The sequence below is a fragment of the Micromonospora cathayae genome (assembly GCF_028993575.1).
Lineage (GTDB): Bacteria > Actinomycetota > Actinomycetes > Mycobacteriales > Micromonosporaceae > Micromonospora > Micromonospora cathayae.
Window position 1 is genome coordinate 740,494 of the sequence record NZ_CP118615.1, and the last position, 55,001, is coordinate 795,494.

Here is a 55,001-nt window from a genome sequence, read left to right on the forward strand (position 1 = left end):
TCCCCGACCCGGTGCGGCCGGAGGACGGACAGGTGGCCGACGACGACCGGATCGGCTACCTCGACGGGCACCTACGGGCGGCACACGAGGCGATCAGCCGGGGAGTGGACCTGCGCGGCTATCTCGTATGGTCATTCCTGGACAACTTCGAGTGGGCCGCCGGCTACCAGAAGCGGTTCGGGATCGTCCACGTCGACTACCTGACCCAGCGGCGCACACCGAAGTCGAGCGCCCGGTGGTACCAGGAGGTGATCTCCCGGAACGGGCTGTGACGAGGTGGTGGTGACGGGAATGACGACGGCGCAACGGCCCACCCTGGAGGCGGTGGCCCGGCGGGCCGGGGTGTCCCGGGCCACCGTCTCACGCGTGGTCAACGGCTCGACCACCGTCGCCGAACCGATCCGGGCGGCGGTCAACCAGGCGGTGGCCGAACTGGGGTACGTACCCAACCTGGCCGCCCGCAGCCTGGTCACCCAACGCACCGACTCGATCGCGCTGATCATGCCCGAGGCGGCCACCCGGGTCTTCTCCGACGACCAGGTGTTCCCCGGCATCATCCGGGGCGTCAGCCAGGAGTTGGAGGCCGCCGACAAGCAGCTCGTACTGATGCTCGCCGGCTCGCCGGCCGGGCGGGACCGGGTGGAGCGGTACACCACCGGCCGGCACGTCGACGGGGTGCTGTTCGCCTCGCTGCACGGCGCAGACCCGCTGCCCGCCCGGCTCGCCCGGCTGGGCATCCCGGTGGTGTGCAGCGGCCGAGGGCTCGGTGACTCCCCGGTGCCGTACGTCGACGTCGACCACGTCGGCGGGGTGACCCGGGCGGTGCGGTACCTGATCGACAGCGGCCGGCGGCGGATCGCCACCATCGCCGGCCCGCAGGACATGGTCGCCGGCCTGGCCCGCCTCACCGGCTACCGGGACACCGTCGCCGCCGCCGGGCTGCCCGAACTGGTCGCGTACGGCGACTTCACCCGGGAGTCCGGGGCGGCGGCCATGCGTCAGCTCCTCGACGCGGACCCCGACCTGGACGCGGTGTTCGCCGCGTCCGACCTGATGGCGCACGCCGCCCTGCGTACCCTCCGGGAGGCGGGGCGGCGGGTGCCCGAGGACGTGGCGGTGATCGGCTTCGACGACATCGAGACCGCCGCCTACACCGAGCCGCCGCTGACCACCGTCCGGCAGCCGATCCTCGAACTCGGCCGGGCCGGCACCCGCCAACTCCTGCGCATCGCCGCCGGCGAGACCGTCGAACCGGCCCTGATCCTCCCTACCGAACTGGTGCTGCGCGCCTCCGCGTGAAGACGCTCGTCAACGGGGTCGCCCGGACGGCCCCGGTTTGCGTACCGTCCCGGGGGTGACCACTCCCCCGTACCGGATCCGGCCGGCCCGACCCGAGGACGCGCCGGACGTGGTGGCGCTCCGCGCACTCGTCTACCCGTACCTGGTGCGCGGCGTCGAGTCCACCCGCCGCCGGATCGCCGAACCGGTGCCGGGCGGTCATGAGGCCGTCCTGGTGGCCGAGGTCGCCGGGACGGTCGTCGGCTGGGTGGCCGCGTACCGCAACCGGCTGACCGCAGCGGCCGACCTCGGCGAGATCGCCACCCTGCACGTGCACCCCGACCATCGGCGGCGCGGCATCGGCACCGCCCTGTTGACCAGGGCACTCGACCATCTGGCCCCGCTCGCCCTGCCCCGGACCCGGCTGTGGGCGCTGGCGGAATGGGTGCCGTTCGCGGAGAAGCACGGTTTCCCGCCCAGCCGGTCGGTGCGGTACTCGGCGCTCGACCTGACGTCCCTGGCTCCGCCACCGCAGGCCCCGGCGGGTGCCCGGCTGCTCAGGCTGGCCGAGGTGGAGCCGCGTCGGCTGCACGCCGCCCACCTCGCCGCGAGCGTGGGCAAGCCGGGTGACGCCCCCGCCGACGGCATCGACTACCCCACCTGGCACCACCTGGTGTGGTCGAACCTGGACCTCGACCACGCCGCCAGTTCGGCGGTCGAGATCGACGGTGCGGTGGCATCCTTCAGCCTGGTGGTACGGAACGGCGACCGGATGACCTCGGACATGACCGCGACGCTGCCCGCGTACCGGGGCCGGGGGTTGGCCCGGCTGGTGAAACTGACCGCCCTGCACCGGGCCCGCGAGGTCGGCGCGAACACCGCGTACACCTCGAACGACGAGGCGAACGCCCCGATGCTGGCGGTCAACGAACGGCTCGGCTACCGCCCGGTGGCGACCCAGTGGTCCTGCCTGCGTTAGCTCCTGGCTCCACTGTCAGTCTGAAGGCCGCCAAGGTCCCGTGCCCGTCCCGGCCCCGCCCCACGGATGTTCGTGCGCCCGGCTGACCACGAGTGGGGTCAGTTCGCGGCGACGCGTTCGGCGGTACGGAAGGTGTCCGGGCCGAACAGGACCAGCCGGGCCTCGGTGACGGTGGTCGGGGCGGCGGCGCGCAGCACCGCCAGCGCCTGCCGGACGGCGTCGTCGACCGGCCAGCCGTACACCCCGGCGGAGATCAGCGGAAAGGCGACGCTGGCCGCCCCCAACTCGTCGGCGACGCTCAGACTGTTGGCGTAGCAGTCGCGCAGCAGCGCGGAACGGTCCTCACCCGCCGACCAGACCGGGCCGACGGTGTGGATCACCCAGCGGGCCGGCAGGTCCCCGGCGGTGGTGGCGACCGCCTGGCCGGTCGGCAGACCCCGGCCGTACCGGGAGGCGCGCAGCGCCCGGCACTCGGCGAGGATGGCCGGGCCGCCGCGCCGGTGGATCGCGCCGTCCACGCCCCCGCCGCCGAGCAGGGACGAGTTGGCGGCGTTGACGACCGCGTCGACCCGCTCGGCGGTGATGTCCCCCTCGACCAGGGTGACCTTCATCGGCGTACCTCCTCGATGGGCTGGTCGAAGGCGCGACGGGTGAGCAACGCCGCGCCGGCCACCGCCGCCGGCATGATCAGCACCGCGCCGAGCGGGATCAGGAAGCAGAGGAACACCGCCACACCGAAGCCGAGCGTGGTCGGCCGGTCGGCCTTCAGCACCCGGCGGCGGTCCGGCAGGCGCAGGCCACGCCGGTAGAAGGGCGCGCCGGCCAGCTCCAACGCGAGGAACCAGCCGCCGACCGCCGCCCCGATCACCGGTACGACGGTCTGCCCGACCACCGGGACGAAACCGGCGGCGAACAGCGGGATGCCGACCAGTACCGAGATCCCGACCAGTCGCAGCGAGTCGGCGACGCTGCGCCGCAGCGACGGCCAGAACGGCACCTCCACCTCGCCGGGGGTGCCGCCGTACCGCTGCTCGACCTGCTCGGAGATCTTCTCGTAGAACGGGTCGCCGACCACCAGGGTGACCGCGGTGAAGGTGAGTACCCCGACCAGCCCGCCGATGCCCAGCAGGGCCAGCCCGGCGATCACCCGGACCAGGCTGCGGGTGGTGGTCGACCAGCCGTCGGCGAACGGGGTGACCCAGGCGGCCAGGTCGTCCACGAAGTACACCAGGGTGCCGAGGGCGGCCAGGAAGAACAGGCCGGTGATCAGCGCCGGCAGGACGCCGAGCAGCATCAGCCGCGGGCTGCGGGCGTACAGGCCGAGACCGCGCAGCAGCAGCCCGGCCCCGGAGAAGAACCGGCCGACGGCGCTGGCCGCCGGAGCGGTGACCCTGGATGCGTTCACGACTCGGAAGCCTAGTTCGTCTCGTTCCGTGCGGAGACCGACCCACTGACCGGTTGACGGAGGATGGTGCGGAGCCGCTCGGGCGGCACCCGGCGGGCATCGCTGAGGTAGATCTCGTGGTGTCTGCCGGTCATCCGGAACCCGTTGTCCGGGATGAACTCGTGATGCATCCGGGCCAGCACCTCGGCCTCGTCGTCGTAGGAGCCGACGTGCAGGGTCTGCACGCAGCGCCCCTCGGACAGCCGGTCCAGGCGCACCTCGGGCAGTCGCCGGGGCGGATCCTTCGCGGCGAGTTCTCCGACCGCCTCGATGAACATGCCGTCGTCGATCCAGTCCGGGACCATGATCATGAGCGTCCAGTCCCACCGGGACTTGTCGCGGGCGGCGGTGAACGCGTCCATGTCGTCCGCCCACCACAGCCCTTCCAGAGGCATCACGACGTAGTCGCGGCCGAGGGTCCGCCTGCTGGCGAACTTCAATCGGTAGGCCAACGGATAGAGCGCCTCGGCGGCCTCGGTGAAGGCCCGGGTGGTGTTCGGGTCGCCGTGTCCGTCGATCATGAGATACCGCAGGTCGGGCACGTCCACCACGGAGAACCGCCCGCGCCTGGCACGGTAGGCGTCGATCTCCCGCTTGAAGTCGACCTTGTCGGTCACCGGGACACCTGCACTGACACGGAACCTCCTCCTGACCTGACCTGACCTGACCTGACCGGCCGGCCCGGGTGCGGTGACCTGCCGGTGGGCCCGGACCACGACACATCATCCCGCTACCGCTGCGCGGCCGGCGTCCCGCACGCTCGCCGGGTCGACTGTGTCCGGTTGAACCGCCCGTCCGCATCCACCGGTTGGTGGATGCCGCGCGTCCACCGGGGCCGGCGGGAATCGCCGCTGGCCGGTCGATCCGCTGCCGGGCCGCCATGGCGACCATTGACGGGTACGACGACAGCGCGGCGAAGGGTGGCGGGATGCCGGTCATCGAGGTGACCAACCTGCACAAACGGTACGGCTCACAGGTGGCCGTGCGGGACGTCTCCTTCACCGTGACGGCCGGTGAGGTCTTCGGCGTCCTCGGGACGAACGGGGCCGGCAAGACCACCACCGTGGAGTGTGTGGCCGGGCTCCGCGTTCCGAACGGGGGCGGGGTGTCGGTCCTCGGACTCGACCCCCGCGCGGACGCGGCCCGGCTGCGCCCCCGCGTCGGCGTACAGCTCCAGGAGGCCCAACTGCCCGACCGGATCCGGGTACACGAGGCGCTCGACCTGTACGCCTCGTTCTATCCCCGTCCGCTCGACCCGGACGTGCTCCTGGACGAGCTGGGGCTGCTGGCGCAACGCGGCGTGGCGTGGCGGAAGCTCTCCGGCGGGCAGAAGCAGCGGCTGTCGATCGCGTTGGCCCTGGTCGGTGACCCGGAGGTGGCCCTGCTGGACGAGCTCTCCACCGGGCTCGACCCGCACGGGCGGCGGGAGGTCTGGGCGGTGGTCGAGCGACTCCGCGACCGGGGCGTCACCATCCTGCTGGTCACCCATCTGATGGCCGAGGCGGAACGGCTCTGCGACCGGGTCGCGGTCATAGATGCCGGCCGGGTGGTGGCGTTGGACACCCCGGCCGCACTGACCCGTCGATACGGCGGCGACACCCTGGAGGACGCCTTCCTGGCGCTCACCGACAGCATCGACGGCACCGACGGCACTGATGGCACCGACCGCACTGATGGCATCGACCGCACTGATGGCACCGACCGCACTGATGGCCCCGACACTGTCGGCGCCGACGGCACCAGCCGCACCGGCGTCGTGCCGGCCCGGCGGGCCCGACACCACGGCACCGCCGGCACCGACCACACCGAGCGGGCCGGCCGTAGCCGGCAGGCCGCCGGCACCGGTGAGCGGGAGGACGCGCGGTGACCGGTCTGGGGCGGATGCTGCGGATGGAGATCCGGCTGTTCCTGCGCGAGCCGTTGGCGGTGTTCCTGTCGGTGCTGCTGCCGGCGGTGATCCTCGCCGCGCTCGGTGCGGTGCCCGCGCTGCGCCGGCCGGACGACCTGTTCGACGGGTACAGCCTGGTCGCCTACTTCGCGCCGTCGCTGCTGGTGATGACCTTGGCTACCGCCGGGTTGACCGGGCTGGCGAACGTGCTGGCCGGCTACCGGGAACGCGGTGTGCTGCGCCGGTTGGCGGTCACCCCGGCACGCCCGGCCACCCTGCTGGCCGCGCAACTGCTGTTGCACCTGGGGGTGGCGTCGCTCGCCGCGACGTTGCTGCTCATCGTGGGCCGGGTCGGGTTCGGCGTGCCACTGCCGGGGCACCTTCCCGGCTTCGCGGCGGTGTACCTGCTCGGCGCGGCGGCGCTGTTCGCGCTGGGGTTGCTGGTCGCGGCGGTCGCGCCGAACCAGCGGGTGGCCGGCGGTACCGCCGGCGTGCTGTTCCTGCTGACCATGTTCCTCGGCGGGGTCTACCTGCCCCGCTTCCTGCTGCCCGACGTGGTGAACCGGATCGGGGCGTTCAGCCCGCCCGGCGTACAGGCGCTCTTCGACGCCTGGCACGGCACCCCGCCGCGTCCCGCGCACCTGGTCACGATGGCACTGGTCGCACTGGTCGCGGGTACGGTGGCGACGAAGTCGTTCCGCTGGGAGTGAGCTGTATCTACGGCGGGGAGTGGGGAGCGAGGCGATGAGCGGTACCGCCGAGCGGGTCGACCGGCTGGCCGCCTGGGAGGACCGGGAGGCGGACCTGTACCGGCTGCTGCCGTACGTCGGGCTGGCCGCCGCGACGGTGTTGGCGCTCGCCGCCCCGATGGAGCACGCGCCGCCGACACCGGTCGTGCTGGCGCTCGCGGCGGCGGCCGGAGCCTGGGTGGCCTGGTTCATCACCCTGCACCCCGGCTGGGTCTCCCGCCGGGCGCTGATGGCCGCCTACTACCTCGGCCTGCTCGGCTTCAGTGCCGCACTGGTGCTGATCAGCCCCTGGTACGGGTTCTTCGCCTGGATCGGTTTCCTGCACGCCTTCCTGGTGCTGCCGGGCCGGTGGCGGTTCGCCGGGATCGCCGCCACCGCCACCCTGGTCGCCACCGCGCAGAGCGCCGGCCTGCCGGGCTCGCCGACACACTGGCTGCTCTGGTCGGTGTTGGCCCTGTTCAACCTGGGGGCAGCCGGCGCGGTGAGCTGGTTCGGCGCGGTCACCGGAGACCAGAACGCCAACCGCAAGCGGCTGGTCGCCATCCTCGCCACCACCAACGCGGACCTGGCCGCGGCCAACGGCCGGCTCGCCGAGGCGAACCGGCGGCTGGCCGAGACGATGCGGGAGAACGAGCAGTTGCACGCCGAACTCCTGGTGCGGGCCAGGGAGGCCGGGGTACTCGACGAGCGGCAGCGGATGGCCCGCGAGATCCACGACACGCTGGCCCAGGGCCTGGCCGGGATCATCACCCAGCTGGAGGCGGCCGAACAGGCCCGGGACCGGGTGGCCGACTGGCGGCGGCACGTACGCACCGCGGTCGAACTGGGTCGGGAGAGCCTGGCCGAGGCGCGCCGGTCGGTACGCGCCGTCCGCCCGGAACGGTTGGAGACCACCCGGCTGCCCGAGGCGCTCACCGAGCTGGTCGCCAGCTGGTCGACCCGCACCGGTATCCGGGGTGAGGCACACACCACAGGTACGCCCCGACCACTGCACCCGGAGGTCGAGGTGACCCTGCTGCGGGCCGCGCAGGAGGCACTGGCGAACGCGGCGAAGCACGCCCACCCGGCCCGGGTCGGGCTGACCCTGTCGTACATGGCGGACGTGGTGACCCTGGACGTCCGGGACGACGGGACAGGCTTCGACCCGACGGCCCTGCCCGACCGGCCGGGTTCCGGGGAGGGCGGGTACGGGCTGGCCGCGATGCGGCAGCGGGTCACCGGGGTGGGTGGGCACCTGGCGGTCGAGTCGGAACCGGGTGGTGGCACCGCCGTCTCGGCCACCGTGCCGGCGGTGCCCGCCCAACCCACCGTGCCGGCGGAGCCCGCCCAACCCACCGTGCCGCCGCTGCCCGCCCTGCCGACCGTCGCCGTGACCGGGGACGGCGGTGTCGGGTGAGCACGACAGAGCCGGTCCGGCTGTTGATCGTCGACGACCATCCGGTGGTCCGGGACGGGCTGCGCGGCATCTTCGACGGCGATCCCGGGCTCACCGTGGTCGGCGCGGCGGCCGACGGCGCGGAGGCGCTGGCCATGGTGCCCTCCGTCCAGCCGGACGTGGTGCTGATGGATCTGCGGATGCCGGGCATGGACGGCATCACCGCCACCCGCCGGCTGGTCCGGGCCCACCCCACGGTCCGGGTGCTGGTCCTGACCACCTACGACACCGACGCCGACGTGCTACCGGCGATCCAGGCCGGAGCCACCGGCTACCTACTCAAGGACGCGCCCCGGGAGGAACTGACCCGGGCGGTACGGGCGGCGGCACGCGGCGAGTCGGTGCTCTCCCCCACTGTGGCCGCCCGGCTGATGGGGCGGCTGCGCGGACCGGGGCACGAGCCGCCCAGCCAGCGTGAACTGGAGGTGCTCAACCTGGTCGCCCGGGGCCTGTCCAACCGGGAGATCGCCGCCCGGTTGTTCGTCAGCGAGGCCACCGTCAAGACCCACCTGCTGCACCTGTACGCCAAGCTCGGCGTGAACGACCGGGCCGCCGCCGTCGCCACCGGGTACGACCGGGGCCTGCTCACCCCAGGCGGGCGGTGAGTCAGGCCCGCCCTGCCAGCGCACACACACTGCCGGCGGGCAGGATGGTCCGGTGCGTGCGTCCCGGTTGATCTCCCTGCTCCTGCTGCTCCAGTCCCGGGAGACGATGACCGCCGCCGAGCTGGCCCGTGAGCTGGAAGTCTCCGAACGGACGGTGTACCGGGACGTGTTGGCGCTCTCCGCCGCCGGGGTGCCGGTCTACGCCGACCGGGGGCGGACCGGCGGGTACCGGCTGCTCGGCGGGTACCGGACCCGGCTGACCGGACTGACCCGGCAGGAGGCGGAGGCGCTCTTCCTCGCCGGGCTGCGTGGACCGGCCGGCGACATGGGGCTGGCGGACGCGGTCGCCGCCGCCGAACTGAAGGTCCTCGCCGCGCTCCCCGCACCGCTGCGGGACGCCTCGGCCCGCACCGGGCAGCGGTTCCACCTGGACGTGCCGGGCTGGTTCCGGGAATCCGATCCGCCGCCGTGGCTGACCGAACTGGCCGGCGCGGTGTGGCAGGACCGGATGGTGGAGCTGCGCTACCGGCGCGGCGACCGGGAGGTCACCCGCACCGTGCAGCCGTACGGGTTGGTACTCAAGAGCGGTACCTGGTATCTCGTCGGGCAGGTCGACGGCGGGCACCGGACGTACCGGGTGGACCGGGTGGTGCAGGTGACCGTCGGCGAGGACACCTTCGACCGGGACGACGGCTTCGACCTGGGCGGGTACTGGCGGGAGCAGGCCGAGGGGTTCCTCCGGCAGATGCTCGCCGAGCGGGTGACCGTGCGGCTCACCCCGGCCGGGCTGCGGGCGCTGCGTCACCTGGCGCACGCCCCGTTCGCGTACGCCGAGGCGGTGGCCGGGGCCGGCGAACCCGACGGGCAGGGTCGGGTGGTGACCCGGCTGCCCGTCGAGTCGGTGGAGGTGGCGTACGGGCTGCTCCTGGCCCTGGGGCCGGAGGTCGAGGCACTCGACCCGCCCGAACTGCGCGCCATGCTGGCCGCCGCCGCCGACCGACTGCACGCCACCTACCAGGATCAGCGGTGACCGGTCACGTCGACCGACCGGACGCCACTTGCCGGGGTCAGCGGTAGCCGGTCACGTCGGCCGGTTTCCCGGCGTCCTGGACCTCCACCAGGTACCGCCAGGCGTCCGGGCGGCTGCCGTCGACGTCGGTGAAGCCGTACACCTGGGCCAGTTCGCCGCTGGAGACGGACCGGCCGGTCCAGCGGGCCCGGTCCGGGTCGGCGGCGAGCGCGGCGACCGCCCGACCGACCATGACCGGGGTCTCCGAGATGGCGAAGTGCGGCTCCCGCACCAGCGCGTCCCGCCAGTTCGCCTCGGTGACCCCGAAATGTTCCAGCATCATCTCCGAGCGCAGCCAGCCCGGGGTGAGTGCCACCGCCGTGCCGCCGTACGGCTTCAGCTCGTGGGCCTGGGCGAAGGCCAGCCGGTTGACCGCCGTCTTGGCGAGATCGTAGAAGAGCGACAGCCGGTAGTTCGTGGCGTTGTAGGCGGTCGTCCCGTCGCCGATCTCCACCACCAGCCCGCCGGGCCGGCGGATCAGCAGCGGCAGGGCGAAGTGGCTGGTGATGATGTGCGTGTCGATCGCCAGCCGGAGCGTCCGGAAGCCGGCGTCGAGCGGCTGTTCCCAGACCGGCTTCTCCCAGGTGATCAACGGATCGGCACCCCAGACGTCGTTGACCAGCACGTCGAGGCGTCCCTGTTCGGCGTCGATCCGGGCCACCAGGTCGCGTACCTGGTCGGGTTCGAGGTGGTCCACGCGGACCGCGATGCCGGTGCCGCCGGCTGCGGTGACCAGTTCGGCGGTCTCCTCGATGGTCTCCGGGCGGTCCAGTTCGGACCGGCCGGAGCGGCTGCTCCGGCCGGTCGCGTAGACGGTGGCCCCGGCTGCCCCGAGTTGCACTGCGATCTGCCGGCCGGCGCCCCGTGTCGCCCCGGCGACGAGCGCGATCGTTCCCGTCAGCGGTTTCGTCATGCCCACGACCCTGCCAGCGATACCTGCCAGGTCACGTCAGCTTTTTCCGGAGGTCGACGTCACACGTTGAGAAAGGTGGAGATCCGGTCGCGCAGGTCGGCGCGTTCGGTCCACAGCACGCCGGGACGGTCGTACACGTGCAGGGTGGCCGCCGGTAGCGCGGCGGCCAGCGCCTCGGCGACCTCTACCGGATGCCGGTCGTCGCCGACGCAACCGATCACCAGCGCGGGCGCGGTCACCGCGCAAAGAGCCGAGGCGTCCCGCAGCGGGGTCTGGTCGAGCAGCCCGGCCAGGTCGGCGGCGAGTCCGTCGCGGAGCAGATGGTCCAGCCGTTGCCGCAGGAACGCCCATCCGGCCGGGGTGTTGCGCACCGCCGGTGGCAGCTCGGTCGAGACGACGTCCGCGACCGCCGACGCGTCCCCGCTCTCCACCGCGACGAGCAGGTCGGCCAACCACTGACGCGCGGACGTGTCGCGGGGCCGGTCGAGCGCGGCCGGCAGGAAGAAGACCAGCCGCTCGAAGCGTTCCGGACTCTCCACCAGCAGCCGGCACAGCGCCCCCGCGCCGAGGCTGGCCCCGAACGCCCGGGTCGCCCCGCTGAGGTCGGCGACCGCCCGCAGGTCACGGGCCAGGTCGAGGTAGCTCCACGGCCCCGGCGGCGTGTCGGATCGACCGTGCCCCCGGAACTGGAAGAAGACCTTGCGGCCGGTGACCGCGCTGGCGAAGGGGCGGGTGGTGGCGATGCCGTTGGCCAGGCCGTGGGCGAAGACCGTCCCCGGTTCGCCCGTACCGGTAACCAGCCGCTCCAGGCGCACCCCGTGCGGGGTGGCGACCAGCTCGGTCTCCGGTTCGGGCAGCGCCGGACGGCCGGTGCGCGGAGCACCCGGGCCGGGCCCCCAGGTCCGTGGCCCGCCGTCGGGCGGCGGTGGCCAGCGGAAACCCCTCACCAGAAGCCCTTGCCGTCGGAGAGGTCACGCAACCCCACCCGGACGTCGAGCAGGTAGATCAGACCGGCGGCGATGCCGATCAGGCCGAAGAGGCTGATCGGGCCGAACCCGAGCAGGGTCAGCACCAGGCAGATCGCCAGGATGGCGATCCAGCCGCCCTTGGGCAGGGTGCCGATCGCGGGGAACGCGTCGGAGCGCTGCGTGAGGGCGTGCACCAGCGCGACACCCTGCACGATCAGCGCGAAGACGAGCAGGATCAGCTCGATCACGTAGCGGACATCGAGGAAGAAGATCGGCGCGGCGTTGGCCATGTCGGCAAGCTTATGCCGGCGACCCCGGAATCGTCCGACAGGACGCTTCCGGGGTCGTCACGCTCCAGGCCCGTCCGGCTGCTCGGGCGGTCGAGCCCACCGGGCGGTACGGGATCACTGCGCGGCCGGGCGGGTCCGCCTGGTGGCCGGCTTCGGCAGCTTCGCCGACGGGGTGGCGGCGTCCTTCGCGGCGACGTCCTTGGTGGTGGTGGCCTTCGTGGCGGTGGCCTTCGTGGCCCGGGTGCGCTTGGCGACCGGCTTGGCCTCGATCACCTCGGCCACGTCCGCCGGAGTGGCGGTCACCGTGGCGTCGGCGGCCGTCGCCGCCGACGCGGCCTCGGTCGTGGTGATGTCGGCGTTCACGGTCTCGGCGGCCTCCAGCACACCGGCCCCCACGACCCGCTCACCCCGGGCGACCAGCGCGCCGTACGCGGCCAGCGCCCGCTCCTGGGCGGCCTGCGCGCCGGCCAGCACGACGGCGGCGTTCCGGGTCGCCAGCCCGCGCAGCTTGTCCAGGTCGAGGTCGGCCGCACCGGCCTTCTCGGCCAGGCCCACGGCGGTGATGTTGGCGGTCCGGAACGTCTCGGTGGCCTTCTGCCGCAGCTCGACGCCGGTCACCACGGCCTTGCCGCCAAGGTCGGTCACGACCCGACCGCCCAGATCGGTGACCACCGTGGGAAGCTTGCGGAGCTGCTGGAGGGCCAGCTCACCGGCACCGGCGGCGGCGTAGAGCGGGGCGGGGATGCGGCTGGTCTTCGGCTGGGTCATGACTCGTTCTCCTCCTCGACCGCCGGAGCGGTCGCCTTCTTCGTGCGCTTCCTGGGGGTGTTCCGGGCCCGGGTCGGCTCACCGGGGGCGGGAGCCGGGCCAGCCTCGGTGACGGCCACCGACTCCAGCACCGCCTCCGTCGGCGTACCGCTCTCGGTGGTCGGGCCGGTAGCTGCCGGGTTGACCAGGGCCGCCGCCCCGGTCGGGGTACCGGGGGTCGTCGTCGTGACGTCCCGGGCAGTACCGGCGTCCTGCGCGGTGCCGGCGTTCCGAGCGGTGCCGGCGTTCCGAGCGGTGCCGGCGTCCTGCGCGGTGCCGGCGTTCCGAGCGGTGCCGGCGTCCTGCGCGGTGCCGGCAGCCGCCACCCCGGCGGCGTTCGCCCCGGCGGCGGCCTCGGCGGTCGCGGCAGCCTCGGCAGCGGTGGCAGCTTCGGCGGTCGCGGCCTCGGCGGTCGCGGTGGCCTCGGCGAGCCGGGTGTTCTCCCGGCGGAACGTCTCGTAGATCTGACTGAGCGACTGCTTCTGCGCCATCGTCAGGTCCGGGTCGACGGCGATCGCCGCGAGCACCCCCTGACCTTCCCGGTCGTCGAGCAGGCCGGCGCGCAGGTACATGGCCGGAGTGGAGACCCGCAGCGCGCTGGCGAGCTGCTGGAGCACCTCCGCGCTGGGCTTGCGGAGCCCGCGCTCGATCTGACTCAGGTACGGGTTGCTCACCCCGGCCTGTTCGGCCAGTTGCCGGAGCGAGATCTTCGCGTTGCGACGCAGGTCGCGGATGAACCCGCCGACATCGCGGGGAAGGTCCTTCGGGGTGGCCATGAGGACGACGCTAACCTGCGATGCTAGCTGCTGCAAGCAGAATGCTAGCCAGAGTTAGCGACGTCTCAGTCACGCCCGTCACCCGGTCGCGGCAGCGTTCCGGTAGCTTCCCCCGGTGGCCTTGATCGAAGTGAACGGCACCCGACTCGGATACGACGACACCGGCAGCGGTACCCCGGTCGTCCTGCTGCACGCGGGGATCGCCGACCGGCGGATGTGGTGGGAGCAGGTGCCCGCCCTCGCCACCCGGCACCGGGTCGTCAACCTGGACCTGCGCGGGTACGGCGAGTCGGAGCTGCCACCGGCCTCCTTCGCCCACCACGAGGACGTGGTCGGGGTGCTCGACGCGCTCGGCATCGAACGGGCCGCCCTGGTCGGCTGCTCGTTCGGCGGGGCGGTCGCCATCGACACCGCGCTCGCCCACCCGGACCGGATCGCCGCGCTGGCCCTGCTCGGTACCGCCGTCACCGGCCACGAGTGGTCGGACCAGACCAACGACCTGTGGGAATCCCTGGTCGGCGAGGTCGACCCGGAGGACTTCGCGGCCAGTGCCGCCGGTGAGGTCAGGTTCTGGGTGGTCGGCCCGTACCGCCGGCCGGAGGACGTCGACCCGGCGCTGCTGGCCTTCGCGCGGGAGATGGACGAACGGGCGCTGGCCGCCGAACTGGCGCTCAGCGCGGTCGAGGCGATCGACCTCGACCCGCCGGCCGTGGCGCGGCTCGCCGAGCTGCGGATGCCGGTGCTGGTCACCGCCGGTGCGGCGGACCTGCCGGACATCGGTCGGCTGGCCGACCTGATCGCCGCGACCGCACCGGACGCGGTCCGGGTACCGGACGTGCCGGACGCCGCGCACCTGCTCCCGCTGGAGCGTCCGGCCCCGGTCAACGCCGCCCTGCTCGACTTCCTGACCCGAACGCGGTGACCCGGCCCGGCCCGGCTGCCCGTCCAGCCCGACGGGGCAACGTCAGCGGGGTTGGGCCGACCGGCCATGAGGCCGGCGGTCACCAGGTAGGGCGGATCGCGCCGACCGGTACGCCACCGCCGTACAGCGGGAGTTCGGCGTACTCGCGCAGGACCGGGGCGTCCTGACCGAGCCGGCGCAGCGCCGAGACGAGCACCGGCATCCGGGCCCGGGGCGTACCGTCGTCGATCTTGATGGCGACCGCGCCGACGCCCGGCAGACCGGCCGCGATGACCCCCTCGGCACCGATCTTGGCGAGCGTGCCCGGCAGGCCCACCATCAGCCGGGTGTCCTCCGCCCGGGTTCCGCCGACGAGTTCGGGGTGGGCGCGCATCGCGTCGGCCACCCGCCGTCCGGGCGTGCCCGGCTCCGCCTGCACCAGCCCCAGGTACGCGCGGGCCAGCCCGGTCAGCGACACGGCCAGCACCGGAGCGCCGCAGCCGTCAACCCCGACCGCCGCGACCTGCTCCCCGGCGTACTCGGCCACGCTGGCCCGCACACACTGTTGCAGCGGATGCTCGGGATGCTGATAGCCGTCGATCGGCCAGCCGGCAGCGAGGCAGGTCAACAGCATTCCGGCGTGCTTGCCGGAGCAGTTCATCGCCAACCGGGTGGGGCCGCCCCCGGCGGCCAGCACCGCGCTGCGGGCGCTCTCGTCCAGCGGCAGGTCCGGCGGGCAGGCCAACGCCGACCCGTCCAGCCCGGCCGAGGCGAGCAGGCCGGCCACCCGGGCCAGGTGGAACTCCTCACCGCTGTGGCTGGCCGACACCAGGGCCAGGTCGGCCGGGTCGGTCAGCCGGAGCCCGGCGGCGAGCATCCCGATCGTCTGCATCGGCTTGCTGGCCGAACGCGGGAAGATCGGGCTGGTCACGTCACCGGCGGCGGCCACCGCCGCGCCGGCCGCGTCGAGCACCACCACCGAGCCCCGGTGCAGGCCCTCCACGAAACCGGACCGGACCACCTCGGCGAGCAGCGCGCCACCTGCGTACGTCGTTCCCACGGGGTGGAACGGTACCGGTGTCTCGGACGGCCGTGTCCCGGCCCCCACCTGCGGCTACATGCCGAGGAGGCGACGGGCCTCGGCAGGGGTGAGCGGGGGCCGCTGGGCCAACTGGGCGAACCCGACCGCGCGGGCGACGAGTTGCATGTTCGACTCGACCGGCTGCCCCTTGGCGTACGTGACGGTGTCCTCCATGCCGACCCGGAGGTGACCGCCGGTGGCGAGCGAGGCGAGCATGACCGGGATGGTGGCGCGCCCGATGCCGGTGGCCGAGAAGGTGGTGCCCTCCGGCAGGTCCCGCAACGCCTGGCGGCACGCGACCAGCGCCTCGGCCGTACCGGGCATCCCGCCCGGTACGCCCATCACGAAGTCGACGTGCACGTGCCCGCCGGCCGGCAGCCCGTGCTTGCCGAGCAGCCGTTGCAGGGCGGTGAGATGACCCAGGTCGAAGATCTCGTACTCCGGCACGATGCCGCGTTCCTGCATCCGGGTGTGCAGGTCGACGATGAACTCCCAGCGGTTCAGGAAAACGTCGTCGCCGAAGTTGAGCGTGCCCATGGTGCAGGACGCCATGTCCGGGCCGGCGTCCAGCACGGCCAGCCGGGCGGCCTCCGGATCGGTCACCGCGCCGCCGGTGGAGAGCTGCACGATCAGGTCGGTGGCCTCACGTACCGCGGCGACCGTGTCGCGCAGCCGGGCCGGGTCGAGGGTGGGCTTCGCCGCGTCGTCCCGGATGTGGACGTGGATCACGGACGCGCCGATAGCCTCGCACTCCTTGGCGGTCAGCACCAGCTCGTCCAGGGTCACCGGCAGGGCCGGCACATCGGCCTTGGCCGACTCGGCACCGGTCGGGGCAACCGTGATCAACGTCGGTGTCGTCATGCCGGCGATCCTAGACGCCAGGTCGACGCCGGTCGACCACCAACTGAACGCCGGTTCAGGCCGGGACGCCAACCGGATGACCACCGGCCGCCAGCCGGGATGTCGGCCGGGCACCACGCGGTGGTTCAGGATGGGCCGGTCGCGGCGGCGCTCCCACCCACGGTTACGGGCCGGGCGTGGCGGTGCTCCCGCCCGCCAGCAACCCGGTGATTCAGGACGGGTCGATCGCGGCGGCGGTCTCGCCCACCAGCAGTCCGGCGTCGTCGGGGACGTTCCGCTTCACCACGGCCAGGGCGATCTGCCCCAGCTCCCAGTGCTGCACGGCGGTACCGAGGAAGCCGACCGCGCGCCCGTCCTGGGTGACCGGCGTACCGGCGGCCGGCAGCCGGTCGGTGGTCACCCCGTCCAGGTGCAGCAGGACCAACCGACGCGGCGGACGCCCCAGGTTGTGCACCCGGGCCACCGTCTCCTGACCCCGGTAGCAGCCCTTGGCCAGGTGCACCGCCGGGGCGATCAGGTCCACCTCGGCGGGGATGGTCCGGTGGTCGGTGTCCACCCCGACCCGGGCCCGCCGGGCGGCCACCCGCAGCGCCTCGTACGCCCACAGCCCGGCCACCGGCACGCCGGCCCCCCGCAACCTGGCGATCACGTCGGCCATGGACTCCCGGGGGACCAGCAGGTCCACCCCGAGAGGGCCACGGCGCGCCCAGCCACCGTCGGGCAGCAGGCGGACGTCGTACCGGACGGTGGGGCGGGGCGGCACGGTGCCGGCGGGGAACTTCGGGCCGGGCACCGCGACGGCGTCCGGCACGGCCAGCCCGGTGACGCCGAGCGTGCCGAGCGCCTCGTCGGCGCGCGGGCCGACCAGGGAGAGCACCGCCTGCTCGGTGGTGGCGTCCCGGGGCTCCACCTTGCTGAAGAACCGCATCCGCTCCAGGTAGGACAGCAGACCGCCGGTGGCCCCGGGCTCGGTGTCCAGCCAGGTGGTGGTGCCGTCCTCGGTCACCATCGCGTGCTGCTCGACGTGTCCGTGCGGGGAGAGCACCAGCAGTTCGGTGCCCTCGCCGGCGGTCAGGTCGGCCAGGTGCTGCGTGGTCAGGGTGTGCAGCCAACTCGCCCGCTCCTCGCCGGGGACGGCCACGACGCCCCGGTGCGAGCGGTCGACCAGTCCGACCTCGGTGGCAAGGATCCGCTGCTCACGCAGCGGGTCGCCGTAGTGGGCGGCCACCCCGCGTACCCCGGCGGCCCGGTGGGCCGGCTCGGGCTGGTCGCGGGTCTCCTCGTCGATCCGCTCGACGGACACCGCACCCTCGATCTCGATCATGCCTGCTCCCCGTCCCCGACTCCGCCCCCGGCGGCGACACCGCCACCGGGCCTGCTTCCGGCCCCGGCCCTGCCTCGACCACCGACCGTGCTCCCGCCCCCGGCCGAGGTTCCACCCCCGGCCGCGGTTCCGCCCTCAGCCCTGCTCCCGCCCCGGACCGTTCCGCCGGCCCCGGCCGTGCTCCCGCCCTCAGCCCTGCTCCCGCCGCCGGCAGCCCCTCCGGCCCCGGTCGTGCTCGCGGCCCCGGTCGTGCTCGCGGCCCCGGTCGTACCTCCAGCCCCGGTCGAGACCTCGCCGCTGCCACAGTTGCCGCAGACACCGAAGAGGGCGACGTGCCCGATGTCGGCCCGGAACCCACGCTCCCCGACCAGCCGGTCGGCGACCGGACGCAGCAGTTCCGGCTCCACCTCGTCGATCGCGCCGCACTCCCGGCAGACCAGATGGATGTGCTGGTGCTCGCCGGCGGCGTGGTAGGTGGGCGAGCCGTGCGAGAGATGGGTGTGCTTGACCAGCCCGATCTTCTCCAGCAGTTCCAGCGTGCGGTAAATGGTGGTGATGTTGACCCCGGCGGCCACCTCCCGGACGGCCGTGTGCACCTGCTCCGGTGTGGCGTGCCCCAGGTCCAGCACCGCCTGGAGGACCAACTGGCGCTGCGGCGTCAGCCGCAGCCCACGGGAACGCAGCATCTCGGCGAGGGAGGGTTCGGACACCGTCCGATCATAGTTCGGCCTCCGCGTGGGTCCGGCCGCACGCGACCGTACGCCACTACGCTCGGCATTCGTGACCGAACCGAAGCGGACGACGGAGCCGGGCCGGGTGGCGGTACTGGGCCGGGGCCTCGTCCCGGCCGGGACACCGGTGCTCCGGGGGGACGATCTCGGGGTGCTGCACGGCGACGGGCTCTTCGAGACCATGCACGTACGCCACGGGCGACCGTGGCTGGTGGGTGAACACCTCACCCGGCTGGCCCGGGGAGCGGCCCTGTTGGAGCTGCCGGTGCCGCCGGTCGCGGCGCTGACCGACCTGGTGGAGACGGTCTGCGCGGGATGGCCGACCGGTGTCGAGGGGGCGCTCCGGCTGGTCTGTACCCGGGGACCGGAGGGCGGCGGCCCACCGACGGTCTACGCCACGCTGGGTGAGGTACCGCCGGCCACCCGGGAAGCCCGGCGTACCGGCATCGGCGTGGCGACCCTGCCGCTGGGGGTCGCCGCGGACGGCCGCCCCGGGCTGGGCTGGCTACCGCTGGGGTGCAAGTCCACGTCGTACGCCTTGAGCAGCGCCGCGCGGCGCTGGGCGGCCCGGCACGGGGTGGACGACGTGCTCTGGGTCTCCACCGACGGGTACGCCCTGGAGGGGCCGACCGCCAACCTGCTCTGGCTGGAGGGCGACACCCTCTGTACGGTGCCCGCCGCCCGGACCGGCGTCCTGCCCGGGGTCACCGTCGCCTGGCTGCTGGCGAACGCCACCCGACTGGGCTTCACCGCGGCGGAACGGATGATCTCCCCCGGTGACCTCCGGGGAGCCGACGGTGCCTGGCTCACGTCCTCGCTGCGGGGCGTCGCCGAGATCCACACCCTGGACGGCACCCCGCTGCACCGGACCACCCCGTTCCCCTCCCCCCACACCACCCGCCTACAAACCCTCCTCCACCCCCCACCCTGACCCTCGCCCCCACCCCCGTCCCGTCGCGTTGATCATGAAGTTAGTTGCCGCGACACGCCGAGCGGACGACAACAACTTCATGATCAACGGGGCGAGAACCCGGGAGGGGAAGGGTGCGGGGAGGGGGAGGGGGTTAGCCGGCTATGCGGGTTAGGCGGGCGGACAGGTGGGGGGAGAGCGGGTGTCCGACGGCGGCCATGTCCTGCGCGTACAGCAGGGCGCCCTCGACGATGCCGAACAGCCGGTGGCCGGCGGTCACCTCCTTGGCGGTGGAGGTCCGCACCACCGCGTCGGTGACGAACTCCAACTGCGTGCCGGTGCGCTTGCCGATGTGCAGCTCCATCACCCCGGTGGGGACGGTGAGCAGGGCCTCCAGCTCGTCGGTGGCCCGGCCGGCGTCGTCGAGCACCGGACGCCACCAGCCGACCTCACGACCGGCGGGGCGGACCGGGCGGCTCTCGTCGTCCAGGATCCAGGCCCGGGACTCGTAGCTCAGGAACGGTCGCCCGTCGTGGCTGATCCGGATCTCCTGGGCGAAGTCGAAGTCCTCGATGGTGGGGAAACCGCCCCGGCCCCGCCCGCGCCACACCCCGACGTACGGCAGCAGCCCGTCCAGGGCGGGGTGCAGCTTCGGCCCGACCCGCAGGTCGTGGCTCTCCTCGTACGGGTAGGGGTCGACCGGCGGCGCGTTCAGCCACGGCGGCGGCGCCAGGGGGTTGTCGCTGTCGCTCACCGGTTCGTCCTCGTTCGCGCGCTCACGCAGTTCACCAACGACCTCTCGAGATGCGTACGGCAAGGTAGACCAGGCCACCGGCGAGCGCGCCGAGGCCAGCGACCAGCAGGCTGACGAACCCGATCTCGGTAACCATCGCGGTCATCCTATGCTGGCGACCATGGCACGTACTCTCGTCGTCAAGGCGACCGCAGGCGCGGACGCCCCGGAGCGGTGCGCGCAGGCGTTCACCGTCGCCGCCACGGCCGCCGCCGCCGGGGTGGACGTCTCGCTCTGGCTCACCGGCGAGTCGACCTGGTTCGCGCTGCCCGGCCGGGCGCAGGAGTTCGCGCTGCCGCACTCCGCTCCGCTGGCCGAGTTGCTGCACGTGATCCTGACCACCGGTACGGTCACCGCCTGCACCCAGTGCGCGGCCCGGCGGGACATCGGCCCGGGGGACGTGCTGCCGGGCGTCCGGATCGCCGGGGCGGCGGTGTTCGTCGAGGAGGCGATGGCCGAGGGGGCCCAGGCGCTGGTCTACTGACCCGAGCCTCTGGTCTACCGGCCCGGACGCCGATCTTGTCCCTATTTGTCCGGCAGGTGCCTACCATTCGGATGTGGGCGAGGCGACCGAGCGATTCTTCGAGGCCCTACCGTCGCGCGCCCCGGCCGTGCTGCGGGAGCCGATCGCCGGCACCATCCAGATCAGCCTGACCGACACCGGGCACACCGCCAGCACCGGCCACACCGAGGACACCGAAGGCACCGCCAGCGTCGAACGCGCCGAGGGCGTCGAGCGCCCCAGCGGCACCGGGCGCACCGCCAGGACCGAAGGCAGCGCGGGCACCGAAGACAGCGCGGGCACCGAAGGCAGCGCGGGCACCGCCGGCGGCGAGCGCTCCGACGGGACCGGGCGCAGCGAGCAGTGGTACGTCGAGCTGCGCACCGGGGCGGCCCGGGTCAGCCACGACCCGCGCCCCGCCGACGCGGTCATGTACAGCAGCCCCGACCTGTTCGACCGGCTGGTCACCGGGGAGGCGCAGGCCATCGCCGCGATGCTGCGCAACGAGACCACCTTCAGCGGCAACGTCCTGCTCTTCCTGGTCTTCCGGCGGTTCTTCCCCGATCCGCCCGGCACCCGTGACCCACGCGAGACCGCCCGGGAACGCGGGGGCCCACGGATCCGGCCGCAGAGCGGACGGCCCGAATGAAACAGCTGGTCAGCATCCTCGACGGCAACACGTTCCTGGTCAGTGACCGGCGGGGCGACATCGAGCCCGCCAGGGACTCCCCGACCGGGCTGTTCTCCTTCGACACCCGGTTCCTCGCCACCTGGCTGCTGACCCTGGACGGGGAACGGCTGCACTCCCTCTCCGTCGACCAGGCCGAGTCCCACCAGGTCCGCTTCTTCCTCGTGCCCATTCAGCCCACGCACTACCAGGACGCGCGGGCCTCGGTGATCCGCAGCCGGACCATCGGCGGCAGCCTCGACGAGGAGCTGACCGTGATCAACCACGCTGGGCGGGAGCAGGAGTTCACCCTCCGCCTCGACACCGGCTCGGACTTCGCGGACCTGTTCGAGATCAAGGACGTCCAGCTGCGGCAGGGCCGGGTGGCGGCGTCCGTCGCGCCCGGCCAGCTCCGGTTGACGTACCACCGGGACCAGTTCCGCCGGGAGACGGTGATCTCGACCAGCGCCCCGGGACAGATCGACGAGCGGGGGATCACCTTCACCATCCGGGTGCCGCCGCACGGCGAGTGGACCACCCGGCTGACCGTGGTGACCGTCATCTACGGCGCACGGGGCGAGGACGTCCGGGCCACCCTTCCGCTCGGCGGGGGGCGTACCGCCGCCGCCATCGAGCAGGAACAGCAGGACCTGCTCGCCCGCGCGCCGTCGCTGGGCTGTGACTGCCAACCGCTCGGCACCGCGTACCGGCGCAGCCTCAGCGACCTGGCCTCCCTGCGCTACGAGTCGATCGCGCTGGGGGTCCGGCTGCTCGCCGCCGGGCTGCCCTGGTTCATGACCCTGTTCGGCCGGGACAGCATGTTCACCAGCCTCCAGGTGCTGCCGTTCCTGCCGGAGCTGGTGTCCCCGACGATCTCGATTCTCGCCGGGTTGCAGGGCACCCGGCTCGACGACTTCCGGGACGAGGAACCGGGCAAGATCCTGCACGAGCTGCGGTACGGCGAGACGGCCGGCTTCGAGGAACAGCCGCACTCCCCCTACTACGGGGCCGCCGACTCGACCGCGCTGTTCGTGATCCTGCTCGACGAGTACGAACGCTGGACCGGCGACAGCGGCCTCGTCCGGCGGCTGGAGTTCCCGGTACGGGCCGCGCTGGAGTGGCTCGACACGTACGGGGACCTGCTCGGCAACGGCTACGTCTGGTACGAGACCCGCAATCCGGCGACCGGCCTGCAGAACCAGTGCTGGAAGGACTCCTGGGACGCCATCTCGTACGCCGACGGCCGGCTGCCCGGCTTTCCCCGCGCCACCTGTGAGCTCCAGGGGTACGCGTACGACGCGAAGGTGCGCGCCGCCCGGCTGGCCCGGACCTTCTGGAACGACCCGACCTACGCCGACCGGTTGGAACACGAGGCCGCCGCGTTGAAGGAACGGTTCAACCGCGACTTCTGGATCGCCGACCGGGAGTACTACGCGCTCGCCCTGGACGCCGAGGGCCGGCACGTCGACGCGCTCGCCTCCAACATGGGGCACCTGCTGTGGAGCGGCATCGTGGACGAGTCGAAGGCGGCGGCGGTGGCCCGGCATCTGCTCGGCCCGCGGCTGTTCTCCGGTTGGGGGGTGCGTACCCTCGCCACCGACCAGGGCCGGTACAACCCGATCGGGTACCACGTGGGCACGGTCTGGCCGTTCGACAACGCGTTCATCGCCTGGGGGCTGTGGCGGTACGGCTTCCGGGAGGAGGCCGGCCGGATCTGCCAGGCGATGTGTGACGCGACCAGGTTCTTCCGGGGGCGGCTGCCGGAGGCGTTCGCCGGCTACGACCGGGACCTGACCGACTACCCGGTCGAGTACCCGACCGCGTGTACCCCGCAGGCCTGGTCGGCGGGGACGCCGCTGCTGGTGCTCCGGGTGCTGCTCGGGCTGGAGCCGCAGGGCGAGCACCTGATCATCGACCCGGCGGTGCCGGCCGGGATGGGCCGGATCGAGCTGCTGGACATTCCCGGCCGCTGGGGCCGGGTGGACGCGCTGGGCCGTAGCCGCAATCTCTGACCGGGCGGCTGCGCCGGCCGCAGGCAGCCGACGGGCCAGTGCCGGCCGACGATGACGGCCGGCGGGCCAGCAGGCGGGGAGACGGCGGCCGACACCAGACCGGCGGGACGGCGGCAGACCGGCGGGACGGCGGCAGACCGGCGGATCAGCAGGCAGGCCGGCACGCCGGGGGTGCGTGGGGGTCAGCGGCAGGTGGTGGTGGCGGTGACGGTCGGCGGATCGGCGGTCAGGTCGACCTGCACGCCTACCGGGCCGGCCCGGTAGGCGTACCACTCGGGGGTGTCGACCAGGGCGGGGCCGGCGGCCAGCGGGGCGAGCACGGCTGCCGGCGACGGCGGGTTCGTTCCGGGGCCGGCGGTGGCCCGCGCGGTGCGCAGTACGCCGCCACCGGGGCAGGGCGCGGCCACCAGGTCCGGTTCCCCGGCGGCCGGGCGGCCCAACGCCCGCAGCGCCGCGTCGGCCGCGCCGGCCTCGGCGTCCGCGCCGGTGACCGGGGTCGGGGCGGATCCGGAACCGAGCGGCCGGCAGCCCGTGTCGGCGGTCAGCAGTAGCGCGCCGTTCTCGGTCTGCCGGCCGCGCACGGTGACGAAGTCACCGGCGTCGGCCCGCAGCCGGGCCCCCTCCCGGCTGAGCACCACCCCGGCGGCGTACCGCGCGGGCAGCGCGTCGGCGATGCGGTCGAGCACGGTACGCGGCTCCGCCCCGGCGACCCGGACGGTCAGTGCCCGCTCCAGGGTCGCCCCGTCGGCGAACGGGGTGACCCGGCAGCCGCGTTCGACGGTGGCCGGGAGCAGTGCGACCAGCGCGTCGTCGCCGGCGGCGACGGCCAGGTCGCCGATCGCCCGGTCCACCACCGGACCGGCTTCGGCCAGGGTGCGCTGCTCGCGTACGGTCGGCCCGTCGTCGCGGACGGAGAGCCAGGTCAACGCGGCCAGCACCAGTGCCCAGAGCACGGTGCCGACGACCAGCCAGCGGGGCCAACCGGGCTCCGGCCGGGTGGGACCACTGGGCGGGGCGTACCCCGTCTGGACAGCACCGCTCACGCGGCCATGGTGCCATGTAGCCTTCGCCGCCCGGCGCGGGGCGCGACCCGGACGGCCCGGATCGGCAGGTGATCGGCCACTCGGGCCGGGGAGATCCCCCGAACGGCCACACCCCGGGATGACATTTGGCGATCGTCGCGTTGACACGTAGCGTTACCGCGACACCGCAGTGCAGCGGCCCTCGCAACCCCTCTCACCTGCGAAAAGGTCCTACCGATGCGGGAAGCTTTCCTGGTCGCGACGGTTACTCTCAGTGCCGTCGTCCTGGTTCTGGCGTTCGCCGCCTTCGTGTACGGTTTCCTCCGCCCGGACCGGGCGACCTCGCTCCGGCGCCGCCCGCCCCGGTTTCCGCAGTACCGTCCGGTCCGTCCCGACCAGGTGGCGATCCTGATCGCCTGCCGCAACGGCGCCGCGACCATCGGCAGCGCGGTGACCGCCGCGCGGGCCACCGGCGTCCCGGTGTACGTGGTGTCCGACGCATCGTCCGACGCGACCGGCGCGGTGGCGTCGGCTGCCGGAGCGCAGGTGCTGGAGCTGACGCAGAACGTGGGCAAGCCGGCCGCGCTGCACGCCGCCTACGCCCACTTCGGATTGGGGTCGGCGTACCGGGCGGTGGCGATCCTCGACGACGACGTGCTGGTCGAACCGGACTTCGTGACCGCCGCGCTGGCTGAGCTGGGTGCCGAGGTCGCCATCGTGGTCGGGCACAACGTGACCTGGTGGCCGCCCGAGCGGCGGTGGAACCCCTGGCTCGCCAAGCGCGCCTACAGCTACTGGAACTACCAGGCCGTCGTCCGCCGCCTGCAGAGCCACTTCAACGTGATGAACTGCATCTCCGGCTCGAACTCGATCTACCGGACCGAGCTGCTGGACGTGCTGCTGCCGCAGCAGCCGCCGTACATCGTCGACGACACGTACTGGGTGCTGGAGACGCACCGCCGGCAGCTCGGCAAGGTGGTGTACGCGCCGCGCGCGGTCGCGCTGCTCCAGGACCCGACCACCTGCCGGGACTGGTACCGGCAGAACCTGCGCTGGCTGTGGGGCACCTTCCAGGGCGTCATCGGGCACCGGGTCGGCCGCCGCAACAGCCGCTTCGACCAGGCGTACCTGCTGCTGATGCTGCACTGGGTGCTCTACGTGGCGGGCGCGCCGCTCACCCTCTGGTTGCTGGCGACCGCCGGCCCCGGGCTCGGTGCCGGACTGCTGTTCCTGCTCGCCGGGCAGGGGCTGTGGGTCGGGCTGGCCGCCTGGCGGCTCCGCCGCCCCCGGTTGGTCCTCTTCCTGCCCACCATCATCCTGGCCGACCTGCTCTACCGGGTGATCTTCGTGCACGCCCTGGTCAGGGCGATCCGCCAACCCACCGTCGACCGCTGCGTCTGGGCCTCCCCGGAACGCATCGCCGTCCCGGACGCCAGCGCCACCGCCGCACCCGACGCCCCGCCCGTTCCCGCCGCCGCGCCTGTCGCGGTGCCGGACGCCCCGCCCGTTCCCGCCGCCACGCCCGTCCCGGTGGCCCTCTCTTCCGCCAGTTCCACCACCCGCCCGGCCGCCGACACCGCCGGCCTGGTCGTCCCCGCCGGATCGCACGCGCCGAGGAGGTGAACACATGTCCGCAAGTCAGGATCTTCCGGTCACCGGGGCTCCGACGGCAGCCGCCGGTCTGATCGGCGCGCTCGCCCTCGGGCTCGGCGCCCTGCTGGTGACCGTCGCCCAGTGGGGTGCCAAGGCCCGCCGCCGGGGCGAGTGACCCGGAGGGGGTCGAGGGGGTTGAGGTAGACGTGGGGCGCGGCCGGCACCACCGCGCCCCACCCACTCCCGGCGTACTCGCCGCCCGGGGATCACACCCACTCCCGGCGTACTCGGCCGCGCAGGGATCACACCCACTCGCGGCGGTTGGCGTGGACGCCGGCCTGGAACCGACTGACCGCGCCCAGGCGCTCGGTGAGAGACGTCATCATGCGCTGGACGCTCCGCAACGAGATCGCCAGTTTGCGGGCCGCCGATTCGTCGGTGTGACCGGCGGCGAGCAGCCGCATCAATTCACGTTCCTGTCTGGTCAGACCCTGCTCGTCGGGCCTCGCCGGCTCCCCGAAGGGCGTAGCGGTGCTCCAGACCTGTTCGAACAGCGCGACGAGACCGGCGATGACACCCGGGCTCTGCAACTCCAACGCTCCCCGCTGCGGGTGACCCGGCTCGATGGGTACGAGCGCGATTTCCCGATCGACGATTATCATCCGCATCGGCAGTGTCGGTGTCGTGCGTGACTGACTGCCCAGACTCGCCATCCAGCGGGCGTGAGCGAGAGTGGCCGGGTCGTTGCGCAGGCTGTCCTGATACACGTTGCGAATATGGACGCCCCGTTCCAACGCGAGCTGGTTGAGGGGCGCTTCGGCTTTCATCGCATCCGCCCGCTGCCCGCCGCCGGTGCTGAAGGAGAGGCATTCGGTGCGGGCGGTCTGGGCCAGCTCGATCAGGCGTTCCCGCACACTGTCGACGCCCTCGAAGGCCCGACCTTCGACGGCCCGGCTGTGGCTGTCGTGCGCGGTGGCGATGGCGGCGATGGCCGCCCTGGTCGCCTCGACCTGCTGCTGCCGGACCGCCACCTCGGCCTCCACCTTCGCCAGCAGCGCCATCAGTCCGGCCTGCGGTCGTACCGCCCGGACGGGACCGCCGCCGGGATCCAGTCTGATCAACGCGAGATCCGCCAGCACGTCCAGTGCCTCGCGCACCTGGTCGGCTGGGATGGCCAGCTGCTGCGCCAGGCCGGCGACGTTCAGGTCAGGGCGTTGCAGCATTACCCGGTAGATCGTCTCGTGCTGCGCCGACAGGCCAATCAGGTCGAACACCGTTCCACCCCCGTAGTAGGACGAGCGGTCATCATTCTGCCGTACGTCGACCATTCAGGTGGCCCCCGTTCCGGCGCTGGCGTGATCCCGCCGGGCGGTCTTATGCCAGTCCGGAACCAGTGACAACGCACACCGGCCACGCGATGCTCTAGTCGGCACCGAGGGAACCGCCATCAAGCGCGGAAGAATCCCCTCAGCGCCATCCACGGATTCGACGCGCCAAGGATGTGTGCATTCATGCAGATGATTCTCTTTCGACGTACGGCACTCGTGGTGTCCACTGTGCTGACTGCCGCCGCGGCGCTGATCGCCGGGCCGGATGCGCTGACGGTGCTGGCCGAGGGATTCGGCTGGTCCGCAGGGGACGCGGGGCACCCAGAGATGTGGGCGTGATGGTGGCGGCCCACATTCGCATCGCGCCGCTCGGTTCGACGTCCGAATTCGACCCGACCGCCCTGCGGGACCTGATCTACACCCAGGGCACGCAGAACGGGATCGAACACGTCCGGGTCCGTGCCGGCCCGTACGGCACCGACATTTTGGCCTTCATCGACGGCGACGACCCTGAGGAGGCCACAAAAGCCCTGCACCAAATCGTGAACAGGACAATCGCCGGCACGCCGGCCCTGCGCCGCTGGCGAATTATCTAGCAGCGCACCACCGGAAATCAAAATCGTCCGACCCCAGAATCACCGCGACTCTCGAAGAGGAACAGAAACAGATGCTGGATCGACGCAAGACCACCGTGACGGTCGACGGCTCCTCCGTTGTCGACGTCGTACCGGGTGCCCGCAGCGGCAGCTCCTTCGCGGGCTTTCGCCGGTCCGCCTGGGCCGCCATCGTCGCCGTGCTCGCCATGCTGGGCGGCATCGCGCTGACGGCGACCCCGGCGAACGCGGCCGTCACGCGGCAGCAGATCGTCAACGTGGCCACCGGCCAGCTCGGCGGCACAGGATGCAGTCCGGGCTACTACAACAGTTGTGGCATCGAGTGGTGCGCGGAGTTCGCCCGCTGGGTGTGGCGTACCGCCGGGGTGTCGGACACGAGCGGCCTGGACGCCTGGGCGCAGTCGTTCAAGACCTACGGCACCAGTCGTGGGCTCTACCGCTCCCGTTCCAGCGGGTACGTGCCGCAGCCCGGTGACGCCATCGTCTTCGACTGGGACCACAACTCCGGTGACAGCCACCCGATCGACCACGTGGCCATCGTGACCAGCGTCAGCAGCACCCAGGTCAACACGATCGGCGGCAACCAGGGCAACTCCAACAACTACAGCAGCAAGGTCAGCCGGGCCAGCTACTCGCGTACCAACGGCGACATCGACGGGTACATCTCACCGGCGGGGGTCGGCAGCGGCACGGTGGTCGACCAGCGGCCGGTCGGCCACAGCGTGACGGGCGACTCGTTCTCGGACCTCGTCGGCACCAAGCCCGACGGCACCATGTGGCTGTACGCCAACAACTTCGTCCGCGACGACGGCGTTCCGTACAGCGGTTACCAGCAGATCGGCAGCGGCTGGGGCAACGTCAACTACGTGGTCACCGCCGACGTGACCGGTGACGGCTACTCGGACCTGGTGGCCCGCCGGACCGACGGCACGCTCTGGCTGTACCCCAACAACATCGAACGCGACAACGGCACCCCCTACAGCAGCCCCGACTCCCGCCAGATCGGCAGCGGCTGGGGCGGCTTCGACACGCTGGTCGGCGCGGACGTGACCGGTGACGGCTTCACCGACCTGGTGGGCCGCAAGACCGACGGCACGCTGTGGCTGTACTCCAACAACATCAAGCGCGACAACGGCGTCCCCTACAGCGACTACCGGCAGATCGGCAGCGGCTGGGGCGGCTTCGACCGCATCGTCGGCGCGGACGTCACCGGCGACGGCTACACCGACCTGGTGACCCGCAAGACCGACGGCACCCTCTGGATGTACCCCAACAACATCGTTCGGGACAACGGCACCCCCTACAGCAGCCCCGACTCCCGGCAGATCGGCAGCGGCTGGGGCGGCTTCGACCGGATCATCGGCGCGGACGTCACCGGCGACGGCTACACCGACCTGGTGACCCGCAAGACCGACGGCACCCTCTGGATGTACCCCAACAACATCGAACGCGACAACGGTGACCCGTACAGCAGCCCCGACTCCCGCCAGATCGGCAGCGGCTGGGGCGGCTTCACCTCCCTGATCTAGTACAGCGCGACAGGCGGTGCGCCCGGTCTACGGCCGGGCGCACCGTGCTGTGCGGGGTACGACGATCAGCAGGACGGCGGTCAGGGCTTGCGGAGCCAGGTCGCCGGGTCGGTGACGAAGACCCCCTTGCCCTGGTGCCGGTCGATGACCTCCAGGGCTTCGAGGCGCACGAAGACCAACCGGATGGTCGAAGCGCTCACCCTGTGCTCGTCACAAAGTTCAGCGATTGACGGCAGCTTCTCGCCCGGCTTGGTCCGACCGCTGCGGACGTCCGCCATGATCTTGTTGGCGATCTTGAAGTAATCCGGCAAAGCAGGCATGACTCTCCTCGCGTGGCACCTGCATTCGACCATGCCGCTTCCGCGCCGAACAAGATGAAGTCGCTAATGACGCGGAGGTTGACTACCGCACCTTCTGTACCTATGTTTGTCCCGGAGCGCTTCCTCGCGTGGCAACGAACGGCGCTCATCCCCCGGTCGGGGCGGGCCACGAACCGGCATGACGGCCCGCCCCGACCCCGTCGACGCACCCCGGACAGGGGTCCTCCGGGAAGGCTGGTCCGACCGTGCGCAATCCGTTCCGCTGGCTGAGCCGCAGCAACCGTCCCGCCCCCGTGCCCGCCCGGCATCGACGCCCTGATCGGGTACGCCCGGTCGGTGCGGGCAACACCGGCCGGTACTACCGGTCGGCGGCCTACCGGCCACTGTGTGCGGAGCGGGTGCGCGGCCGACGGTTCCCGCTGGTCCGGCGGGGTCTGGACCCGGGCGAGGTGACCGCCTTCCTGCACCGCGTGGCCGGGGACCTGGCCGCCCTGCGGGCCGAACTCGACCGCACCCGCGACGAGAACGCCCGGCTCAAGCAGAGTCTGCGGGACTGGCAGTCCCGGTTCACCCCGCGGGTGTACCGGTGAGCGGGGACGGACGGTACGTCGTGCACCTGACGGTGCTGGCGGCGGACCTGCCCGCCGCGCAGTTGCTGGCCCGCGCGGTCAGCCGGTCGTTGGGGTTCCTGCCGCAGCTCCAGCCCGGCGAGACCACCGTCTCCGTCGAGGGTGACCTGACCGCCCAGCATCCGGTGTTCTGCGACCGGCGGTTGCCGCACCACCGGCGCTGCCTGCTCCGCCCCGGCCACGCGGACGCCTGCACGCACCGGCTCCGCATGCCGACCTGATCCCGCCGGGGACGCTCCCGGGACTCCGGCCGGCCGCGCCAGCCCTTGATCCACCCCACTGACGCCGATATCGGGGCGACCCGTCGAGCGGTCACCCCGATATCGGCGAAACGGCGGTACGAACAGCGGACGCGGAGCTAGGCGACAGTGACGGCGACCTCGTTGATGCCCCGGGTGACGGTGACGGCGGTGTCGCCGTTGCCGTGCCGGGACAGGGCCCGCAGCGTCCAGCTTCCCGGCGCGGCGAAGAACCGGAACTGGCCGGCCGCCGAGGTGACCACCTCGGCGGTGAACTCACCGGTCGAGTCGAGCAGCCGGACGTACGCGCCCGGCACGACCTCGCCGGAGTCGGCGGTGACCACGCCGGTGATGACGGTTTCCTTCTCCAGGTCCAGGCTCGCGGGCAACGGAGCGGCCTGGTCCGGCGCGGCGCAGCCGGCAGCGGTGGGAGCTGTCATGGTGATCACGCCTTTCCGGGCTCGTCGCCGAGGGCCACCGGCACGCCGACCAGCGAGCCGTACTCGGTCCAGGATCCGTCGTAGTTCTTCACGTTCTGGTGGCCGAGCAGTTCCTGGAGCACGAACCAGGTGTGCGAGGAACGCTCACCGATCCGGCAGTAGGCGATGGTCTCCAGGCTGTCGTCCAGCCCGGCGTCGCCGTAGATCTTGCGCAGCTCGTCGTCGGACTTGAAGGTGCCGTCCTCGTTGGCCGCCTTGGACCACGGGACGCTGATCGCGGTGGGCACGTGCCCGGCCCGCTGCGCCTGCTCCTGCGGCAGGTGGGCGGGGGCGAGCAGCCGACCGGCGTACTCGTCGGGGCTGCGCACGTCGACCAGGTTCTTGGTGCCGATCGCGGCGACGATCTCGTCCCGGAAGGCACGGATGGAGTTGTCCGGCTCCTGCGCGACGTACTGGGTCTTCGGGCGCTCCACCTTGTCGGTGACCAGCGGGCGGGCGTCCAGCTCCCACTTCTTGCGGCCGCCGTCGAGCAGCTTGACGTCGCCGTGGCCGTAGAGCTTGAAGTACCAGTACGCGTACGCGGCGAACCAGTTGTTGTTGCCGCCGTACAGGATGACGGTGTCGTCGTTGCTGATGCCCCGCTCGGACAGCAGCGCCTCGAACTGGGTCTTGTTGACGAAGTCCCGGCGGACCGGGTCCTGGAGGTCGGTCTTCCAGTCGAGCTTGATGGCACCGGCGATGTGGCCGGTGTCGTAGGCCGAGGTGTCCTCGTCGACCTCGACGAAGACGACGCCCGGGGCGTCGAGGTTCTTCTCGGCCCATTCGGCCGAGACGAGTGCGGTGTCGCGACTCATCGGATCACTCCCTGGTGAGGATGGCGGTTGAGTCGACGCGCGGGGAAAGTGTCGGTCGCACCACGCGCGGACCCTGTTCGGACGGGATCACGGGTTCGATGCGACGGCGCCGCTGCCGGGCGAAAGAGGAACCGGGGGTACGTGCACCGTGCCGGTGGCCGCTGGGCAGCCGAAGAGCAGCTCCGTCGTCAGATGACGGAACGACACAGGCAGGTGGCCACGCGGCACAGGTCGACCGCGCGCCGTTTGGTGAGGAGCGTCCCCATGAGCAGGGAGCCTACCAGCGTTCCCACGTCCCGCCAGGGGCCCGACCAGCATCCGGGACGCCGGCGCAGGTCATCCGGTACGTGGTTCGCGCCACACCGGACCGCAGGGGCGGACCGGACCGCGGTGACCGGGCGACCCGGGCCGGCTCAGCTCACCGAGTTGATCGGTACGTCCCGGGCGTCGGCGCTCACCTGGAGCCCGTCCGGCCGCGGGGTCACCCCGCGCACGGTCAGCTGGAACGGCAGCTCGGGCAGCGGCACGTCGATCGAGATGCTGCGGGCGTAGTTGTTCAGCAGGACCTGGGCCATCGGCACGTTGGGCAGCCCCTCGGCGTCCAGCTCGCTGAACCGCAGCGCGACCTTGCCCTGCTCGCTGACGGCGATCTCGGCGGCGCCGGTGACGGTCAGCTGCTGCCCGAGGATGTCCACCGGCGCGGTGACGCTCAGTTTGCCGTCCCGTTCGCCGAGCTTGAGGCCGGGCCGGTCGAGGTAGCCCGCCAGGCTGTCGTAGCTGATCGTGCCGCTGCCGTCGACCCGGGCCGCGACCACGTCGCCCTGGCCGGAGCGGATGGTGTCCAGCGAGGCGGTGACGTCCCGGGCGGTCACGTCGAGCACGGGCAGGTCGACCGAGTTGCCCTCGACGGTGCCCTTGACGTCACGCAACCCGATGGTGATCCGCTCGTACCGGCCGGCGGCGACCTGGGTGAGGAAGGGGAAACCGCCGACCTCGACCTCCGGCTGGGCCGCGCTGGCCTGCTGCCGGGTCAGTTCCTGGCTGATCTGGTCGGCGATGGCGCGTTCGGCCACCCCGGTGGCGATCCGGTCGGCCAGCACGACCAGCCCGACCAGGACCAGCAGCAGGACGAGCAGGCCGACGAGGACCTTGCGCCCACGCCGCCGGGGCCGTTCGTCGTACGCCGCCTCGGTCACGCCGCCTCCACTCTCATGTTCCGGTACCGCGTCGCGGTGCACCGGTGGTACCCGAAGGTTCCCCGCGTCAACCGCGAGGGTCAGAGGAACAGTACGCACACCACGTACGCGGTCGGCGCGGCCAGGGCGATACCGCCGAGCGGCCCCTGCATGTGCCGGGCGATCCACAGCGTCGGCGGTTCGCCGGCCATCAACCGGCCCGCCTCGGCGTACCCGACGGCGAGATCGGCCAGCACGGCGGTGGCCGCGGTGACCAGACCGATCAGCGCGCCGCTGGTGGGGGTGAACCCGACCAGGAAACTGCCGAGCACACTCCCGGCCAGGGTGCCGAGCATCGCGCCGAGCACCACGCCGGCCGCGCCCCGGGGCACCTGCGGGGCGAGCCGTGGCCAGGGCAGCAGGGCGTCGGTGATCCGGGCCACGGCGAGCGCCAGCGCGGTGGCGGTCAGCGCGATCGTGATGGTCTGGGTGCCGGCCGGGATGCGGCCGAGCGGGATCAGGGTGGCGAACGCGGTCACCCCGGCGACGATGACGCCGGTGGTGCCGAGCGAGTCGGTGAGCCGCCGTCGGTCCGCCGGCCGGACCAGTTGGGCGAGCAGGGCGACGACGAAGGCGGCCACCGCCACGTACAGCAGCGGGCTCAGGCCGGGCTCGGCGGCCCGGACGGCCACGGTGTCGACCGCCACCGCGGTGAGCGCGGCGACCCCGGCGACGGCCAGCAGTGCCGGCGGGCGGGTCGCCATCGTCCAGGCGAGGACGAACAGGAGCTGGACACCGAAGATGACGACCGCGAACGGCAGCCGGTGCCCCGGGCCGGTGGTCTGCGCACCGAGCACCAGGCCGACCCCGAGCAGGGCGGCGAAGCCGGCGACGGTCAGCGAGAGCCGCTGGTTGATCTCGACCGGCTCGATCTCCTCCTCTTCCTCCTCGTCGTCGAACTCGTCGTCCTCTTCCGGGGAGTACACGCTGGGTCCGCCGCCACCCGAGCGGCGTGGGCGCCGCTTGCGCGGACCGACGGGGTCGTCGAAGCCCGGCCCGGAGCGCGGCGGCGGGAAGCCGGCCGGTTCGGTCTCGTCGGACCACGGGTCACGACCAGCCTGGGGGGACGCGGAGGCAAACACCACCCGATGGTGCCAGACCGGGGCACCGTCAGGGTGATCGCCGTTTCCACGAGGTTAAAAGGTGCGCCGCGATCGTGGGCAAGCCAGACAAACAGGAAAGAGCAGCGAGGTGACCGGGAAAGCATCGGTTAGGCTCAAGCTCTGACCCGCCCGCCAGCGACGCCGGGACCACGAGTTCTCAGCGCCGCACCCCGTCCTGGGTGCCGCTGGTCGCGCGCGGCTGACCGCCGCCGGGACGGAGGTGATCGTGTGGAGATCCTACTGCTGGTGACCGCGCGTGCAGGCGAACCATCCGCCGTACTACCGGCGCTCGACCTACTGCCCCACTCGGTTCGTACCGCGCCGCGTGACGTCCGCACCCTGGTCGCCGGCCCCAGCCCCGACGCGGTCATGGTGGACGCCCGGTCCGAGCTGAGCGAGGCCCGCGCGACCTGCCGGATGCTGCACGCCACCGGTCTGGGGGTGCCGCTGGTCGCGGTGGTCACCGAGGCCGGGTTGATCGCGCTCAACGCCGACTGGGGGGTCGACGACGTCATCCTCGCCAGCGCCGGTCCGGCCGAGGTGGAGGCCCGGCTGCGGCTGGTGGTCGGCCGGCTCAGCAACGCCACCGCCGGCACCGGCGGCTCGATCCGGGCCGGCGAGCTGACCATCGACCCGGACACGTACGCGGCCAAGCTCAAGGGCCGCCCGCTCGACCTCACGTACAAGGAGTTCGAGCTGTTGAAGTTCCTCGCCCAGCACCCGGGTCGGGTGTTCACCCGGGACCAGCTCCTGCGCGAGGTCTGGGGCTACGACTACTTCGGTGGCACCCGGACGGTCGACGTGCACGTCCGGCGGCTGCGCGCCAAGCTCGGCTCGGAGTACGAGTCGATGATCGGCACCGTCCGCCAGGTGGGGTACAAGTTCGTCGTACCGCCGTCGCGCTCGCTGCCGGACGCGGAGCACGCGCCGCTGCCGGTCTGAAACTTATTCCCTCTTTCGGAGGGAACTTCCGTTACGCCCTTTCTGCTCGGCCGGTCGGTCCTAGCGTGACTGACAGGAGCGCCGGAAGAAGGGGCGAGCGGCCGTGCCTGCGACGACGAGACGAGCAACCGGCCAGTACGGTGCCCGGACCCACCGGCCCGGACCCGGCCTGCCGGCCCGGCTGTTCGGGGCGAACCTCCCGGGCCGGCGGCCCGGGACGGTCGTGCCGGCCGTGGTCGGCGCGCCACCACCCGGGCGGAGCGCCTGATGCGTACCGCGTCACCGCCCCGGGCCCTGGTGATCGTCGTGGTGGTGCTGGCCGCGCTGCTCGGCTCGGCGTACGCGCTCGGGCGCAGCCTGGTGGACGGCGTCCCGGAGGCCGCACCGAGCGGTGGACCCCTGACCGCCGAGCAGCCGACCGCGCCCAGCACCGGGCCGAGTGCCAGCCCGGACCCGTACCAGCAGTGGCCGGCCGAGGACGGACCCTACGGTGCCCGGAGCACCACCGGCGACGCCCGGGTCGCCCTCACCTTCGACGACGGACCCGACCCGTACTACACGCCGCAGGCCCTGGCGGCACTGCGCGCGTACGGGGTGACGGCCACCTTCTGCCTGGTCGGCGAGAACGCGCAGGCGCATCCCGACCTGGTCCGGGCGATCGTGGCCGACGGGCACACCCTGTGCAACCACTCGTGGAACCACGACGTGCTGCTCGGCGGCCGGTCCCGGCAGACCATCCAGACGGACCTGCTGCGCACCAACCAGGCGATCCGGGCCGCCGTACCGGACGCGCGCATCGCGTACTTCCGGCAGCCGGGCGGCGCGTGGACGTACCCGGTGGTGTCGGTGTCCCACGAACTCGGCATGATGCCGCTGCACTGGACGGTCGACCCGAGCGACTGGCGGGCCCCGGGCGCGGCCACCATCGCCGCGCGGGTCACCGCCGGCACCGGACCGGGCTCGATCGTGCTGATGCACGACTCGGGCGGTAACCGGCAGGGCACCGTCGACGCCCTGTACCGCATCCTGCCGGACCTCGCCAGCCGCTTCCACGTCACCGCGCTCCCGCCGGAACTGTGACCGGTCTCCCCCGCAGCGGTGGCCGGTCTCCGGCCGGAACTGTGACCGGGACGGCCACCGGCGTACGGACGACGAGGGCACCCGAACCGCTACCGTGACAGGGTGGAGAGCCTCGGGGTGACGGGTGGGCGGGTGATCCGGAGCGACCGGATGGATCCGGCGGAGGTGGCCGACGTGTCGGCGTTGGCGCGTACCGCCGGGGACACCGACGGGGCGGATCCGTTCGACGAGTCCGTGCTGCTGCGGTTACGCGATCCGCAGGCCGCCACCGTGCACCTGACCGCCCGTACAGCGGCCGGGGAACTCGTCGGGTACGCGCACCTCGACGTGACGACGCCCGCCGAGGGGATCGGCCTCGACCTGGTCGTACACCCGGCCCACCGGCGGCGCGGACTGGGCCGGTCCCTGGCCGTGGCCGCACTCACCGAAGCCGACCGGGCCGGGACGACGCTCACCGGGCCGGACCGGGACGGGGCGGTGCCGGTCGGGCCGGCGGGGACCGACGCCGACCGGGACGGGGCGGTGGTCCGGTCCTGGGCGCACGGTGACCACCCGGCCGCCGCCGCACTCGCCGTGGATCTCGGTCTCACCCGGGCCCGGGTGCTGTGGCAACTGCGTCGCCCGCTCACCGAGCCGACCGCCGCACCGCCCCTGCCCGACGGGGTGACCCTGCGGGCCTTCCGGCCGGGCAGCGACGACGACGCCTGGCTGGCGCTCAACGCGCGGGCCTTCGCCGACCATCCCGAGCAGGGCCGCTGGACTGTCGCCGACCTGCGGGCCCGGCTGGCCGAGCCGTGGTTCGACCCGGCCGGCTTCCTGCTCGCCGTGCAGGAGTCGACCGGACGTCTGCTCGGCTTCCACTGGACCAAGGTCCACGATCGGCCGGGTACACACCCCGTCGGCGAGGTCTACGTGCTCGGGGTGGACCCGACGGCGCACGGCGGTGGGCTGGGCCGGGCGCTGACCGCCGCCGGGCTCACGTACCTGCGGCGACAGCGCGGGCTGGACCGGGTGATGCTCTACGTCGACGAGTCGAACACCGCCGCCGTCGCGCTCTACCGCCGGGCCGGCTTCGCGCACTGGTGCGCGCACGTCAACTACCAGCGCGGCTGAGACCAGCGCGCCCGCAGCCCGTGACCCGGCTCTGCTGCCCGACCCGCCCGGTGGCTCAGCCCGGTCCGGCGCGGGCCTGACGCCACTGGTGCGCCTGCTCCGCCGTCAGCCAGTAGAACGTCCCGGCCCGGTCGTCCAGGCTGCCGGTGACGTACCGGTTGATCGGCAGCCCGAGGTCGCGGAAGTCCGGGTGCGACCGGAGCATCCGGGTCACCCCGGCCAGCGCGCCGCCCAGCCGGTGCCGGGACACGTCCACCGCCGCGCAGATCGCCTCCGCGGAGAGCCACTGGCCGGGCTGCTCGGCGAGCAGGTCCAGCACCTTGAGCACCGTCTGATGACTCTTCGACCGTCCGGTGGCGAACCGCCGCAACTCCGGCACCGTCCACCGGGCGGCCAGCTCCGGTGACGCGGTACGGGTGGCGGTCCGGGCCGGGGGACGCAGCGCGCCGCCCTGCCGGTCCAGCTCCGCGAGGAGCGCCGCGACGTGCCGCACGTACGCCACCGGGACGGCGATGTGCACGAGGTCCGAGCCGACGTCGTCGGTGACCACATCACCTTCCTTTCCGGGTACTGGCGTCGACGACGCCGGTCAGCCGAAGCGGCCGGTGATGTAGTCCTCGGTCCGCCGGTCGCCCGGGTTGGTGAAGATCTTGGAGGTCTGGTCGAACTCCACCAGCCGGCCGTGCCGGACCTGGTTCTCGTCCACCTCGGCGGTGAAGAACGCGGTGTAGTGGCTGACCCGGGCCGCCTGCTGCATGTTGTGGGTGACGATGACGATGGTGTACGACTTCGACAGCTCGTACATCAGGTCCTCGATCTTGCTGGTGGCGATCGGGTCCAGCGCCGAGCAGGGCTCGTCCATCAGGATCACGTCCGGCTTGACGGCGATGGTCCGGGCGATGCAGAGCCGCTGCTGCTGGCCGCCGGAGAGGGCCAGGCCGCTCTTGCGGAGCTTGTCCTTCACCTCGTCCCAGAGCGCCGCGCCGGTCAGCGCCTCCTCGACCTGGTCGTCGAGCTTGCCCTTGATCCCGTTGATCCGCAGCCCGTACGCGACGTTGTCGTAGATGGACTTGGGGAACGGGTTGGGCTTCTGGAAGACCATGCCGATCCGGCGGCGGACCTGGATCGGGTCGACGCCCTTGGCGTAGATGTCCTGCCCGTGGTAGGTCACCGAGCCGGTGACCCGGGCCCCGGGGATCAGGTCGTTCATCCGGTTCAGCGAACGCAGGATGGTCGACTTGCCGCAGCCGGACGGGCCGATCATCGCGGTGATCTGGTTCTGCCGGATCGGGATGCTGGTGCCCCGGACGGCCTCGTAGCTGCCGTAGTGGACGCTGACGTCACGCAGGTCCATCACGGTGGTGTCACCGCTGGTGTCGGGGGTGGGGGCGGTCCAGCCCTCGCCGGGCGCGCTGATGGCGACGGAGGGGCGGGTGCTCACGGTGTCGTGCTGGGCCATGGTTCAGCGCTCCTTCAGGGCGAAGCGGTTGGCGATGATACGGGCGACGACCGTGAACAGGACGACGATCACGATCAGGGTGAGGGCCGCCCCCCAGGCCCGGTCCTGGGCACCGACGAAGGGCTGGCTGGCGTTCCGGAAGATCTGCGCGGGCAGGGCGGTGTTGGTGCCCTCGAAGAGGTTCGGATTGCTGGCGAAGGTGATGCCGGTGACGATGATGATCGGCGCGGTCTCGCCGGCCGCCCGGGCCACCGCCAGCAGCGAACCGCTGGTGATGCCGGAGATCGCGGCGGGCAGCACGACGGTGAGGATGGTCCGCCACTTCCGCGCGCCCAGCGCCAGGCTGGCCTGGCGCAGCTCGTCCGGGACGAGCCGCAGCATCTCCTCGCTGCTGCGGATCACCACCGGCAGCATCAGGCAGGCCAACGCGAGCGAGCCGGCGAACCCGGACTGCTCACCGACCAGCAGCACCCAGCCGATGTAGACGAACAGGCCCATCACGATCGACGGGACGCCGGTCATCACGTCCGCCATGATCCGGATGATCCGGGCCAGCGGCTTCTGCTTGCCGTACTCGTTGAGGTAGATCGCGCCGAAGACACCGAGCGGGATCGCCATCAGCGACGCCATGCCGGTGATGATCAGGGTGCCGACAATCGCCGGCCCCATGCCCGGCCCCTCCCGGCGGTACGAGTTGGGGATGTCGGCGTTGAGGAAGTCGAGGCTCATCACCCCGCCGCCCCGGCTGACCACCGTCCAGGTGACCAGGCCGAGCGGGATCACCGCGAGGAGTACGGCCAGGTAGATGCCGCCGGTCGCCAGGTGGTTGACGATCCGGCGGCGGGTGGACAGGCTGCGTCCGGTCAGGTCCGGCCGCACCGGGGTACGGGTGCTGGACTCGGCGGTGACGGTCATGCCACGCCTCCCCTCATGCGCGCCTCGGCCCGGCGGACGATCGCCTGGGCGGTGAGGTTGATCGCGACGGTCATCGCGAAGAGGACGACACCGAGCCCGATCAGGGCGGCGGTGAAGGTGCCGGTGGACTCGCCGAACTGCTGCACGATCACGGCGGCCATGGTGTTGCCCGGCTCGAACAGGTTCGCCGAGATGTTGGTGGCCCCGCCGATGACCAGCGCGACCGCGATGGTCTCGCCCATCGCCCGACCGAGGCCGAGCATGACCGCGCCGACAATGCCGCCGAAGCTGTGCGGGAAGACCGCGCCCCGGATCATCTCCCAGCGGGTCGCGCCGAGCGCCAGGGCGGCGTCCTTGTCGGCCTGCGGGACGGTGCCGAACACCTCCCGGCAGATCGAGGTGATGATCGGGGTGACCATGATCGCCAGGATCAGGCCGGCGGTCATGAAGTTCCGGCCGCTGGCCGCCTCGCCGAACAGGCTGCCGAGCACCGGCACACCGCCGAGGACGTCGTGCAGCCACTGGTAGAACGGCACCAGCGCGGGCGCCAACACCAGGATGCCCCACAGACCGAAGACCACCGACGGTACGGCGGCCAGCAGGTCGATGACGGTGATGGCGGTACCGCGCAGCCGCCGATGCGCCAGCTCGGTGATGAACAGCGCGATGCCGATCGACACCGGGACCGCGATGAGCAGCGCGATCAGCGAGGAGACCGCGGTGCCGTACATGAAGGACAGCGCGCCGAAGACCGCGTCGCCCTGGGCCGGGTTCGGGTCCCAGGTGCGTTCCGTGACATAGCGGAAGCCCATCTCGGCGAACGCGGGCCAGGCTTCCTTGACCGTCGTCACCAGGATGAGCGCGAGGATGGCCAGCACGAGCAGGCCGGTGCCGAGCGTCCACCAGGAGAAGGCGCGATCGGCGAGCAGGCCGCCCCGCTGCGGGGTGAGGGTCGGCCGGGTGTCGGGTTTGTTCTCTGTGATGGTCACCTTTACTCCAGTGGCTCGGCTACCCCGGCGGGGACGGGCCCGGTCTCCCGGTCCCGTCCCCGTACGGACGCTGCCTGCGCTGTCTCGGCGCGGACGCCGCCTGTGCGATCCCGGCTAGGATCAGCCCGGTGTGATCCCGGCTCGGATCAGCCCTGGATCTTGTCGAGCTGGGCGAGCGCCTTGTCCTTCAGCGAGGTGGGCAGCGGCGCGAAGTCCACGTCCTTCGCCAGTTCCTGGCCGTCGGTCAGGATGTACTTCACGAAGCCCTTGACCAGTTCGGCCTTCTTCGGGTCGTCGTACTTCGTCTTGACCAGGATGTAGGTCGGGGCGGTGATCGGGTACGCGGCGGCGCCGGCGGCGTCGAGCGGGTTGTAGCTCAGGTCCTCCTTGATCTCCGCGCCCTCCAGGCCGGCGGTGACGCCCTCCAGGGACGGGGCGACGAACTGGCCGTCCTTGTTCTTGATGGCGGCGAAGGTGAGCTGGGTGGCCTTGGCGTCGCTCAGGTCGACGTAGCCGATGGCACCGTTGGACTGCTTGATGATCTGGGCGACACCAGTGTTCTTCTCGCCGCCCTGGGTGCTGGACGGCCAGTTCACGGTGTCACCGCTGCCGAGCTTCCAGGTGCCCTTGGCGGCGGCGTCGAGGTACTTGGTGAAGTTGTTGGTGGTGCCCGAGCCGTCCGAGCGGTGGGCCACCACGATCGCGGTGTTCGGCAGGGTCACGCCCGGGTTGTCGGCGGCGATCGCCGGGTCGTTCCAGGTCTTGATGTCGGTCTGGAAGATCTTCGCCAGCGTCTCCGGGCTGAGCTGGAGCTTGTCCACGCCCTGGAGGTTGTAGCTGACGGTGATCGGGGCGGCGACGGTCGGCACGTACAGGAAGGAGCCGGCGGCCACCCCGTCACTGTCCTTGACCAGGCTGTCGCTGCCGGCGAAGTCCACCAGGCCCTGGCCGAACTGCTTCTTGCCGGTACCCGAGCCGGTCGCGTTGTAGTTGACCGTGACGTCCGGAGCGACGTCCTTGAAGGAGGTGATGACCTCCTGGTAGTAGGCGTCCGGGAAGCTGGCACCCGAGGCCTTCAGTTCACCGGAAAGGCTCGCGTACTCGGAACCGGCGCTGCTGCCGCCGGTACCTGGGGTGTCGCTGTCGTTGTCGCTGGAGCCACAGCCGGTAAGAGCGAGCGCGGCGAGCGCGACGCCGGCAAGGACGCGCCGCGAGAGCACGTTGCGGTTCACCTCAGAATTGCCCTTCTCTTGGGGGTGTGCCGGGCCTTTCACGGCCTGACCGCTGCCGACGCTAGGGGCGTCAGGTAGCCGGATCCCCGGAGCTTGGTGAACCGAAGGTGAACAGGTCCCCAGGAAAGCGTTGCCGCCAGCTGAGGTCGACCTGTCCACCTCGTGAACAGATTGACACCTGCCAGTGGGGGCGGTTCAGATGACGCCGCGGGTCAGGTCCCCGCCCACCAGGTACGCGACCCGGCGGGCCACGTTCACGGCGTGGTCGGCGAACCGCTCGTAGTACCGGCCCAGCATCGCCACGTCGATCGCCGCCTGCACCCCGTACGGCCAGGCGTCGGTGAGAATCCCGAACAGGCGCTGGTACTGCACGTCGAGTTCGTCGTCGTCCAGGCCGAGCTGGAGCGCGTCGATCCGGTCCCGGGTGGCCAGGCACAGGGCCGACTTGTCGGCGATCCGTACCGTCGTCTCCGCCATCGCCCCGATCAACGGCCGGACCGGCGGCGGCACCACCTGCGCCGGATGCCGGGCCACCACGAGTTTGGCGATGTGGCCGGCGAGCACGTCCATCCGGTGCAGCTCGGTGTTCATCCGCAGCCCGGCCAGCACCAGCCGCAGGTCGGAGGCGACCGGCTGCTGCCGGACCAGCGTCAACGGCACCAGCTCGTCGATCTGCCGGTGGGTGGCCGCCCGGTCCTTCACCTCGGCCAGCACCGCCCGCGCGCCGACCGGATCGACGTCGAGCAGGGCGACACTCACCCGCCGGATGGTGCCCGCCGCGTCCCGGCTCACCGTCGCCAACAGGCCGGACAGCCGGTCGAGCTGTTCCAGGTGGTTAACGTTCTGCATCGTCCCCTGCCCGCTCGCCGGTCGATCCCCAGCCGGTGCCCGCGACCCGTACCCGTGCCGGTCGCAGCCGCGTCGTTCGTCCCCACCACCATCTCCCGCGGCCGACCCAAATGCCAGCCCGACGTGCGGCGACGGCCCGACGGGCTGCGGTGACAATGTCGGTCATGCCGAGGACCGCCGCCGCGCCGCGTGACTTCACCGACAGTCGTTACCGCCACCTGTACGCCCCGGACGGGGAGGGGATCTACGGCGTCGGCAACGTCGACGAGTGCGACCACCTCACCGCCGACGGAGCGGGGCGGATCGCCTGGAACCGTCGTCCCGACCCGGACGAACTGCCCCGGATGCGCAGCGTGCACCTCTGCCCCACCCCCGCCCAGCTCCGCCGGCCGGCCCTGCCCCGCTGGCTGGCCGCCGTGCCGGAGCTGCAGACCCTGGCGGTGCCGGTACCTTTGCTGCCCCTGCTCGGGCCGGCTACCGTGCCGACCGACCTCGCCACGCTGGTCGTCAGCCATTACTCCGAGCATCCGGAGCCGGACTCCCCAGCCGACCTGGCGGACGCCCTGCCGGGTCTGCGCGCCCTGCTCGTCGTCTCGTCCGTGCCCCGCCCGGGACCGGCGGACCTGATCGGGCCACTGCCCCGGCTGCGCTTCCTCGCCACCCCGGTGCACCGGCAACGCCGGATGCTCGACCGGGTGGCCGAACTGGACACACTGGACCATCTGGAATTGTCCCACCTGGGCGACCTGGACGTCTTCGACCACCTGCGCGCCCCGCTACGCGCATTGGAACTCGCCGGCACCGGCCGCGCCTTCCCGATCGACCGGCTCCGCGAACTGTCCACCGTGACGGCGTTGCGGCTGAACAGTATCGGCGCGGAACTGGACTGCGCGATCTTCCGGGACCTGCCCGAACTGACCGACCTGACCGTGCTGAACTCCCGCCGGGTCCGCAACGTCGAGGCCCTGGTTGACTGCCCGAAGCTGGCCCACGTCACCTTCGTCGACTGCCGCGACCCGTTCGGTGCGCCAGCCCGCGCGCTCCTCACCGAACGCGGCTTCGCCACCCTCGACATCGACTACGCCTAGTTGATCGTGGTGGCGGTGAAGCGGTCGACAGCGATCACCAGAAGCTGGACGAGGTGACGGTGCTTCTCCATGGTTCCGGCATCCCGGCCCATCGGGCCACCCGAGACTGAACGCCTTCCGTTCCAGGACAACCAAAGGCAGAATGATCGCGTGGCCGAGACCAGTGGCAACAAGCTACGCAAATGGCTTCTGCTTTCGTTGCAGGACTTGGGCGGCAAGGGCCCGCGGGCTGAGGTACACCAGCGGATCGAAGTCCTGTTCGGGGAAGAGTTCACTCCTGAGGATCTCCTTCCGAGAGTCGGACGGCCAGCGAAAGAACCGGCTTGGAGGAACAACGTCGACTCGCTCTACGACAGGCTCAAGAAGACTGGCGTACTGCTTTCTACTCAACGGCGAGGCGACCCATGGGAGCTGTCGCCATCCGGCCAGGCGGAGGCGGTCGCGTTGGGCCGGTCCCTGCCACACGTCGGCCAGCGGCCTGTGGTGAACGTGCCCGTCGGTTCTGCCGGCGAGTTCCACCCGAAGAGCTCCGAGCCGTATGTGGCGCAGATCCGGGCGCGCACGGTGTTGAAGTCAAGGGACCATGAGTCACTGCTAGCTGTGTACGGCACCCTGATGATCGGCAAAGGCTGGCGGGCTGTCACCAGCGTCCACCCCCGAGACTTGGAGCTCACCCTCGATCATCGCGTTTGGCTGGCCGAGGTGAAGATGGTGTACGGCGGCGACGTATCCGGAGCTGCCAGAGCCGCGCTGGGCCAGCTGATCGAGTATCGCCACTTCTTCTATGACCCCCAAGACCCACCGGGCATGCTCGGCATCTTCTCCGAACCCCTCGGTGACGCCCATGTTGGAATGCTCAGCTCCGTCGGCGTCGCTTGTGTATGGCGATCCGATACCGGATGGGACGGTAGTCGACAGGCGAAGGCAGCCGGGCTCATTCCCGCATAGACCGAGAACCAACAATCCTGTTTCCATGCCGCTACCGCAATCGACATCCTCGAAACCTGCACGTGGCGCATCCCGGTAAGCAGATGCCGTGCGGTCCACCAGAGGTCAGGTAAGGACTCCGGTGCTCGATCAGTCGAGGGTGAAGTACGGGGTGTCGGTGTCCAGGGCGGCGAGGCGGGGGGTGATCGGGGTGGCGGCGTCCCGGTCGGCCGCGATCCGGGCCACGTCGGCCAGGTCGCCGGCCGCCGCGACCTGCTCCAGGGTCAGCAGCGTCGGCGGGAGCATGGTCAGCTCGCCGGCCGCCGCGCGGCGTAGCGCGTCCGCCGGGCGTACCCACAGGGTGTGGTCGGCCTCGCCGGAGACGTCCCGGGTCCGCTGGCCCTCGGGCAGCAGGGCCACGAAGAAGTACGTGTCGAAGCGGCGCGGCTCGAACTCCGGGGTGACCCAGCGGCTCCACGGCAGCAGCAGGTCGGACCGTAGGGTCAGCCCTCGGCCGGTCAGGAACTCGGCGAAGTGGGTACGCCGCTGCTCCAGGTCGACCCGGGCAGCCTCCCAGTCGTCGCCGCTGACGTCCCCGACCACGGTGGTCGGGCTCGCCCCGGCGTACTCGCTGGTGGTGGCGCTGCTGCCGCTGGCGCGATCCGGGGCGGTGCCGGTCTCCGGGCCGGGCTGATCCCGGTCGGTGGTCGGGCCGGCGAGCAGGACGCCGGCTTCCTCGAACACCTCGCGGGCGGCGGCGCAGACCACCGCTCGGGCGGCTTCCGGCGGGACGCCCAGTCGTCGGCCCCACTCCTCGGGTTCCGGGCCGGCCCAGCCGGGGTGCGCCTGCGCGTCGGACGGGTCCACCCCGCCGCCGGGGAAGGCGTACATCCCACCGAAGGTCATCGCGGCGACCCGGCGGATCATGTACACCTCGAAGCCGGCGTCGGCCGGGCGGAGCAGCAGCACGGTGGCGGCGACCCTCGGTACCGCCGGGACGCCGCCCTCGGCCCGGAACCGGCGGGCGTGCTCGACCAGCGCGGCCGGGGCGGGGAAGCTGCCGCTGTCGATCGTCATACCGGCGAGCGTATCCGCCGAGCCGCTGCCCCGTTGATCGACTCCAGTTACGGCAAACGGGGCTGTCCCGTGCCGACGAGAGCCCCGTTTGCCGCAAACGAAGTCGATCAACGCCCGCGCGACAGCCGATCAACGCCCGCGCGACGTCCGATCAACTCCCGCGCGACGGCCGAGCGACGGCCGAGCGACGGGCCGGGAGAGTGTTCCCGGGGGCTGGGCCGGGTGACGTGCGTGGACGTGAGCTGCGCTAGCGTCCCGTCGCATGACACGTTGGGGCATCCTGGCCACCGGTAACATCGCCGCCCGCTTCGCTGAGGACCTCCGGCTGACGCCGGACGCCGAGCTGGTCGCGGTCGGCTCGCGTACCGTCGAGTCCGCCGAGTTGTTCGCCGCCAAGCACGGCGCGCAGCGGGCGTACGGCTCGTGGGCGGAGCTGGCCGCCGACCCCGACCTGGACGTGGTGTACGTCGCCACCCCGCACTCGGCTCACCACGAGGCCACCCTGACCTGCCTGAACGCCGGGCGGTCGGTGCTGGTGGAGAAGCCGTTCACGCTGGACCTGGCGAGCAGTACCGAGCTGGTCGACACCGCCCGCGCCCGTGGGGTCTTCCTGATGGAGGCCATGTGGATGCGCTGCAACCCGATCGTCCGGCGGGTGCTGGAGCTGATCGGTGACGGCGCGATCGGCACGGTGACCAGTGTGCGGGCCGACTTCGGGGTGGGCGGGCCGTTCCCGCCGGAGAGCCGGATGCGGGCCCGTGCCCTCGGTGGTGGTGCTTTGCTCGACCTGGGTGTCTACCCGATCAGCCTGGCCCATCTGGTGCTCGGCGTGCCGGACCACGTACAGGCGTGGGCGAAGATCAGCCCGGAGGGCGTGGACGAGAACACCGGCATCGTCCTCGGCTACGACTCGGGGGCGGTCGCCACGCTGAGCTGCGGCATCGTCGGTGCCACCCCGGTCACCGCCGAGATCACCGGCAGCACCGGCCGGATCGACCTGCCCGGCCCGTTCTTCCGGCCCGGTTCGGTGACCCTGCACCGGGACGGCGTCGAGCCGGAGGTGATCCCCACCGAGCTGGTCGGCAACGGCTACCAGTACGAGGCGGCCGAGGTGCAGCGCTGCCTGGCCGAGGGGCTGTTGGAGAGCCCGCTCGTTCCGCACGCGGCCACGCTGGAGATCATGGCCCTGCTGGACGACATCCGGGGCCGGATCGGGGTCAGCTACCTCTGACGGCAGGCACGACGTCGGCGACATCGCGGTGTCGAGCAGGTCGGGACACCGCGATATCGCCGAACTCGGGTGGATCAGCGACCAACCGGCCGGAGCGGGCCGGGATCGGCCGGCGAATCCCGCCGGCTCAGTTCCAGGGCATGCTGGGGAACCAGCCGTAGCCGAACATGGCCGGCAGTCGGACGTCCCAGTAGACGACGGTGAAGACGCCGAGGGCGACCAGCAGCGAGCCGGTGACGACGGCGGTCCGGGCCGGGCTGCTGGTCAGCCAGCGCAGGAAGCCGCCCCGGGTGCCGACCACCAGCAGGGCGAAGATCACGGTGACGACGAGGACGTTGCCGAGCGACTGAAGGATGAACGCCCCCGCGCCGTACAGCGGGTTGCCCTCGTCCACCGCCCAGTGGAACAGCTTGTTGAACAGCGGGTACGGGCGGCCGATCAGGAAGCCGCCGATCAGCGCGCCGAGGGTCACCACCCGGGCCACCGGGCGGTTGGCGAAGACGTCCCGCACCACGCCGAGCGCGGCCAGGCCGAGCCAGATCAGCGCGAGGCCGATGACCCCGAAGACCACCGAGGACTGGATGAGCCGTACCGGCAGGTCGCCGACCCGGTCGGTGGAGAGCTGCGGCAGGCGCTCGCCGAGCAGGACGCCGACGAAGCCGTACGCACCGGAGACGGCCACCATGCCCAGGGTGAGCCAGCCGACCGGCCGGAGCAGGGACCGGAGCGAGCCGTGGCCCGCCTCGCGGGAACCGGCCTGGCTCATCGGGCCGATCGAGGCGGCCATGGCGATGTTGCAGGCGGTGAAGGTGCCGGCGAGCCCGGAGACGAAGGCGAAGATCAGGCCCGCTCCGGTGCCGGCGAGGGCGGTCTCCTTGGCGTCGTGGCCGAGCAGCGCGTTCGCCACGTTGTCGCCGATCACCGAGTCGACGAAGTGGTACGACCAGATCACGGCCAGCAGGATCCCGGCCAGGGCGCTGAAGGCGATGATCCGGCCGACCCGGGGTGGCCGTTCGGTACTGGGTGCAACGGTGACCGCTTCGACCCGGGGCAATGTACTCATCTTCGGCACCCACCTGTCCGTCGACGGGAGGGGTCGGGGGCGGCGGTGGCCCCGACCTGGACAGGCTCAGTGTGCCGAGCGCGACAGAGATCGAAGTTCTTCGAGATTGCTCGATTTCTCCGAGCGTGCGGCCGACACCCGGGAAGGGGCCCGGCGGGGCCCCTTCCCGGAGCGGGTCAGCCGAACAGGGGGCGGAACAGGAAGTACATCAGCGCGCCGATGGTGCCGGCGGCCGGGAAGGTGAGGATCCACGCGCCGACGATGTTGCCGGCCACCCCCCACCGGACGGCGGAGAGCCGCTTGGTGGAGCCGACGCCCATGATGGCGGAGGTGATGGTGTGCGTGGTGGAGATCGGCGCGCCGAGAACCAGGGCGTTGAAGTAGAGCACGCCGCTGGCGACGGTCTCGGCGGCGAAGCCCTCCGGCGGCTTCAGGTCGATGATCTTCCGACCGAGGGTACGGATGATCCGCCAGCCACCGGCGTACGTGCCGGCGGCCAGCACCGCCGCCGAGGTCCAGAACGCCCACTCCGGGATGAAGCCCGGGTCGTCCTGGTAGCCGCCGACGTAGAGGGCGAGCACCACGATGCCGATGGTCTTGGCGGCGTCCTGCATGCCGTGGCCGACCGACATGGCGGCGGCCGACGCGGTCTGCGCCCAGCGGAAGCCCCGGTTGAGCTTGCCCGGGTGCCCCTTCCGGAAGATCCACTGCACGGCGATCATCACGATGTAGCCGAGGACGAAACCGACCATCGGGGAGAGCACCATCGGGATGACGACGTCCTCGCCGATGCCGCTCCACAGCACCGTGCCGGAGGCGGCCACCGTCGCGCCGACCAGGCCACCGATCAGCGCGTGCGACGAGGACGACGGCAGCCCGAAGTACCAGGTGATCAGGTTCCAGGTGATCGCGCCGATCACCCCGGCGAAGACGATGCCGAGGCTGGCCGTACCGGTGGGGAGTTTCACCAGGCCGCTACCGACGGTCTTGGCGACCTCGGCGCCGAAGTGCGCGCCGATGAAGTTGCCCACCGCGGCCATGGCCAGGGCGACCCGGGGTGTCAGCGCCCGGGTGGAGATGCTGGTCGCGATCGCGTTGGCGGCGTCGTGGAAGCCGTTGGTGTAGTCGAACACCAGGGCCACCCCGATCACCGCCAGCACGGCGATGAGTTCGGGACTCAGATCCACGGGGCTCAGGACTCCTTGACCGCGATGGTCTCGACGGTGTTCGCCACGTGCTCGAAGGCGTCACAGGCGGCCTCCAGTTCGTCGGCGACCTCCTTCATCTTCAGCACGGTCAGTGCGTCGTACTCGCCGGAGAAGAGCCGGACCAGCAGCATCCGGTACGCCTGGTCGCCGTCGTTCTCGAGCCGGTTGCACTCGATCCAGTAGTCCTCGAGGTCCTTCATCGACTTCAGTCGGGGCATCGCCTCGGCGGTCAGCTTCGCCTGGGCGTCCAGCACGTTGACCAGCTCGTGCATCTCCCGGGGCAGCGACGGCAGCTTGGTCAGGCCGTACAGGTAGAGCAGGTTGCCGACCGCCTCCAGGTGGTCCATCACGTCGTCCAGCAGCGACCCGAGGCGGTAGATGTCCTCCCGGTCGAAGGGGGTGATGAAGGTGGAGTTGATCTTCTTGTACAGGTCGTGGGTGATCTGGTCGCTGTCGTGTTCCACCTCGGTCAACCGCTCGCTGACCGACTGGACGTCGACGCCCGGCAGCGCCAGCTCGTTGAGCAGCTCCGTACCCTTCACCAGATTCTGCGCGGCCCTGGTGAAGAGCTCGTAGAAGGCACCCTCGGTGGGGCGGAAGGAAAACTTCACAGCACGGACCTCGTCGTGTCGTTGGAAGGGTGGCGGTCGCCCGGAGGGGCACTGCCCTGCGCATGTTAGGGACGGTTCAGGGAGCCGAAAATGCCGGCCCTCCCCTGGTCAGTCGACATTCACGCGTCGTTCACCCGCCGTTCACCTTGATCCGCCCATCCGGTGAGCAGTCGCCGCCGCTCCCGCTCGAGATCGACCGTCGCCGGCGGGTACCCCAGGTCGAAGGTGGCGAACGTCTCGCGCAGCAGGTGCGCCACCGCCCAGTCCCGGTACCACTTCCGGTCCGCCGGCACCACGTACCAGGGCGCGGCCTCCGTGCCGCACCGGCCCAGCGCCTCCGCGTACGCCGCCTGGTAGTCGTCCCAGCGGGCGCGGGCCGCCACGTCCGCCGGGTCGTACTTCCAGTGCTTGCGCGGATCGGTCAGCCGCTCCAGCAGCCGGTCCCGCTGCTCGTCCTTGGAAATGTGCAACATCACCTTGACCAGGGTCACCCCCTGGTCGGCCAGCTCCCGCTCGAAGACGTTGATCTCGTCGTACCGGGTGCGCAGCGTCTCCTCGGGCACCAGCGACTCGACCCGGGCGATCAGCACGTCCTCGTAGTGCGAGCGGTTGAAGATGCCCACCTGGCCGGCGGCCGGTACCGCCCGGCGGATCCGCCACAGGAAGTGGTGCGCCAACTCCTCGTCGGTCGGCGGCCCGAACGCGGTGATCCGCAGGCCCAGCGGGTTCATCGCGCCGGCCACCCGCTTCACCGTGCCGTCCTTGCCGCCGCAGTCCATCGCCTGGAGCACCAGCAGCACCCGCCGACCGTCGGACGGGTCGACCTTCGCCGACGCGTGCAGCATCTCCTGCTGGCGGGCCAGCTCCGCGCCGACCGCCCGGACCTGGTCCCGGGCCCAGGACTTACGGTCCGCACCGGTCACCGTCAGGTCGGGCAGGCCGGGGGTCCCGCGGGGGTCGATCCCGGCCAGGTCGACCCGGGCCGCGCCCGCCGGCGACACCCGCAGCCGCCGCCGGAGACCGCCGCCGACCGGAGGGACGATGTCGGATCTGTCGGGTGCGTTCATGATGCGATCATCGCCCAACCCGCCGACGCACGCCCGCCGAGCGCACCCACCCGTCCGGTACGGCGGGAAGGCGGACACCCGCTCGATCCCGGTCCGGTCGACAGTCGCCGGGAAAGGTGTGCGCTGGTCGTCAACCGCTGTGCGTCCATCGGCAAGGACATTCGTCCGGCCCCTTGACAGCATCGATTCCGGACGCAGCAGATCCGCTGCTGGAGAGATGAACTCTCGACCAGTCCCCGTCTCCCAGGAGGAAAGCGTGCAGAAACTGAAGCGAGGGGCCCTCGCGGTGGTCGCCGCCGTCGGGTTCGGTGTCGCATCGGGTACGGCACCGGCCAGCGCCGCGCCGGCCACCGTCGACACGGCCGCCCCCGGGATCTCGTCAGCCGCCGCGACGACCAGCACGGCGAACCCCGGCGTCACCCCCCTGGCCTGGTACAAGACCACGGCCCTGGGGGGACCGATCAGGACCTGCTACTCGTCGTCCTGCGACATCGTCGTCTACACCTACGACGGCGAACCGATCCACTGGAGCCATTACGCCTACAACTCGGCGGGAAACCGCTGGTACTACGTGAAGGACTCCTTCGGATACACCGGGTGGACCTACTGCGGGAACGTCACGGCACCCTGTTAGCCGGTGCACCCTGGCCGGTGTGTTGACCGGCCTGGTCACCCCGGACGCGGCTCGGGGGCGGTGGTGGCGGGCCGGTCCGACCCGACCGACGGGTCACCCGTCCGACGGGCGACCGCCGGGGGTCGTCGACCGGCCCCGTCCCTAGACTGAGGGGGTGTCGGATCTGGTGGCGGAGTTCGAGGCGGAACGGGCGCACCTGACGGCGGTGGCGCACCGGATGCTCGGCAGCCGGGCCGAAGCCGAGGACGCGGTCCAGGAGACCTGGCTGCGCTGGTCCCGGACGATGGCGGACCCGGCCACCCGGGGCGAGATCCGCGAACCACGCGGCTGGCTCACCACGGTCTGCGCCCGGATCTGCCTGGACCTGCTCCGCTCCGCCCGGGTACGCCGGGAAACCTACCCGGGGCAGTGGCTGCCCGAGCCGGTCGTCACCCCGCTGCCCGACGGGTACGCCCCCGACCCGGCCGACCGGGCCGCCCGCGCCGACCAGCTCGGCACCGCGCTGCTGGTGGTGCTGGAACGACTCAGCCCCGAGCAGCGGGTCGCGCTGGTCCTGCACGACGTCTTCGCCGTGCCGTTCGAGCAGGTCGCGGAGACGCTCGGCACCACCCCGGCCGCCGCCCGGCAACTCGCCAGCCGGGCCCGGCGCGCGGTGCACGCCGACGGCGTACCGCGACACAGCGCGGGCCGGGCCGAACAGCGCCGGGTGGTCGAGGCGTTCCTCGCCGCGAGCGAGTCCGGCGACCTGGCCGCGCTGCTCCGGGTGCTCGCCCCCGACGTGATGGTGATCGGCGACGGCGGCGGGCACTTCCCGGCGGCCCGGCGGCCCATCGTCGGCGCGGACGCGGTGGCCCGCTTCCTGTTCGGCGTCTACGGCCCCGACGGCCGCTACGCCGGTCAGGTGCGGTTCCGTCCGGTGCTGGTCGACGGCACCCACGGCCTGTACGCCGAGGCCCCCTACCGGGACGGCCAGACGGTCCGCCTGGTGATCTCGTTCGCCGTGCACGAGGGACGGATCACCGGCGTGTTCAACCAGCTCAACCCGGAAAAGCTGACCGGACTGCCGCCACTGTGAGGGCCGGCTGCCACCGCTGTGCCGGCCGGCATCCTGTGGCGGCGAGAGCCTGCGGCCGGGCCCTCGCTGTGACGGCCGGGCCGCCAACCCGGTGACGGCCGGCCAGCCGCCGACCGGACCGGAAGCCGGCGGGGTCAGACCACCAGGGCGAGCCACTTGCGGTACGAGGTGGCGAACGGCTCGGTGCCGTCGCCGAGGGCCCCGAGCAGCCACCGTGCGGCGGCTTCCGCCTCGGCCACCAGGTCGTCCGGGTAACCGAACCGGACCCGGTGCTCGGCGAACTCGTCCTCGTCGCGCAACTCGACCAGGCCGGTGGCGCGGCGGCGTACCACGTCCAGGTCCAGGTCGACGAGGTGGACGGTGTCGTCCCCCTCCCAGCGGGCCGGGCTGGCGATGTCGCAGTACACCTCGCTGGTCCGGGGTTCCGGATTGAACATCCCCGTCCACCAGGCCCGGTGCGGCACCAGCAGGACGAACGGAATCTGCTCCACACTGGGCCGACCGTGGTAGATGGACTCGGTGCCGGCGGTCACCCCGAGCCAGACACCGAGGTCGTCCTCGGCCAACCGGCGGGCCGGGTAGTCGCGGTGGGCGCTGCCGTCGTACTTGCGGTAGATCACACGGACCATGTCGCTCGGCATGCCTCGCAGCCTATCCGGTACCCCCCAGGTGGCGCGCCAGGGCGCGAACCGATCGGTACTGACCGATTCCGGACGGTGACCTCCGACACGGGCCGATCGGCGCGGAGGGTGTCGGCGGGGACGGGTACCTTCGCACGGTGACCCTGCCGCGTGCCGTCCCCAAGTCCGCCACCTCCCGGTCCCGGCGTCGGGGTGCCCGGCCGAGCGGGTCGGAGCTGCTCGCCGCAGCGGTCGGGGCGGTGCCCGGTGGCGCGGCCCGCCCCGGTCAGCAGGAGATGGTCACCGCGATCGAGGAGTGCGTCGCCAGCCGGGAGCACCTGCTGGTGCAGGCCGGCACCGGCACCGGCAAGTCGCTGGGCTACCTGGCCCCGGCGCTGACCGTGGACGGCCCGGTGGTGGTCTCCACCGCCACCCTGGCCCTCCAGGCCCAGCTGGTCGAACGCGACCTGCCCCGCCTCGCCGACGCGGTCGAGCCGCTGCTCGGCCGCCGGCCCACCTTCGCCGTGCTCAAGGGCCGGCACCACTACCTCTGCCTGGCCCGGTTGGACGGCTCCACCGAGGACGAACCGACCGACACCCTCTTCGACGCCCCGGCCGCCGGTGGCGGGGGTGGGGGTGGGGGCGGACGGTGGCTCGGTGAGGCGGGTCGGCTCGGCAAGCAGGTGCAGCGGCTGCGGGACTGGGCCATGGAGACCGACACCGGGGACCGCGACGAGCTGGACCCGGGCGTGGACGACCAGGCCTGGCGGCTGGTGTCGATGCCGGCCCGGGAGTGCGTCGGGGCGTCCCGCTGCGGGTTCGGCGCGGAGTGTTTCGCCGAGGCGTCCCGGGCGCGGGCCCGGGAGGCCGACATCGTGGTCACCAACCACAGCCTGCTCGCGGTGGACATGCTCGCCGGCCGGCAGATCGTGCCGCCGCACAAGCTGCTGATCGTGGACGAGGCGCACGAGCTGGCCGACCGGGTCTCCTCGGCCGCCCAGGCGGAGCTGGTGCCGGAGCTGATCGACCGGTCCGCCCGGCGGGCCCGCCCGCTGCTGAAGCCGGAGGCCGCCGAGGCGCTCTCCGAGGCCGGCGACGCGCTCGCCATGGCGCTCGGCGAGGCTCCGGCCGGGCGGCTCACCAACGGGCTGCCGGAGCTGCTGCGCCAGGCGTGCACGCTGCTCGACTCGGCCACCCGGGCCGCGCTCGACGCGATCGGCGACGTGAAGGCCGACGACCCGGACCCGGTGCGGAAACAGCAGGCCAAGGCGGTGCTGGACGAACTCTCCAACACCGCGCAGCGGCTGCTGGAGGAGGCCGACCACGACGTGGCCTGGGTGGAGAAGCACGACAACGGCCGGCGGGCCCTGGTGGTCGCGCCGCTCTCCGTCGCCGGCACGCTCGCCACCCACCTGTACGAGGACCGCACCGTGGTCGCCACCTCGGCCACCCTGACCCTGGGCGGACGGTTCGACACGGTGGCCCGTGCCCTGGGTCTGGAGGCCCCGTCGGCCACGTCGCCGTCCCCGGCGGCCGCCGCGCTGGCGACCGCCACCCGGGGAACGGGCCGCACCACGACACCTGGCTCGGCGGCGGGGGGCCCGGCGGCCCCGGCCGGGCGGGCGGGGGCTCCGGCGGCGGCGGCTCCGGCCGGCCCCGTCGAGCCGGCGACCGAGGGGCCGGGCTGGCGTTCACTCGACGTGGGTTCCCCGTTCGACTACGCCCGGCAGGGCATCCTCTACGTGGCGGCACACCTGCCCCGGCCCAGCGTGTCGGGGCTGCCCGAGGCGGCCGGCGAGGAGCTGCTGGCGCTGGTCGGCGCGCTCGGTGGGCGTACCCTCGGGCTCTTCTCCTCCCGGCGGGCCGCGCAGCAGGCGGCGGAGCTGCTCCGGGCGCGGACCGACCTGCCGGTCCTGCTCCAGGGCGAGGAGT

At 72.2% G+C, this 55,001-nt stretch carries 60 protein-coding genes and 4 pseudogenes (2 of these 64 only partly in view); 30 read left to right on the forward strand and 34 right to left on the reverse strand.

The genetic code is table 11. The features are described 5' to 3' along the window. The 3 genes in view from PVK37_RS03440 to PVK37_RS03450 are tightly spaced (at most 55 nt apart) and all read left to right on the forward strand, a layout consistent with a single transcriptional unit that may run on beyond the window. A protein-coding gene (locus tag PVK37_RS03440; protein WP_275032237.1) for a GH1 family beta-glucosidase crosses the window boundary here: on the forward strand, positions 1 to 272 show its end. It extends 1,099 nt beyond the left edge of the window; the window shows 272 of its 1,371 coding nt (coding positions 1,100-1,371); its start codon lies beyond the left edge, outside the window; the stop codon is at positions 270 to 272. Between the two features lie 19 nt (positions 273 to 291). Beyond that, positions 292 to 1,299 carry a LacI family DNA-binding transcriptional regulator gene (locus PVK37_RS03445; RefSeq protein ID WP_275032238.1) on the forward strand — a complete coding sequence of 336 codons (1,008 nt, stop codon included), beginning with the start codon at positions 292 to 294 and terminating at the stop codon, positions 1,297 to 1,299. Positions 1,300 to 1,354: 55 nt separating this feature from the next. After that, positions 1,355 to 2,257 (forward strand): GNAT family N-acetyltransferase, encoded by a 903-nt coding sequence (locus PVK37_RS03450; RefSeq protein ID WP_275032239.1) that lies wholly within the window; start codon positions 1,355 to 1,357, stop codon positions 2,255 to 2,257. A 98-nt stretch (positions 2,258 to 2,355) separates the two neighbouring features. Here the strand turns inward: PVK37_RS03450 and PVK37_RS03455 are convergent, their stop codons facing one another. Genes PVK37_RS03455 through PVK37_RS03465 form a run of 3 tightly spaced genes read right to left on the reverse strand, consistent with a single transcriptional unit; the run spans position 2,356 to position 4,318 of the window. Then, complete coding sequence (locus tag PVK37_RS03455) at positions 2,356 to 2,868, reverse strand: O-acetyl-ADP-ribose deacetylase (protein WP_275032240.1); 513 nt, start codon at positions 2,866 to 2,868, stop codon at positions 2,356 to 2,358. Further along, positions 2,865 to 3,662, reverse strand: a complete 798-nt coding sequence (locus PVK37_RS03460) for an EI24 domain-containing protein (protein ID WP_275032241.1) — start codon at positions 3,660 to 3,662, stop codon at positions 2,865 to 2,867. Before PVK37_RS03460 ends, PVK37_RS03455 begins: the two co-directional genes overlap by 4 nt. Positions 3,663 to 3,673: 11 nt before the next feature. Beyond that, a complete protein-coding gene (locus tag PVK37_RS03465) occupies positions 3,674 to 4,318 on the reverse strand; it encodes a GyrI-like domain-containing protein (RefSeq protein WP_275032242.1) in 645 nt (214 codons plus the stop codon). Between the two features lie 311 nt (positions 4,319 to 4,629). On the opposite strand from PVK37_RS03465, the gene PVK37_RS03470 reads away from it, so the two are divergent. Genes PVK37_RS03470 through PVK37_RS03490 form a run of 5 tightly spaced genes read left to right on the forward strand, consistent with a single transcriptional unit; the run spans position 4,630 to position 9,408 of the window. Beyond that, on the forward strand, positions 4,630 to 5,568 hold the full coding sequence (locus tag PVK37_RS03470; RefSeq protein ID WP_275034936.1) for an ABC transporter ATP-binding protein: 939 nt from the start codon (positions 4,630 to 4,632) through the stop codon (positions 5,566 to 5,568). Continuing rightward, the gene (locus PVK37_RS03475; RefSeq protein ID WP_275032243.1) at positions 5,565 to 6,299 is read left to right on the forward strand and encodes an ABC transporter permease; all 735 of its coding nucleotides are present in this window, start codon (positions 5,565 to 5,567) and stop codon (positions 6,297 to 6,299) included. Before PVK37_RS03470 ends, PVK37_RS03475 begins: the two co-directional genes overlap by 4 nt. A gap of 34 nt (positions 6,300 to 6,333) precedes the next feature. Further along, positions 6,334 to 7,734 carry a sensor histidine kinase gene (locus tag PVK37_RS03480; protein WP_275032244.1) on the forward strand — a complete coding sequence of 467 codons (1,401 nt, stop codon included), beginning with the start codon at positions 6,334 to 6,336 and terminating at the stop codon, positions 7,732 to 7,734. After that, entirely contained in the window at positions 7,731 to 8,378 is a 648-nt protein-coding gene (locus PVK37_RS03485; protein ID WP_275032245.1) for a response regulator, read from the forward strand. The genes PVK37_RS03480 and PVK37_RS03485 overlap by 4 nt, the downstream gene beginning before the upstream one ends. A 52-nt stretch (positions 8,379 to 8,430) precedes the next feature. After that, a complete protein-coding gene (locus tag PVK37_RS03490; RefSeq protein ID WP_275032247.1) occupies positions 8,431 to 9,408 on the forward strand; it encodes a helix-turn-helix transcriptional regulator in 978 nt (325 codons plus the stop codon). 37 nt (positions 9,409 to 9,445) lie between these two features. Here PVK37_RS03490 and PVK37_RS03495 read toward each other — a convergent pair whose 3' ends face one another. From PVK37_RS03495 to PVK37_RS31655, 5 genes and pseudogenes are all read right to left on the reverse strand, one after another. Further along, positions 9,446 to 10,360: an SDR family oxidoreductase gene (locus PVK37_RS03495; RefSeq protein ID WP_275032248.1), complete on the reverse strand. Its 915-nt coding sequence runs from the start codon at positions 10,358 to 10,360 to the stop codon at positions 9,446 to 9,448. A gap of 59 nt (positions 10,361 to 10,419) precedes the next feature. Next, positions 10,420 to 11,307 (reverse strand): alpha/beta fold hydrolase, encoded by an 888-nt coding sequence (locus tag PVK37_RS03500; RefSeq protein ID WP_275032249.1) that lies wholly within the window; start codon positions 11,305 to 11,307, stop codon positions 10,420 to 10,422. Then, positions 11,304 to 11,618 (reverse strand): DUF2516 family protein, encoded by a 315-nt coding sequence (locus tag PVK37_RS03505; RefSeq protein WP_275032250.1) that lies wholly within the window; start codon positions 11,616 to 11,618, stop codon positions 11,304 to 11,306. Before PVK37_RS03505 ends, PVK37_RS03500 begins: the two co-directional genes overlap by 4 nt. Before the next feature lie 114 nt (positions 11,619 to 11,732). Further along, entirely contained in the window at positions 11,733 to 12,386 is a 654-nt protein-coding gene (locus tag PVK37_RS03510; protein WP_275032251.1) for a hypothetical protein, read from the reverse strand. A 419-nt stretch (positions 12,387 to 12,805) separates the two neighbouring features. Next, a pseudogene (locus tag PVK37_RS31655) lies at positions 12,806 to 13,201 on the reverse strand (helix-turn-helix domain-containing protein); the annotation flags it as partial. Between the two features lie 115 nt (positions 13,202 to 13,316). On the opposite strand from PVK37_RS31655, the gene PVK37_RS03520 reads away from it, so the two are divergent. Next, complete coding sequence (locus PVK37_RS03520) at positions 13,317 to 14,123, forward strand: alpha/beta fold hydrolase (RefSeq protein WP_275032253.1); 807 nt, start codon at positions 13,317 to 13,319, stop codon at positions 14,121 to 14,123. 79 nt (positions 14,124 to 14,202) lie between these two features. On the opposite strand, the gene PVK37_RS03525 is transcribed toward PVK37_RS03520, so the two are convergent. The 4 genes and pseudogenes from PVK37_RS03525 to PVK37_RS03540 all read right to left on the reverse strand — a co-directional run. Beyond that, positions 14,203 to 15,162, reverse strand: coding sequence for an asparaginase (locus tag PVK37_RS03525; protein WP_275032254.1), 960 nt, complete (start codon positions 15,160 to 15,162; stop codon positions 14,203 to 14,205). A gap of 54 nt (positions 15,163 to 15,216) precedes the next feature. Further along, positions 15,217 to 16,044 (reverse strand): beta-keto acid cleavage family enzyme, encoded by an 828-nt coding sequence (locus tag PVK37_RS03530; RefSeq protein WP_275032255.1) that lies wholly within the window; start codon positions 16,042 to 16,044, stop codon positions 15,217 to 15,219. Positions 16,045 to 16,255: 211 nt separating this feature from the next. After that, the gene (gene ygfZ / locus PVK37_RS03535) at positions 16,256 to 17,368 is read right to left on the reverse strand and encodes a CAF17-like 4Fe-4S cluster assembly/insertion protein YgfZ (RefSeq protein WP_275032256.1); all 1,113 of its coding nucleotides are present in this window, start codon (positions 17,366 to 17,368) and stop codon (positions 16,256 to 16,258) included. Positions 17,369 to 17,658: 290 nt separating this feature from the next. Next, a pseudogene (locus PVK37_RS03540) lies at positions 17,659 to 18,054 on the reverse strand (Fur family transcriptional regulator); the annotation flags it as partial. Between the two features lie 94 nt (positions 18,055 to 18,148). Between PVK37_RS03540 and PVK37_RS03545 the strand changes: the two are divergent. Then, entirely contained in the window at positions 18,149 to 19,030 is an 882-nt protein-coding gene (locus PVK37_RS03545) for an aminotransferase class IV (protein WP_275032257.1), read from the forward strand. A gap of 133 nt (positions 19,031 to 19,163) precedes the next feature. Here the strand turns inward: PVK37_RS03545 and PVK37_RS03550 are convergent, their stop codons facing one another. Further along, a complete protein-coding gene (locus PVK37_RS03550; RefSeq protein WP_275032258.1) occupies positions 19,164 to 19,763 on the reverse strand; it encodes a heme-binding beta-barrel domain-containing protein in 600 nt (199 codons plus the stop codon). A 31-nt stretch (positions 19,764 to 19,794) separates the two neighbouring features. After that, a complete protein-coding gene (mtfM, locus tag PVK37_RS03555) occupies positions 19,795 to 19,899 on the reverse strand; it encodes a small membrane protein MtfM (RefSeq protein WP_267897534.1) in 105 nt (34 codons plus the stop codon). A 12-nt stretch (positions 19,900 to 19,911) separates the two neighbouring features. Between mtfM and PVK37_RS03560 the strand changes: the two genes are divergently transcribed. The 3 genes from PVK37_RS03560 (at position 19,912) to PVK37_RS03570 (ending at position 22,983) form a co-directional block, all read left to right on the forward strand. Next, a complete protein-coding gene (locus tag PVK37_RS03560; RefSeq protein WP_275032260.1) occupies positions 19,912 to 20,286 on the forward strand; it encodes a DsrE family protein in 375 nt (124 codons plus the stop codon). 73 nt (positions 20,287 to 20,359) lie between these two features. Continuing rightward, entirely contained in the window at positions 20,360 to 20,953 is a 594-nt protein-coding gene (locus PVK37_RS03565; RefSeq protein WP_275032261.1) for an SCP2 sterol-binding domain-containing protein, read from the forward strand. After that, the gene (locus PVK37_RS03570) at positions 20,950 to 22,983 is read left to right on the forward strand and encodes an amylo-alpha-1,6-glucosidase (protein WP_275032262.1); all 2,034 of its coding nucleotides are present in this window, start codon (positions 20,950 to 20,952) and stop codon (positions 22,981 to 22,983) included. Before PVK37_RS03565 ends, PVK37_RS03570 begins: the two co-directional genes overlap by 4 nt. A 182-nt stretch (positions 22,984 to 23,165) precedes the next feature. On the opposite strand, the gene PVK37_RS03575 is transcribed toward PVK37_RS03570, so the two are convergent. Then, positions 23,166 to 24,026 carry a hypothetical protein gene (locus tag PVK37_RS03575; protein ID WP_275032263.1) on the reverse strand — a complete coding sequence of 287 codons (861 nt, stop codon included), beginning with the start codon at positions 24,024 to 24,026 and terminating at the stop codon, positions 23,166 to 23,168. Positions 24,027 to 24,242: 216 nt separating this feature from the next. Here PVK37_RS03575 and PVK37_RS03580 point away from each other — a divergent pair, with 216 nt between their 5' ends. Both PVK37_RS03580 and PVK37_RS03585 read left to right on the forward strand, forming a co-directional pair. Then, the gene (locus PVK37_RS03580; protein ID WP_275032264.1) at positions 24,243 to 25,628 is read left to right on the forward strand and encodes a glycosyltransferase family 2 protein; all 1,386 of its coding nucleotides are present in this window, start codon (positions 24,243 to 24,245) and stop codon (positions 25,626 to 25,628) included. Between the two features lie 4 nt (positions 25,629 to 25,632). Continuing rightward, on the forward strand, positions 25,633 to 25,773 hold the full coding sequence (locus tag PVK37_RS03585; RefSeq protein WP_275032265.1) for a hypothetical protein: 141 nt from the start codon (positions 25,633 to 25,635) through the stop codon (positions 25,771 to 25,773). Positions 25,774 to 25,900: 127 nt separating this feature from the next. Here the strand turns inward: PVK37_RS03585 and PVK37_RS03590 are convergent, their stop codons facing one another. Beyond that, positions 25,901 to 26,872 carry a helix-turn-helix domain-containing protein gene (locus PVK37_RS03590; RefSeq protein ID WP_275032266.1) on the reverse strand — a complete coding sequence of 324 codons (972 nt, stop codon included), beginning with the start codon at positions 26,870 to 26,872 and terminating at the stop codon, positions 25,901 to 25,903. Between the two features lie 237 nt (positions 26,873 to 27,109). Between PVK37_RS03590 and PVK37_RS03595 the strand changes: the two genes are divergently transcribed. From PVK37_RS03595 to PVK37_RS03605, 3 genes are all read left to right on the forward strand, one after another. Then, the gene (locus tag PVK37_RS03595) at positions 27,110 to 27,265 is read left to right on the forward strand and encodes a hypothetical protein (RefSeq protein WP_275032267.1); all 156 of its coding nucleotides are present in this window, start codon (positions 27,110 to 27,112) and stop codon (positions 27,263 to 27,265) included. After that, positions 27,265 to 27,522 carry a hypothetical protein gene (locus tag PVK37_RS03600; protein WP_275034937.1) on the forward strand — a complete coding sequence of 86 codons (258 nt, stop codon included), beginning with the start codon at positions 27,265 to 27,267 and terminating at the stop codon, positions 27,520 to 27,522. The genes PVK37_RS03595 and PVK37_RS03600 overlap by 1 nt, the downstream gene beginning before the upstream one ends. A gap of 71 nt (positions 27,523 to 27,593) precedes the next feature. Continuing rightward, positions 27,594 to 29,069 carry an FG-GAP-like repeat-containing protein gene (locus PVK37_RS03605; RefSeq protein WP_275032268.1) on the forward strand — a complete coding sequence of 492 codons (1,476 nt, stop codon included), beginning with the start codon at positions 27,594 to 27,596 and terminating at the stop codon, positions 29,067 to 29,069. A gap of 80 nt (positions 29,070 to 29,149) precedes the next feature. Here the strand turns inward: PVK37_RS03605 and PVK37_RS03610 are convergent, their stop codons facing one another. Further along, on the reverse strand, positions 29,150 to 29,389 hold the full coding sequence (locus tag PVK37_RS03610) for a winged helix-turn-helix domain-containing protein (protein WP_275032269.1): 240 nt from the start codon (positions 29,387 to 29,389) through the stop codon (positions 29,150 to 29,152). 245 nt (positions 29,390 to 29,634) lie between these two features. On the opposite strand from PVK37_RS03610, the gene PVK37_RS03615 reads away from it, so the two are divergent. Together PVK37_RS03615 and PVK37_RS03620 are read left to right on the forward strand one after the other, a co-directional pair. Then, a complete protein-coding gene (locus PVK37_RS03615) occupies positions 29,635 to 29,979 on the forward strand; it encodes a DivIVA domain-containing protein (RefSeq protein WP_275032270.1) in 345 nt (114 codons plus the stop codon). Further along, on the forward strand, positions 29,976 to 30,239 hold the full coding sequence (locus PVK37_RS03620; RefSeq protein ID WP_275032271.1) for a hypothetical protein: 264 nt from the start codon (positions 29,976 to 29,978) through the stop codon (positions 30,237 to 30,239). Before PVK37_RS03615 ends, PVK37_RS03620 begins: the two co-directional genes overlap by 4 nt. 137 nt (positions 30,240 to 30,376) lie before the next feature. Here the strand turns inward: PVK37_RS03620 and PVK37_RS03625 are convergent, their stop codons facing one another. The 5 genes from PVK37_RS03625 to PVK37_RS03640 all read right to left on the reverse strand — a co-directional run bounded on the left by PVK37_RS03625 (position 30,377) and on the right by PVK37_RS03640 (position 33,868). Continuing rightward, positions 30,377 to 30,697 (reverse strand): DUF1416 domain-containing protein, encoded by a 321-nt coding sequence (locus tag PVK37_RS03625; RefSeq protein WP_275032272.1) that lies wholly within the window; start codon positions 30,695 to 30,697, stop codon positions 30,377 to 30,379. Positions 30,698 to 30,702: 5 nt separating this feature from the next. Beyond that, a complete protein-coding gene (locus PVK37_RS03630; RefSeq protein ID WP_275032273.1) occupies positions 30,703 to 31,551 on the reverse strand; it encodes a sulfurtransferase in 849 nt (282 codons plus the stop codon). A 188-nt stretch (positions 31,552 to 31,739) separates the two neighbouring features. After that, a complete protein-coding gene (locus tag PVK37_RS31660) occupies positions 31,740 to 31,817 on the reverse strand; it encodes an Ms5788A family Cys-rich leader peptide (RefSeq protein WP_331214547.1) in 78 nt (25 codons plus the stop codon). Positions 31,818 to 31,964: 147 nt separating this feature from the next. Then, positions 31,965 to 32,747: an LmeA family phospholipid-binding protein gene (locus PVK37_RS03635; protein WP_275032274.1), complete on the reverse strand. Its 783-nt coding sequence runs from the start codon at positions 32,745 to 32,747 to the stop codon at positions 31,965 to 31,967. An 80-nt stretch (positions 32,748 to 32,827) separates the two neighbouring features. Continuing rightward, positions 32,828 to 33,868 carry a hypothetical protein gene (locus PVK37_RS03640; protein ID WP_275032275.1) on the reverse strand — a complete coding sequence of 347 codons (1,041 nt, stop codon included), beginning with the start codon at positions 33,866 to 33,868 and terminating at the stop codon, positions 32,828 to 32,830. 249 nt (positions 33,869 to 34,117) lie between these two features. Here PVK37_RS03640 and PVK37_RS03645 point away from each other — a divergent pair, with 249 nt between their 5' ends. The 3 genes from PVK37_RS03645 (at position 34,118) to mshD (ending at position 37,024) form a co-directional block, all read left to right on the forward strand. After that, positions 34,118 to 34,831: a winged helix-turn-helix transcriptional regulator gene (locus PVK37_RS03645; protein ID WP_275032276.1), complete on the forward strand. Its 714-nt coding sequence runs from the start codon at positions 34,118 to 34,120 to the stop codon at positions 34,829 to 34,831. A gap of 267 nt (positions 34,832 to 35,098) precedes the next feature. Next, positions 35,099 to 35,911 carry a polysaccharide deacetylase family protein gene (locus PVK37_RS03650; protein WP_275032277.1) on the forward strand — a complete coding sequence of 271 codons (813 nt, stop codon included), beginning with the start codon at positions 35,099 to 35,101 and terminating at the stop codon, positions 35,909 to 35,911. A 102-nt stretch (positions 35,912 to 36,013) separates the two neighbouring features. Further along, entirely contained in the window at positions 36,014 to 37,024 is a 1,011-nt protein-coding gene (gene mshD, locus PVK37_RS03655; protein WP_423790997.1) for a mycothiol synthase, read from the forward strand. Positions 37,025 to 37,079: 55 nt separating this feature from the next. Here mshD and PVK37_RS03660 read toward each other — a convergent pair whose 3' ends face one another. The 6 genes from PVK37_RS03660 to PVK37_RS03685 all read right to left on the reverse strand — a co-directional run bounded on the left by PVK37_RS03660 (position 37,080) and on the right by PVK37_RS03685 (position 42,468). Then, positions 37,080 to 37,574: a hypothetical protein gene (locus PVK37_RS03660; protein ID WP_275032278.1), complete on the reverse strand. Its 495-nt coding sequence runs from the start codon at positions 37,572 to 37,574 to the stop codon at positions 37,080 to 37,082. Positions 37,575 to 37,613: 39 nt separating this feature from the next. After that, the gene (gene pstB / locus PVK37_RS03665) at positions 37,614 to 38,483 is read right to left on the reverse strand and encodes a phosphate ABC transporter ATP-binding protein PstB (protein WP_275032279.1); all 870 of its coding nucleotides are present in this window, start codon (positions 38,481 to 38,483) and stop codon (positions 37,614 to 37,616) included. Between the two features lie 3 nt (positions 38,484 to 38,486). After that, complete coding sequence (gene pstA / locus PVK37_RS03670; RefSeq protein ID WP_275032280.1) at positions 38,487 to 39,398, reverse strand: phosphate ABC transporter permease PstA; 912 nt, start codon at positions 39,396 to 39,398, stop codon at positions 38,487 to 38,489. Next, the gene (pstC, locus tag PVK37_RS03675; protein ID WP_275032281.1) at positions 39,395 to 40,387 is read right to left on the reverse strand and encodes a phosphate ABC transporter permease subunit PstC; all 993 of its coding nucleotides are present in this window, start codon (positions 40,385 to 40,387) and stop codon (positions 39,395 to 39,397) included. The genes pstA and pstC overlap by 4 nt, the downstream gene beginning before the upstream one ends. Before the next feature lie 146 nt (positions 40,388 to 40,533). Continuing rightward, entirely contained in the window at positions 40,534 to 41,607 is a 1,074-nt protein-coding gene (pstS, locus tag PVK37_RS03680; RefSeq protein WP_275032282.1) for a phosphate ABC transporter substrate-binding protein PstS, read from the reverse strand. A gap of 207 nt (positions 41,608 to 41,814) precedes the next feature. Beyond that, entirely contained in the window at positions 41,815 to 42,468 is a 654-nt protein-coding gene (locus tag PVK37_RS03685; protein WP_275032283.1) for a phosphate signaling complex PhoU family protein, read from the reverse strand. Between the two features lie 164 nt (positions 42,469 to 42,632). Between PVK37_RS03685 and PVK37_RS03690 the strand changes: the two genes are divergently transcribed. Continuing rightward, entirely contained in the window at positions 42,633 to 43,556 is a 924-nt protein-coding gene (locus tag PVK37_RS03690) for a hypothetical protein (RefSeq protein ID WP_275032284.1), read from the forward strand. Positions 43,557 to 43,706: 150 nt separating this feature from the next. Beyond that, the gene (locus PVK37_RS03695; RefSeq protein WP_275032285.1) at positions 43,707 to 44,504 is read left to right on the forward strand and encodes a hypothetical protein; all 798 of its coding nucleotides are present in this window, start codon (positions 43,707 to 43,709) and stop codon (positions 44,502 to 44,504) included. A gap of 129 nt (positions 44,505 to 44,633) precedes the next feature. Here PVK37_RS03695 and PVK37_RS03700 read toward each other — a convergent pair whose 3' ends face one another. Continuing rightward, a complete protein-coding gene (locus PVK37_RS03700) occupies positions 44,634 to 45,560 on the reverse strand; it encodes an NUDIX hydrolase (RefSeq protein WP_275032286.1) in 927 nt (308 codons plus the stop codon). A 262-nt stretch (positions 45,561 to 45,822) separates the two neighbouring features. Here PVK37_RS03700 and PVK37_RS03705 point away from each other — a divergent pair, with 262 nt between their 5' ends. Continuing rightward, entirely contained in the window at positions 45,823 to 46,791 is a 969-nt protein-coding gene (locus PVK37_RS03705; RefSeq protein ID WP_275032287.1) for a Gfo/Idh/MocA family protein, read from the forward strand. 127 nt (positions 46,792 to 46,918) lie between these two features. Here PVK37_RS03705 and PVK37_RS03710 read toward each other — a convergent pair whose 3' ends face one another. The 4 genes from PVK37_RS03710 to PVK37_RS03725 all read right to left on the reverse strand — a co-directional run bounded on the left by PVK37_RS03710 (position 46,919) and on the right by PVK37_RS03725 (position 50,740). Then, on the reverse strand, positions 46,919 to 47,854 hold the full coding sequence (locus PVK37_RS03710) for a hypothetical protein (RefSeq protein WP_275032288.1): 936 nt from the start codon (positions 47,852 to 47,854) through the stop codon (positions 46,919 to 46,921). A gap of 176 nt (positions 47,855 to 48,030) precedes the next feature. Then, a complete protein-coding gene (locus tag PVK37_RS03715; protein ID WP_275034939.1) occupies positions 48,031 to 49,035 on the reverse strand; it encodes an inorganic phosphate transporter in 1,005 nt (334 codons plus the stop codon). An 11-nt stretch (positions 49,036 to 49,046) separates the two neighbouring features. Continuing rightward, positions 49,047 to 49,673, reverse strand: a complete 627-nt coding sequence (locus PVK37_RS03720; RefSeq protein ID WP_275032289.1) for a DUF47 domain-containing protein — start codon at positions 49,671 to 49,673, stop codon at positions 49,047 to 49,049. 119 nt (positions 49,674 to 49,792) lie between these two features. Continuing rightward, positions 49,793 to 50,740 carry a PPK2 family polyphosphate kinase gene (locus PVK37_RS03725; RefSeq protein ID WP_275032290.1) on the reverse strand — a complete coding sequence of 316 codons (948 nt, stop codon included), beginning with the start codon at positions 50,738 to 50,740 and terminating at the stop codon, positions 49,793 to 49,795. Between the two features lie 256 nt (positions 50,741 to 50,996). On the opposite strand from PVK37_RS03725, the gene PVK37_RS03730 reads away from it, so the two are divergent. Further along, positions 50,997 to 51,374, forward strand: coding sequence for a hypothetical protein (locus PVK37_RS03730; protein WP_275032291.1), 378 nt, complete (start codon positions 50,997 to 50,999; stop codon positions 51,372 to 51,374). Positions 51,375 to 51,528: 154 nt separating this feature from the next. Beyond that, positions 51,529 to 52,449 (forward strand): RNA polymerase sigma factor SigJ, encoded by a 921-nt coding sequence (gene sigJ / locus PVK37_RS03735; protein ID WP_275032292.1) that lies wholly within the window; start codon positions 51,529 to 51,531, stop codon positions 52,447 to 52,449. 134 nt (positions 52,450 to 52,583) lie between these two features. On the opposite strand, the gene PVK37_RS03740 is transcribed toward sigJ, so the two are convergent. Beyond that, a complete protein-coding gene (locus tag PVK37_RS03740) occupies positions 52,584 to 53,090 on the reverse strand; it encodes a DUF402 domain-containing protein (RefSeq protein WP_275032293.1) in 507 nt (168 codons plus the stop codon). A 137-nt stretch (positions 53,091 to 53,227) separates the two neighbouring features. Between PVK37_RS03740 and PVK37_RS31795 the strand changes: the two are divergent. Next, positions 53,228 to 54,586 (forward strand): annotated as a pseudogene (locus PVK37_RS31795) (ATP-dependent DNA helicase); the annotation flags it as partial. Between the two features lie 147 nt (positions 54,587 to 54,733). Further along, positions 54,734 to 55,001: pseudogene (locus tag PVK37_RS31800) on the forward strand (ATP-dependent DNA helicase) (its annotated part continues 419 nt past the right edge of the window); the annotation flags it as partial.

Coding starts and splice junctions, on each gene's coding strand:
- PVK37_RS03605 (WP_275032268.1), top strand. CDS start 27,594: ATGCTGGATCGACGCAAGACCACCGTGACGGTCGACGGCTCCTCCGTT.
- PVK37_RS03740 (WP_275032293.1), bottom strand. CDS start 53,090: ATGCCGAGCGACATGGTCCGTGTGATCTACCGCAAGTACGACGGCAGC.
- PVK37_RS03480 (WP_275032244.1), top strand. CDS start 6,334: ATGAGCGGTACCGCCGAGCGGGTCGACCGGCTGGCCGCCTGGGAGGAC.
- PVK37_RS03600 (WP_275034937.1), top strand. CDS start 27,265: ATGGTGGCGGCCCACATTCGCATCGCGCCGCTCGGTTCGACGTCCGAA.
- PVK37_RS03705 (WP_275032287.1), top strand. CDS start 45,823: ATGACACGTTGGGGCATCCTGGCCACCGGTAACATCGCCGCCCGCTTC.
- PVK37_RS03530 (WP_275032255.1), bottom strand. CDS start 16,044: ATGACGACACCGACGTTGATCACGGTTGCCCCGACCGGTGCCGAGTCG.
- pstA (WP_275032280.1), bottom strand. CDS start 39,398: ATGACCGTCACCGCCGAGTCCAGCACCCGTACCCCGGTGCGGCCGGAC.
- PVK37_RS03685 (WP_275032283.1), bottom strand. CDS start 42,468: ATGCAGAACGTTAACCACCTGGAACAGCTCGACCGGCTGTCCGGCCTG.
- PVK37_RS03495 (WP_275032248.1), bottom strand. CDS start 10,360: ATGACGAAACCGCTGACGGGAACGATCGCGCTCGTCGCCGGGGCGACA.
- PVK37_RS03610 (WP_275032269.1), bottom strand. CDS start 29,389: ATGCCTGCTTTGCCGGATTACTTCAAGATCGCCAACAAGATCATGGCG.
- ygfZ (WP_275032256.1), bottom strand. CDS start 17,368: ATGATCGAGATCGAGGGTGCGGTGTCCGTCGAGCGGATCGACGAGGAG.
- PVK37_RS03700 (WP_275032286.1), bottom strand. CDS start 45,560: ATGACGATCGACAGCGGCAGCTTCCCCGCCCCGGCCGCGCTGGTCGAG.
- mtfM (WP_267897534.1), bottom strand. CDS start 19,899: ATGGTTACCGAGATCGGGTTCGTCAGCCTGCTGGTCGCTGGCCTCGGC.
- PVK37_RS03725 (WP_275032290.1), bottom strand. CDS start 50,740: ATGAACGCACCCGACAGATCCGACATCGTCCCTCCGGTCGGCGGCGGT.
- PVK37_RS03470 (WP_275034936.1), top strand. CDS start 4,630: ATGCCGGTCATCGAGGTGACCAACCTGCACAAACGGTACGGCTCACAG.
- PVK37_RS03510 (WP_275032251.1), bottom strand. CDS start 12,386: ATGACCCAGCCGAAGACCAGCCGCATCCCCGCCCCGCTCTACGCCGCC.
- PVK37_RS03445 (WP_275032238.1), top strand. CDS start 292: ATGACGACGGCGCAACGGCCCACCCTGGAGGCGGTGGCCCGGCGGGCC.
- PVK37_RS03455 (WP_275032240.1), bottom strand. CDS start 2,868: ATGAAGGTCACCCTGGTCGAGGGGGACATCACCGCCGAGCGGGTCGAC.
- PVK37_RS03580 (WP_275032264.1), top strand. CDS start 24,243: ATGCGGGAAGCTTTCCTGGTCGCGACGGTTACTCTCAGTGCCGTCGTC.
- PVK37_RS31660 (WP_331214547.1), bottom strand. CDS start 31,817: ATGGGGACGCTCCTCACCAAACGGCGCGCGGTCGACCTGTGCCGCGTG.
- PVK37_RS03595 (WP_275032267.1), top strand. CDS start 27,110: ATGCAGATGATTCTCTTTCGACGTACGGCACTCGTGGTGTCCACTGTG.
- PVK37_RS03710 (WP_275032288.1), bottom strand. CDS start 47,854: ATGAGTACATTGCCCCGGGTCGAAGCGGTCACCGTTGCACCCAGTACC.
- PVK37_RS03570 (WP_275032262.1), top strand. CDS start 20,950: ATGAAACAGCTGGTCAGCATCCTCGACGGCAACACGTTCCTGGTCAGT.
- PVK37_RS03625 (WP_275032272.1), bottom strand. CDS start 30,697: ATGACAGCTCCCACCGCTGCCGGCTGCGCCGCGCCGGACCAGGCCGCT.
- PVK37_RS03650 (WP_275032277.1), top strand. CDS start 35,099: ATGCGTACCGCGTCACCGCCCCGGGCCCTGGTGATCGTCGTGGTGGTG.
- PVK37_RS03560 (WP_275032260.1), top strand. CDS start 19,912: ATGCTGGCGACCATGGCACGTACTCTCGTCGTCAAGGCGACCGCAGGC.
- PVK37_RS03585 (WP_275032265.1), top strand. CDS start 25,633: ATGTCCGCAAGTCAGGATCTTCCGGTCACCGGGGCTCCGACGGCAGCC.
- PVK37_RS03505 (WP_275032250.1), bottom strand. CDS start 11,618: ATGGCCAACGCCGCGCCGATCTTCTTCCTCGATGTCCGCTACGTGATC.
- PVK37_RS03690 (WP_275032284.1), top strand. CDS start 42,633: ATGCCGAGGACCGCCGCCGCGCCGCGTGACTTCACCGACAGTCGTTAC.
- pstB (WP_275032279.1), bottom strand. CDS start 38,483: ATGGCCCAGCACGACACCGTGAGCACCCGCCCCTCCGTCGCCATCAGC.
- PVK37_RS03630 (WP_275032273.1), bottom strand. CDS start 31,551: ATGAGTCGCGACACCGCACTCGTCTCGGCCGAATGGGCCGAGAAGAAC.